Origin of the sequence: Hyphomonas sp. TMED31 (assembly GCF_002172815.1) — a bacterium.
In the GTDB taxonomy this organism is placed as follows: Bacteria; Pseudomonadota; Alphaproteobacteria; order Caulobacterales; family Hyphomonadaceae; genus Hyphomonas; species Hyphomonas atlantica.
In genome coordinates this window covers 1-57,671 of sequence record NZ_NHCK01000072.1, presented here as the reverse complement: position 1 = coordinate 57,671, position 57,671 = coordinate 1, and the positions used below count along the sequence as shown (strand labels likewise).

Sequence of the window (57,671 nt, the reverse complement as noted above, 5' to 3'; positions counted from 1 at the left end):
CCGGGAATTGCACCATCAGACGAGTTGGCCGCCGAACTACTGGAGTTCTGTCGCAGCGAGTTGTCCAAGATCAAATGTCCAAAATCTGTCGATTTCGATCTAGAGCTGCCACGCCACCCAACCGGAAAGCTCTACAAGCGGCTGATCCGCGATCGTTACTGGGGCAAGAAAGAAAGCCGGATCGTTTAAGGTTCGTGTGTGTGATTGGCGCCTTGCCCTTCCGTAAATCTTGCGGAATGGGCGATCCCGGTCCACAACATCTTCAAACCAATAGGAGGATTATATGGCGGACCCACGCACCATTGCTTACGATGATCTCGAATCGCTTGCCGGCCAGGAAGTTGGCGTGTCCGATTGGCATGTGATTGATCAGGATCGCGTCAACATGTTTGCTGAGGCGACCGGAGACCATCAGTGGATCCACGTCGACGTGGAGCGCGCCACCAAAGAGCTCGGTAGCCCGATCGCGCATGGCTTCCTGACATTGTCACTGCTGCCCATGCTGGGCTCTGAGGTGCTCCGCGTTTCCGGCACAACACGTGGCATCAATTATGGCTCTGACAAAGTTCGTTTCACGAACATGGTCCCCGTTGGCTCCAAGGTTCGTCTGCGTCAGAAATGCCTGTCTGTTGAACCGAAGGCGGGTGGCAAGCAAATGAAGATGGAAGCGACAGTGGAGATCGAAGGACAGGACCGTCCGGCACTCGTCGCTGAGTCGATTACAGTGCTGTACGGCTAGACTCGGCCCCATAGATAAATACCAAGGAAAGACCGCCAGTTTGGCGGTCTTTTTTTGTTTGCCATTTGTTGCCGTTGCAGAGTTGGCAATGGCGTGATCAGGCCGAACGCCTATATCATCGTCAGATGCGAATACGGAGCCTGTCATGACCAAGACCAGAATTGAGCGGTCCGACCGCGAATGGCGCGAAATGCTTACAGAAGAAGAGTACCGGGTTGGTATTCGGGAAGGCACAGAACGCGCTTTTACGCCCGGCAATCATAATGACGAGAAGCGAGACGGCCTCTTTTATTGCAAAGGATGCGATACACCGCTTTGGTCGTCTGAACACAAATTCGACTCCGGCACGGGTTGGCCGAGTTTCTGGCAACCTGCCAGCGAGGGCGTCGTCGCAACCAAGACAGATTTCAAGATGATCTTGCCCCGCACCGAATGCCACTGCGCGATCTGTGGAATGCACCAAGGTCATGTCTTCAAGGATGGCCCGCCTCCAACAGGTGAGCGCTGGTGTATCAACGGCGTGGTGCTGGAATTCAGACCAGCCGAATAGCGCTGGACAATATCTGGCGCACCTGATCCTATTCGGGGCAAATCCTACCACCGGAGATTCAATTATGCGCCTTTCCCTTCTAATGATTAGCGCTGCCGCAGTAGCGCTCAGCACCGGATGCACAATGACCGAAACTTCCTCCCAGAAAGCGCAAACCGCAGCACCAATACCTGAAAACTCGCCGGCGACCTCACAGCCTGCACCTCCAGTCGCGGCCCGTGTCGACCATGAGATCACACAAGTCGGTCGAACGCGAAATGATCCCTACAACTGGATGAAGGATGAGAATTGGCAAGAGGTGATGCGCGACCCTTCCGTGCTTCGCCAGGATATTCGAGACTATCTCGAAGCAGAAAACGCTTTCACCAAAGCGGCACTTGAAGACCCCACAACCGCGTTGCGCGAAGAGTTATTCAAGGAAATGAGAGGGCGCATCAAGGAGGATGACAGCTCTGTCCCCGAAATCGATGGTCCTTACGCCTACTATACCCGTTTCCGCGAAGGCGGCGAATATGCAATTATCGCGCGCAAGCCCGCAGACAAGGCATTTGACGACAGCGCAGAAGAAACGATCCTGCTCGATGGAGATGCACTGGCCGAGGGCAAGGAATACTTTTCATTTGGCGGTATAGACACCTCACCTGACCACACTCTGATTGCCTACGCGACAGATACTCAAGGAAGCGAATTCTACTCGATCCGCCTCAAGAACATCGAGTCAGGAGACGACCTTGGCGTCCATATAGACAACGCCTACGGTCCATTCGAGTGGTCGTCTGATGGAAAGCGCATTTTCTGGATCCATCGTGATGAGAATGCCCGGCCCGACTCCGTATGGCAGCGTGATCTCGAAACCGGCGAAGACACCCTGGTTTACCGCGAAGAAGATCCCGGAGTATTCCTGAGCATCAACAAGAGCGCGAGTGAGGAAGTTATCTTCATCAGCGCTTCAAGCCATACGACGTCTGAAATCTACTGGTTCCCAGTAGACGAAGCCGATCCAACCCCTCGTCTCATCGCCGCGCGCGAAACCGACAATGAGTACAATGTCGCCCACTGGGACGACCAATTCTACATTCTCACCAATCTGGATGGCGCTGTTGATTTCAAACTGATGCGTGCACCCATGGAATCGACGAGCAGGGATGATTGGGAGGAAGTTATTCCCCATCGGCCCGGAACGCTGCTTCTGGGCATGCAGCCACAGAAAGACTATCTAACCATAATTGAGCGCGAAAACGGTCTGCCTCGCATCGTCATTCATGCACGCAAGGACGGCTCCAGTCATGAGATCAGTTTTGAAGAGGCAGCGTACTCACTCGGTCTGGATAGCGGCTATGATTTCGAAACGCCTGTTCTGAGATTCGAGTATTCGTCTCCAACTACTCCGGAACAGGTTTTCGATTATAATCTAGACACGCATGAACGAATTCTGCGGAAGACGCGGGAAGTGCCATCCGGCCACTCCCCGGATGAGTATATTGCAGAGCGCCTGATGGCACCGTCATGGGATGGCGTGGAAGTACCAATCACTCTGTTGCGACACAAGACAACTCCGGTGGATGGTTCTGCACCGATGCTTCTCTACGGATACGGCTCCTACGGAATCACCTACCCGGCAGACTTCCGCACAAGCCGCCTCAGCCTGGTCGATCGCGGAGTTGTCTACGCCATCGTTCACCCGCGAGGCAGCAAGGCGAAGGGTTACCAGTGGTATCTGGATGGAAAGCTTGAAAAGAAGCCGAACACATTCAAGGATTTCATTGCAGCCGGACACTATCTCGTTGAGCAGAATTACACGAGCAAGGGCAACATCGTCGCTTATGGCGGATCGGCAGGCGGCTTGTTGATGGGCGCCGTAGCAAACATGGATCCGGAACTGTTCGGCGGAATTATTGCGGCAGTGCCATTCGTGGACGTGGTAAACACCATGTCTGATGAGAGCCTGCCGCTAACCCCTCCGGAATGGCCGGAATGGGGCAATCCGCTTACATCTGCGGAAGACTACGATACAATCATGGCCTACAGCCCTTATGACAATGTCGCTGATCTGGCCTATCCGCCCATGTTGATCACGGGTGGGCTGTCCGATCCTCGCGTTGCCTATTGGGAGCCGACGAAATGGGCGGCGCGACTGCGTCACGATGCTCCGAATGGCGGCCCTTACTTTCTGCGTATTGAAATGGAAGGCGGTCATGGCGGCGCTTCCGGGCGTTTTGAAGGCCTGAAAGATGTCGCACTGGACTACGCGTTTGCGCTCGCCGCGATGGGCAAGGTTGAGAGCGTAAAACTGCAGGACGAATAATCGCAATTCCGAACCGTCCGGTCCTTCTTCAGGATCGGACGGAAATGGTCGGAGCGATAGGATTCGAACCTACGACCCCTCGCCCCCCAGGCGAGTGCGCTACCGGGCTGCGCCACGCTCCGACTTCGGCGGCTTGTACCCAAGCCGCCTCTCTTCCGCAATGTCTTATGTGGGATCAGGCTGCGCGTTCTTGGCGAACGGCATCCAGACGAGCCTTCAGATCCGTAAGACCCACAAGCGTGTCTTGAAGCTTGTCATCTCGAACGTCTGCTGGGTCAGACCTGAATGCCTCTTCAACCGTTTTCTGAAGCTCTCTAGCCGGGCTTGTACCGAGTGTTGCTGCGCCAGATAGCACAGCTGCAACGCCTTGTTCTGCCAACAGCGATTTGGCTCCCTTCAAGGTCAGTCCCTTTTCGTGGACCAGGATCTGAATTGCTCTGAGCGCATCCAGATCCTGCGGACGGAACATACGTCGCCCGTCGGCACGTTTGATAGGGCGTACGTCTTTTGTGAATTTGGTTTCCCAATATCGGATGACATGTGTCTCCAGACCGAGTTCCCCTGCCGCTTCACCGATAGACCGGAACGCTTGAGCGGATTTATGGATACGGGCTCGGCTTGCCGACATGAGAGGTCCTTTCTGACTATTTATGATCCACCAATGATTTGAGCATTGGTGAAGGGCGGAACGTGACGACGCGGCGCGCGGCAATCACGGCTTCCTCCCCGGTTTTTGGGTTTCGGCCCTCCCGTGGTGCCTTCGAGCGCACCACGAAATTGCCAAAACGGGAGAGCTTCACCTCATCCTCTGTCTCCAGAGCAGAACCGATCAGTTCCAGGGTCCGGTCCAGCAGATCGGACGATTCCTGACGCGTAACGCCAACTTCTCGTACGATCGCATCCGTGACTTCGGCCCGGGTGACGGTCTGATTGCTCATGGGGATTCTCCCGCTTTGGTTAATGATTGAACGAATTTCGTTAACGGATCCCTAGCGGATCCGTTGCGTCAGTTCTTTGATAATGCTGATTTTTGATGATCAGGCTAGAGCCGGAATAGACTTGCGCCCCAGGAAAATCCCCCGCCCATCGCTTCTGACAGAATCAAGTCGCCGGGTTTGGCGCGACCGCTGCGGACTGCGTGATCAAGTGCCAACGGAATAGATGCGGCAGACGTGTTCGCATGTTGGTCGACCGTGATGACAACTTTTTCGTCATCAATGTTCATGCGCTTGGCAACGGCATCCAGAATGCGCTTGTTCGCCTGATGAGGCACGAACCAATCAATTTCTTCGGAGGACAGCCCGGTTTCATCCAGCACCGCCTGAATTGCCGATGAAATATTGGCAACTGCGTGCCGGAACACCTTGTTACCTTCCATACGCACATGCCCAATCGTCCCTGTAGAGCTCACTCCACCATCGACGTAGAGCAAATCTGACTTGGTTCCGTCAGTTCGGATGTGGTGGGTGATCACACCGGCATCTTCAGCGCCATCCCACTCTTCAGCTTGCAGCACCACAGCGCCGCCGCCATCACCGAACAGGACGCACGTGCCGCGGTCCGACCAATCGAGAATGCGCGTGAAGGTTTCCGCACCAATCACGAGAGCCGTGTTAAATAGCCCCTGCTTCAACATCGAGTCAGCAGTTGCCAGGGCAAAGAGAAAGCCGGAGCAAACAGCCTGCACATCGAAGGCTGCACCTTGTTCGATTCCGAGTTTCGCCTGAACCGCAGTGGCGGTTGCCGGAAAGGTTCGGTCTGGTGTCGTAGTCGCCAGCACGATCAGATCGACATCAGAGGCCTTCATTCCGGCCGCTTCAAGTGCCTGCTTCGCTGCGACAACCGCAATATCTGATGTGACCTCGTCATCAGCGGCCACGTGACGACGGGTTATGCCAGTTCTCTCGATGATCCACTCATTGGTCGTATCGACCATTTGGGACATGTCATCGTTTGTCAGAACCTTGGCTGGCAGATAGCTGCCAGTTCCACGGATAAAGCTGCGCCGTGCCATGATCTACCTTTACATAAGACGCCTATTCGGCGGCTATACCCTTCTGCCGGATCTTGTTCAGATTGTGGGCGACCTCTTCCCGGAAGTGGCTATTCGCGAGNTCAGCTGCAAGTTCACAAGCACGCGCAAACCCTTTTGCGTCTGTACCACCNTGGCTTTTCACGGANACACCGCCAAGACCCAGCAACACACCNCCATTTACATTGCTGGGGTTCATCTGTTCGCGCAGCTGCTTCAAGCCGCCAATGGCCAGCACCGCGCCAACCTTGGAAAGAATGCTTGATGTCAGCGCTTCACGCACGCGAGTACCGAGCATCCGCGCAACGCCTTCGCCAGCCTTCAATGCGACATTGCCAGTAAAACCGTCAGTTACAATGACGTCNACTGTTCCAGTNGAAATGTCGTCGCCNTCGATGAAGCCATGATAATCAAGGTCCAGATCNGAGTTCCTCAGAAGCTCGTGCGCTTCNCGGATCTCGTCGTGACCTTTCATNTCTTCGGAGCCAATATTCAGAATTCCGATCGTCGGTTTCTCAATTCCAAGAATGGCGCGTGCATAGGCCTCGCCCATGATCGCGAACGTTACCAATTGTGCCGCATCCGCCTCAAGATTTGCACCTACGTCCAAAACGACGCTGCGACCACGAAGCGTTGGCCAGGCTGCCGTCATGGCTGGCCTGTGAACGCCATCCATCTTGCGCAGGACAAGCATCGAAATGGCCATCAGCGCACCAGTATTACCCGCCGATACCGACGCATGGGCGCGGCCAGCTTTCACGTCCTCAATCGCATTCCACATCGAAGAGCCCTTGCCTCGACGTAGAGCCTGGCTGGGCTTCATATCGCTTGTAATGGCCAAGTCCGTATGAACGATCTCAATTCTTTCTGTTGCTTTCGAAAGCAATGAAGCGAGTTTGGTTTCATCGCCATGAAGACGCACGCGCGCANTGGGGCGAGCGGCAACAAACAACTCAGCACCCGCGACGGTTACGTCCGGGGCGTCGTCGCCCCCCATCGCATCAATTGCCAGAATCAAGCCGTCAGCCATAGGGCTATCACGCTCCGTGAGGTCACTTGGGTTACTTTGCGGTGTTTACGGCGCGCCTCGGGCATTGGCAACGCCGCTCATGTGCTGGAGGNCTCGTCGTCCGCAGGAAGTGCCCAATCGAAATCGCCCGCAAGGACAGTATCATCGTCAAGGGCATCCAAACGATGTCTGTTGTGTAACAAGTACAGCGCCAGAAGCCGTTCTCTTCCCGCCTCACTCAAAGCGTTTCGCTGAATGCAAGCAATTACCGCCTTCGTGGAATCTTCGCCGGATTTATAGACGGCCTCGGTAAGCGCCTTCCCAAGACCGTAATGAACTTCCGCAAGTTTGCGGACTTTGCGGGCAATAGAGGAATCGCCCACTCCGGTTTCCCGATAGGCCGCGTCGAACTGGTCCAACACTGTGGTATTGAGCCGTTCGGCAATTTTCCTCGCACGCGTAGTGTTGATTCGCCCGAGACGGCCGAGCACTAGCGTGGCGTGAATCGTAATCATCGCGGCACGGCCCTCAAAACTGTCTATCGCGGCCCCTTGTTCGTACAAAACCGGTCTCAGCGATGCCGCAGCCATACCGGAATACAGGGAGTCTGAAGACTTTCGAATCTGTTTGCTGTCACTGTTCCAAAACTTGGGAAACGCCATCAAACCTGCACTCCTCCGCTTGCCAAGACGTGCCACCAACAGCTAGGTCTTTCGTGTCGAATTAACAGGAGTAGTCCTATGTCGCGATGCGCGATACTGGCACTGTCACTTGTGGCTCTGCCTCTTACAGCCTGCCTCACGCCCTCGCGTGACTATCATGGCTATGTGGCTGATGAGGCACAACCCCGGGAAATGAAACCTGGCGAAGACACTCGGTCGAGCGTTCTGGCGCAACTCGGCTCGCCTTCGACGACAAGCATTTTCGACGAGAACACCTGGATCTACATGTCCGAACTCCAGGAACGCGTCGCGTATTTGAACCCGAAGGTCAAATCTCGCAGTATCGTGGCCATCCGATTCGGAGAGGATGACGCGGTAGAGGAAGTGGTAGAATACGACGAGAATGCAGGCCAAATCGTCAATTACGCCTCTCGCGAAACACCCACACGGGGACGCGAACTCGGCTTCTGGGAGCAAATCTTCGGCACAATCGGAGCCGTTCAGCTGCCACGAACTGATGAGGCTACACCGGACAATCCAACTGGTCGCCGGTAGCCAATTCATTGCAGCTGGAATTCGCTCGGTCCAACCGAGATAGATCGCCTTTGCCACGATTTAATAGAATCGAACTCGCGCAACGGAAGAATATGCGTTAACATATTCGAGTTGTTGGCCGGATAGGCGCAGGAAATGCGGAAGATATTTCAAGCCGTCCGCCAGAATTGGCGTCGATGAATCGAGTGGGTCACCCCTCGTAGGCTTCGCCATTACAGCAGGAGGTTGGTGATGGTTTGGAGACTTCCCTTTTTGCGCAAGACGCTGAATTCACTTCAGCTGTCGAGTCGGAGTACGCCGACACTTCGCTCTAGAANTAACGACGCTCGTCACAAAGGTGAGGCGGCGAAGGACTTGGCACGGAAACGCCTCGATCAGGCAGACGCGTTTTCTGAATCCCGAAAACTGGATATATCTCAGCAGCTCGGCTGATTTCAGCTCGTCTGTTTGTCCTGATTGGATTTTTCTTTTAGCCGCAGCTCATCCAGCAAATCCAGAAGATGCTGAGGGCACGGCTCGTTGAGCACACTGGCGTATGCATCACGCAGTGCTGACCCAAGTTGGCGACCACGCTTCAAGTCCAGTTCGATAACGTCTGGCGAGTGTCTCGCGGCCTTTCCCATGTGTGACTCCCCCCGAAATCCCCTCGCATACCCGACCGCCCAATCNGATCAACCACGCTATTAAATAATTAGCACTGAAAAGGATTAATATGCGCTTACAATTNATCCTGTCCGAGAAAAATACATAAATATGTATCTCGAATATTCTACGGGACCGGAAGCCGTGCGAGCTTGGATTATGACTAGCTAACCTGCCGCCACGGAGCGGGTGGACATTCAATGCACGCATGTTGACTATATGAGAATGATCCATGGTCCCACTTCGCAAACATATATTTCGCAACGCCTCCGTCTTCATTATGCCGACTGGGGGAATGAAGGCGCGCCCCCCCTGATCCTGCTTCACGGCGGGCGAGACCATTGCCGCAGTTGGGACTGGACAGCTCAGGAATTGCGGCAGGACTGGCACGTTATCGCACCCGATCTTCGCGGACATGGTGACAGTGCCTGGTCTGCAGATGGAGAGTATTCTGCGCGCGCTTGCGTTTATGATTTCGCACAGCTGATCCATCAGAAGAAACTCGCGCCAGTGACAATCGTCGCGCACTCTTATGGCGGGAATATCGCACTCCGATATGCGGGCATTTACCCAGAAAATGTTCGCAAACTCGTCGCGATCGAAGGTCTNGGACCTTCACCCAAAATGCTGGAAGAACGCTTCGGACGACCAATCGACGAACGCATGCGCGAGTGGATCGAAGCAAAGCGCGGTATCGCTGGCCGAGTGCCAAAACGATACGCCAGCCTAGAAGACGCCTTTACGCGCATGAAAGAAGAAAACAGCTATCTGAATGACGAACAGGCACGCCATCTAACCGTCCACGGAATCAGCCAAAATGAAGATGGCACCTGGTCTTGGAAATTTGACAACTACTTCCGCACATTTCCACCATACGACATGGCGCATGCAGATCTTGAATACCTTTGGGGTCAGATCACCTGCCCTACGCTTCTGCTGTACGGCGAGAAAAGTTGGGCTTCGAATCCTGCGAAAGACGGGCGTCTCCAGAATTTCCGAAACGCTGAAGTCAAACTGTATCAAGATGCAGGACACTGGCTGCACCATGACAAATTTGACCAATTCATCTCGGACCTGAATTCTTTTTTGTAGATTCCTCTCCCTAGGACACAGGTGGCGCCGCAGGCTGACGGCGGTACACTCCCCCTTCTTNAAAAACAGGGGAAACGTCATGACTGATCCATTGCTGAACTTCACAGGTAAAGTTGCCCTTATAACCGGCGGAAGCCGAGGGCTTGGCTATCAGATGGCCATAGCTCTCGCTGAAAGAGGAGCCGACATCATCGTCGCGAGCCGCAAACTTGAAGCGTGCGAGGCGGCGGCGGACGATATCCGCAAATTGGGAAGGCGCGCTCTTGCTGTCGCCGCGCACTGCGGAAAATGGGACGAGATTGATCGTTTGGTTGAAACGGCATATACAGAATTTGGGCGTGTAGACATTCTGATCAACAATGCCGGAATGGGGCCTCGCATGGCTAGNCATGACGTGCCTGAAAACCTGTACGACAGTGTACTGAATTTGAATTTGAAAGGCCCCTACCGCCTCGCAAGCGCCCTCGGTGAGCGCATGAAGTCACAAGGGTGNGGCAGTATCCTGAACATTTCNTCTGTTGCAGCNCTTCAGCCCCTTGCCCAAGTCGTTCCNTACAGCGCCGCCAAGGCAGGGCTTAACGCCATGACCGTCGGCATGGCCAAAGAGTACGCCCCTGAAGTCCGGGTGAATTGTATTTGCGCCGGCCCTTTCCTGACGGATATAGCCGAAGCGTGGACAGAAGAGGCCCGTCAATCTGCCGATAACGCGCTAGGCAGACCAGGACGACCGGAGGAGATTGTGTCGGCGGCACTCTACCTTCTGAGCGATGCCGCAAGCTTCTCAACAGGCTCAATCATCACGGTCGACGGCGGAGTTTAATCTATCCCCAGCCCAAGTTCAGAGAGCACAATTTCTGTATGCTCACCAATTCTGGGAGCGGGTGAAATTTCTCTTTCTGGCTGACCGCGGAACACGACTGGAGGTTGGGTTTCCCAGTATCCGCCTTCAGTTGGGTGCTCACGTCTCTTGAAAAAGTTTGTGGCAATCAGATGAGGGTCCTTCTGGAGATCCGGAAAGTCATTCACACGAGCAGCCGGAATGTCAGCCTTTCCCAACTCATCCAGCCAATACTCAGTTGGCTGCTTTTCAAAATACTCCTGAACACGCTCCATCATATAGTCTTGGTTGAAGAACCGACCCTTGCGATCAGATATTCTTTCATCCTCCAGCTCGTGCGGCGCCCCCATGACATCAAACAGCTTGATCCACCGAGCATCCACATAAGGTGCGATCACAATCCAGCCATTTGACGTTTTGAGGGGCTGCCGTGATGGATCAACCTGCCGCTGATAAAGGAACGGTCCGACTGGTGGATCGAACTCCGCCTCGTAAAAGTGTTCTTCCAGAAGGAAATGCGTGACGCACTCAAACATTGGAACTTCCACATGAACAGCTTCCCCTGTTCGATCACGATGGTGCAAGGCCGCCAGCGTCGCATACATTGCATGCATTCCGGATACCTTGTCAGCAAACGCTGTCGGGATGAACCGGGGGCGTTCATTTCCGTCAACTTTGGGCAATAGCATCGTCGCGCCGGACAGGCCCTGGATCAGGTCGTCATAGGCTGGACGACCGGCGTACGGGCCATCAGACCCAAAGCCCAGACAGTGCACATAAACGATGTCAGGCTTGATGGCCTTTACCTCATCGAATGTCAGGCCGAGCCGGGCCACGGCGTCTGGCCGAATGTTGTGAATGAATACGTCACTTTCACCGATAAGTCTCCGGATGGCCGCCTTCCCCTCATCTGATTTGAGGTCCCAGACGACAGACCTTTTTCCGCGATTTATGGTAAGGTGGCATGGCCCCATGTTCCGATTGTTGGCGGGCTTACCAACGTTTCGAAAGTCATCCCCCCCCTGCGGCTCCACTTTGACAACGTCTGCTCCAAGGTCTGCCAATGTCTGGGTGCAATATGGCCCGAATATCACGGTCGTCATATCAGCGATCTTGATATCTGACAGAATATTGGTGCCGGGCATTCNCACTTCCTCCTACGCGTTCATTTCCACGGATCAGTCGTCCGCNATCGTCGCGGAGAATTAGAGAAGGTGTCGTTGGGACAGACAAGCGATCAAACGAAAAATCACGGGAGATTCAGNTGTTCTTGATCTCGTCATCTGAGGCTTTGAGCCAGCGTTCGGTCCATCCTGGGAACAAGCGGTCAATCGAGAAATATCTTGCCTTCGAAGACCATTGATTAAGCTTGTAGTCAGGAGATGCACGGACAATCAAAATTAGTATACCGGGACGCCGCCACGCCTATGGAAGAGTTTCCGAGTCGGATACGTCATACAAATGACCACTATGCAATCGATTGCATTTTTCTATTGCAATCGATTGCAGTCGATGCCTATAAGGCAATATGCCGGCTTACCGGATGAGATATCGACTGGTGAAAACACCAGCAGTGACAGGGAGGAAGAAGTCATGTCGATCACTCGCAATTCTCTTTTGTTGAGCGCCGGCGCCGTCGCGCTCGTNTATGGCGCGTCTGCGCAAGACGCTATTGAGGCCACCGAATCCGAGGCTCGTCAGGAAGTCGTGGTCGTGACCGGCGTGGTAAAAGCTGGTGGTCAAAACCGATTGGACAGCTCTATCTCTGTCAGCAGTCTCGACCAGTCGGAACTCATGAAGACCGCGCCCCGGAGCACATCCGAAATATTCCGCGCCCTGCCCGGCATTCGCGCTGAAAGTTCAGCTGGAGGCGGCAATTCCAATATCGCNGTGCGCGGCATGCCACTGTCCACTGGCGGCGCTAAATATGTCAGCCTGCAGGAAGATGGCCTCCCAATCCTTCTATTTGGCGACTTCGACTTCGGCCCAGCAGACGGGTTCTACAAAGTTGACAGCACGCTCGATCGTGTAGAATCAGTCCGCGGCGGCACGGCCTCCACGCTGACCACGAATGGCCCCGGCGGCATCATCAATTTCATCTCAAAAACCGGTAGTACCGAAGGCGGATCAATCGCACTCAGCACAGGCCTGGATCATGATGACTATCGCGCTGATTTCGAGTATGGCGGCTCATTGNCTGACAGCCTGTATTTCCATGTCGGTGGCCACTGGCAGCAAGGTGGCGACTACCGCGATCTGGGGTTTGACGCAGTAAGTGGCGGCCAAATTCGCGCCAGTTTGACCAAGGAATTTGAAAGTGGCTTCATCAGGCTCAATACAAAATGGCTCGACAAGGCCGACGCAACCTACATGCCACAGGCGGCAGGTCTGTCAGGCAATGAAGTCACTGACAGCATAGCTGGGTTTTCCGCCACCAATGACAGCCTTCATAGCCCCTTCATCCGCAATGGTCGCGANGTGGACGGCGAAAACACAGTCAANAACTACGATCTGGCTGATGGCATCCGCACCNAGNTCAAGTCATTGGGAGTACAGGCGAATTTTGATATCGGCGCAGGTATCAATCTGGACGCCAAGGCACGCTACCAAGACATCTCCGGATATTTCAATGCNCCCTTCACGCACGCTGTCAGCGACGCGGACACCCTGCTCGCCGGCACCTATGGGGGCGCGACAGCAAGCTTTTTCAACGGCCCCGGCGCAGGCAATCCGGTCACGTCGGAAACCTTGCTCGCTGCAACTGGCAATTCGCTGATCTCGGAAGTCGCATATTTCAACACAGATCTCGACGATATGAGCAATTTCGCTAGCGAATTGCGTGCGTCGAAATCTCTGTCGCTGGACGGGTCAACACTTGACCTGACCGCAGGCTATTTCTTCATGAATCAGAAATTCGTCCAGGATTGGCATTGGAATCGCTTCCTGACGTCAACAGATACCAATGCGTCGCTGATCGACATCGCTGGCTTCACTGACAACGGCATTCTGGGCTACAATCAAGCTTTCGGATGGACGGGCACCAACCGNAACTATGATCTNGAATACCAAGCGCGCGCGCCATTTGTTGCCGCAAACTGGGCACTGGACAATGGCCTGACGCTCGACGGATCCATCCGACTGGACACACTGGAGCAGACCGGCACCCGCACCGAAGGTGCACCCGGCGCATTTGATGTCGATGGTGACGGGATCATTGATGCGCCGGAGACATCGGTCTCGCTCAATACCGGGCTCGGAGGCGTAGCGAACTTCGAAGTAGACCATACGTCTTTCACGCTTGGCGCAAACTACCTGATCTCGGAATCATTGTCGGTGTTCGGACGCTATAGCGAGGGAGCGGCNTTTAATGGCGAGCGTCAACTGTTTAATTCGCTCAACGCCGGCGGAGGGCTCGTCCCAGGTGGAGAAGAAACCTATGTGGATGAAACCCAACAGTTCGAGGCAGGTCTGAAATGGCAGGAATCCGGCGACGCCGTTCCAGGCCAGCTCGATCTCTACGTCACCTATTTCAATGCTGAAACGAAGGAAGACAACTACGAGATCACAACGATGACCGCGCTGGGCAACACATATGTTTCCCAAGGCATCGAGACAGAACTCAACTACGCCTATGAAGGGTTCGACCTTAGCGGATCTGTCACGTTCACAGATGCAGAAATCGACGCGAGCGACACGGCACCGACAAATGTGGGCAACACGCCGCGCCGTCANGCGGATTGGATATGGTCGCTGACGCCATCCTATACAATTGATGGCCTNGGCCGTATTGGCGTGAACTTCACCGGCACGACTGACACTTACGTCGATGACGATAACGTCTACGTCATGCCAGGTGCCACGGTGACAAATCTCTTCGCTGATTGGGACATCACCGACCAGGCAACGCTTTCCATTGGCGTCAACAATGTCTTTGACGAAGTGCTGTTCACTGAAGCAGAAAATGGACGCGTTTTCGACACGGACGGCAACGGAACACCCGACGTAATTGTAGCTCGCTCCATCAACGGAACTTCTGCGACCGCAACTTTGCGCTACAGATTCTGATCCACCCAGATCAGGAAGCTGCGTATCCCCCTGCGCAGCAAGGCCCGCCTACTCCCGCAGGCGGGCCTTTTATTTGCGCCACATGTCAGTANTGTATTGGCCTAACACTCAGCTGTTGAATCACACGCCAATTGAATTTGCATAAGTAATTTCTTGATTTATTCTGCGTATTCAAGTCAGTAACTGGCGTCGAATAGCTGCGCCAGGAACGCAACCATGGTCAGATGCGGCCAGCCAAACAAGACACAGCCAGTAGAAGGGAAGATAAGCCAAATGAATGATCACGTGGCAAAATCATCCAGAAAAATGACAATGGCTGAGTTGGCCAAGCTAGCCGATGTAGATGTTTCCACTGTCTCTCGCGCACTGAATGACAGCCCCTTGGTCAAGGAAGAGACCAAGAAGCAGATCATGAAGATTGCTGCAGAGACCGGCTATGCAGTTAACGCATCCGCTCGAAATCTGCGCCGACAATCGTCTGAAGCCTTGGGAATCGTGATTCCCCTTCGGCCGGAGTCCGGTCAGACGATCTCGGACCCGTTCTACCTGGAAATGGTCGGTGCGGTCAGCAAGGCCGCATCCGCCAACGGATATGATCTGATTGTCAGCATTCCGCGAGAAGACGAAACGATTGCTGAACGCCGTCTCCTNCAAACTGGAAAAGCCGACGGTCTGATCGTGATCGGCCAGGCTGGCATGTCCAAGCGACTTGAACACATAGGCCCGCTTGCTTCGAAAATAGTCGTTTGGGGCGGACAGACCGGGCACACAAACTACACCCTCGTCGGGAGTGACAATGTGGATGGCGGTCGGCTTGCAGCTGATCACCTGATCTCGATTGGTCGATCACAGATACTTTTTCTTGGGCCCATCAATCTGCCAGAGGTAAAGTTGAGACACCAAGGATTCCTGGAAGCCCACGCGAAACATGGAAAGCACTGGGACACCAACTTATTGCTGGAGATTGAGTTTGGCGGCCGCAATGCCTTTGAAGCCGTGATCGCAATGCTGGATTCCGGCACCAAATTTGACGCCATCTTCGCCGCCTCAGACGTGCTCGCGATGGCTGCCCTGATGGCACTGACATCCCGCGGCATCCGCGTTCCTGAAGACGTCGCTGTGACGGGTTATGATAATATCAGCCAGGCCAGCACAACGACTCCTCCACTGACAACGATTGATCAGAATATTGAACAAGGTGGACGCATGATGGTGGAGAAACTGCTTGCGCAACTCTCAGGAGAATCCGTCAAATCGGAATTGACACCTACCCGCCTGATTGTTCGGGAATCCACTTCGGGCGCGGCACAGCCTACTCAGTAGAAAGATCTAATTCTGGCAGCTCTATTTGGCGGACCGGCGGGAAGCTCAATTGTGCATCTTCGCCTGCACGCTCCGTAAACGGCCCAACAATCGTCGCACTTCCATTCGTCAAATCATGGGAGAGCATGCTCGCACCAAACATGCAGTCCAGCCCGCCCAATACACTCCCGGATTTCGAGCAAGGTCGCCAAGAGCCATCCAGCGCACTTGAAAGATAAAGACGCTGCTGCATCTCAACTTCGCTATCCGGCTGCCCCTCATACATTCGATTGCATGCGGAGATCAAAAGCAACCAATTGTCCGTTTCGGCATCATAGTACAGCTTTGGCACCTCGGACTGACTGTACTCATGGGCATCCGGAAGAAGGATGGGGGGCATAAGGTCAGCGCTCACCTCTCCGCCCTCATCCCGATATATGACCGCACGCGCAATTGCAGGCACCGCGGGCCCGACCTTTGCTGACCAGAATGCGTTCAATTGTCCATCTTTGTCTCGCACCAAGAACGGATCTCGCCAGGCCATGATTGGCCCACCCTCTTCCCCTGCGCTATCTCCAAGCCGATCACGCGGTCCGAGATAGAAGCCCAACGCCGTGATCTTTTCATAGTCGCGCATGGGGCAACTAATTGTCTGCACGCTTCCACTTTCGACTGTGCCATCAGACTGGCACTTGCCTATGCATATCGTTTGGAGAAAAGCACGGTCGTCAGCGACATCTCGGATGCCGGTATATCCGAACAGCACGTTACCGCCAGTGTTCTGGAGAACGGAGCCGCTCCATACGTTATGGGCGTCCGCACCATCTGGCGCACTTCCCGGCTCGATTGCGACCCCACAATCAGTCCACGTAGCCCCCGCATCCAATGAACTGAAGTGGCGCACATGAAAGCTGTGATCGTTGCGCCGCGACGGTTGAATATTGCCTCCATCGAGGCTCCGCCTACTCAACGCAAGGCAATACAAATGCAACGCACCATCCTCGGTTTTCTCTGTCCAGGAATCCCATAGCCACAGATCGGGATGACGAATTCCCCCGACAAACGGCGTTTCGCTTGGCGCTGGTATGGGAGCGGTGCGACGAACCATAAAACTTCCTAAGTGTACTCGTGTTGATCAGCCGCTTCGAGAGCAGATGCGGCTGGATTTGCGACCCAATTAATCAGCCCCATGACAAACAAGAGGCCTGCAAAGGCCGTGGCCAGAATAAATCCAATCCTCATATCGCCATTGCCGAACTGATCGCTCACAACTGCCATTAGCAACGGCGCAAAAGCCGCGGATGCTGCCGTGAAGAACAAGATCAGGCCCGCAACAGCGCCATGATCACTTTTTGGGAAGCAACTGATGCCTTTTGAATTCAACGTTGGATAAATCACCGACATGAAAAGTCCCGACAACGGAAGAAGGAAAACCGCTGCCGTTTTTCCGAGAAGCGCACTCGCAAGAAAGCAGCCGAAAATGATTGCCGTGAAAGCCAGCATTACCAATTTCCAGTCAACGAACCGCAACACAATTGCTCCCATGAACCGACCGATCGCGCGCAGTACGAAGAAGATCATCACCGCATAGGCCGCAAATCCCATCGCCAACTCTGTTCCCGTGAACCCTTCAAGAAAGGTCGGTAGCCATACGAATATCGCCACCTCGCAAGCGACATAGAGCGCTATCGCAAGTGAAAATCCGAGCGCGTGCACATTCCCCAGAAGCGATAGTGTATGCCGGATCGAGGCTGGCGTTTCTTTTTCGCCAGACATGGGCGGGTATTCTGTCACCAGTGCCGCAACAACCATTAAACCACATAGGCATGCCGCAATCATGTAGAGCCACGTCCAGGACAGTCCCTGCGATGTGAGCCACACGACGAGTAGCGGACCGATGATTGCGCCTACACCGAAGAACCCTTCGACAGCATTCATTCGTGCCGTGTGATCTTGCGTCGAACCGGCCAGATCGCCAATCAACGCCAATGCTGATGTTTTGAATACACCGATCGCCAGTCCCGAGATGAAGAGCAATGCGAAGTACAACTGAAAACTCTGACCAGACATAAAGAGCGCACTGGCAACACCATACAGGGCCAGTCCGCCAATAATTGTGGACTTCCTCCCGAACCGATCTGCAAGAAAGCCAAGGCCGATACCGCTCGCGGCAATAGCGACCATCGTTGCCCAATGGAAAGCACTCGCCTCGGTGTTGGTGAGGTTCATATCCACGCGCGCGATCTTGATAATTTCGCCAACTGCGTCCGTGGTCATCGCAAACATGAAGAACATCGCATAGGTAAGCGCCGACACCAGATGGCTACCGGTCCGTCGCGACTGCTGCGATTCCTGTACACTTTTATGCATCTTGTCGTTTCCTCTCCATCTGTGGTATTAAATAATACAATCGATTGCAATACATAAATCCGGTCTTTTTTGTTGTACCGGCGGAGGCGATATCATGGGAGGCAAATTCTATCGCGGCGGAATCGACGCCGGTGGCACCACATTCAAATGTGGCGTCGCTGACGAAGAAGGTGTGTTGGTTCAGCAATGCCGAGTCCGCGTCACCTCTCCAACAGAGACAATTTCGCAATGCCTTGANTTCTTTCGCCCGCTCTACGAATCTGAGCGCTTGAGGTCCTTTGGCATAGCCAGCTTCGGCCCAATCGACGTTGACCTCAGTTCGCCTGATTATGGCACCATCTTGTCTACGCCCAAGCCTGCATGGTCACATACAAACCTGCGAGCCGCCTTTGAAAAAACCATCGGCCTCCCCGTAGCAGTAGATGTTGACGTAAACGGCGCGCTGCTCGCTGAGCGCACACTGGGCGCAGCGAAAGGAACGAAATCTGCCGTGTACGTCACGGTTGGCACTGGCATTGGAGCAAGCATCTTTGCGAACGGATCCTTTCTGGGACGCCCAGTGCACCCAGAGTTCGGGCATATACCTCTTCGGCGAAATGAGCAGGACAAGTCGTTTGATTGCCTTTGCCCCTTCCANTCCGANTGTCTGGAGGGAATGATTTCAGCGAAGGCGGTTGGCGCACGCGCTGGCGAACCTTCTCTTCTGACAGAAGATGACCCCGTTTGGGAGATCNCCGCAGACTATCTGGCTCAAGCNTGTCGGAGCCTNTATTTGACNGCTCGGCCAGAGCGAATCATTCTTGGCGGCGGCCTGCTGCTTGCGCCTCACCTGATTGGCCGAATACGTCATGCATTTTATGATCAAATGGGCGGGTATCTCAGCATGGGCTGGGACGCGACTGTGGATCTTATCACCACGCCTGATCTAGGCGATAATGCCGGGTTGATGGGTGCCATCCTTTTGGGANAGGTTGATCGCTCGCAGCATTTTGCTCTGCTCGCATAGTGCGCCCTACGCGCAAGGCTTAAGAACAACCCNCACGAGTTCTTCAAAAGCGCTGNCNNCTCATGGTGCGAAACCNCGTGCCTTGCTCAAATAGTCACATCTTTTCTCGCAACCTTTCCGAGTGAAATGTGTTGCAGTGGTCAAAGCTTGAACTTTGCTTCGACCATNTNATGAGGAATACCGTGTCCAGACTANTCGTNTACTCCAATAGACTTCCATTGGGACAAACCGCATCTGGCGGCCTGGTTGTCGCACTGCAGAAGACCATGGAGAGCCAAGGTGGCGTATGGATTGGCACCAAGCTCGATGAGTCCATCTCCGATCATTTCTTGAAAGAGTATGATGGCGGAAAGTTTGATCGCCACGCACTTCATCTGCAGCCCAGCGAGTACAATGACTACTATCTGGGATACGCGAACTCGGTCCTGTGGCCATTGTTTCATGGACGCACAGACCTACTGGACGTTGCTCACGGCCAACTAGCGGCTTACGCCAGTGTGAACCANAAATTGGCTGAAGCAACGAGACACTTGATTACAGACGACGATACGATCTGGATTCACGATTATCACTTCATCCCACTGGCATCAGAATTAAGAAAATTGGGCGTCCAAAACCCGATCGGGTTCTTTCTGCACACGCCTTTCCCGACTTCAAGCGATGTCCACGCCCTCACTCACAAACGCAACCTGTTGGACTGGCTGCCTGCTTATGACCTTGTAGGTCTACAAACCCAGCGCGATGTGTCAGNAATGATTGAAGTCTGTAGAACAGTATTCGGCGGACAGATGCTTTCAGACGGTCGCATAAGATGCCAAGGTCGGGATATCTGGCCGGCCAGTTTCCCCATAGGTATTGAGGCCGAGAATTTTCGGCGAACAGCAGAAGCGCAGAAACCCCTGGCGCCCCAAATCGCATCAGGNCAAAGNCTGCTTATCGGCGTCGATAGACTGGATTATTCAAAAGGCCTGCCTCACAAGTTTCGCGGTTTCCAACGCTACCTTGAGGATAGAGCATCAAGCGATTCACCGCTAACCTTGCTTCAAATTGCGTCACCAACGCGAGAAGATGTTGAGGCGTACCAGGAGGTTCGCCGAGAACTGGAACAAATTACCGGCGAGGTAAATGGCAGGTTTGCCGAACTGGGTTACATNCCAATTCAATACATTCATCGATCAGTGCCCAGGGACTATCTAGCCGGCCTTTATCGCCGAGCCGATATTGCATTGGTGACCCCCCTCATCGACGGGATGAATCTCGTGGCGAAAGAGTACATTGCCGCGCAGGATCCAACAGATCCGGGCGTTCTGATCCTCTCAGAGGCCGCTGGGGCTGCTGAACAGCTGAAAGTTGGCGCGCTGATGGTGAACCCCTTCGACCCCGGGTCTGTCTCAGAAGCGATTCAAAGTGCCGCAAGCATGAGCCGTGAAGAACGAATTGAGCGCCATCAGTCGCAATGGAACGAAATCGCACGACACGATGTGCATTGGTGGACTGGAACATTCCTCAACAGTCTGAGGAGAAACGCTGCGCAGAGAATTGAACACGATTCAATTCTCCGGTTGGCGTGACATTCAAGTTAGTCGGGCTCTTCGTCGACACGTTCAATCTGAGTGGGTACCGGGCCGAGGGCAATCGGGTCTCCATCTCCCTTAAAGTGGCTTACTGCGTCTTCCTTGTCGGGTTCGGCTGGCCCCTCACCGGGCAACATTTGCTCGCGCCGACGTTTGGCTGCGCGATCTATTTGATTGGCCTCGCCAGGTGTTGTTCGGGGGTGGGCTGCGGTTTCCAGAGTCTTCCGGGTCATCATGTTCACCTCTTCAAAACTCATCAACTCTCCTGGCCGCTCAAGGTTTCATCGGATCAGACGCAGCCTCTAATCGGAAGAAAAATTTCCTCTTGTTCGGTTCGCGAATGCGACAAGCGACAACATGACTGGCACTTCAACAAGCACTCCGACCACAGTCGCCAACGCAGCGCCGGAGTTCAAACCGAACAGACTGATCGCTACCGCCACCGCAAGTTCAAAGAAATTGGAAGTTCCGATCAGAGCACAAGGAGCGGCAATATTGTGTGGCACCTTCCAGGCCCAGGCAGCTCCGTAGGCAAGCGCAAAAATTGCATATGATTGGATCAGGATTGGTACAGAAATCAGAGCAATGATCAGTGGATCAGACAGGATCACGCGGCCCTGGAACCCAAAAAGCAAAATGACTGTGCCGAGCAACCCAATAATGGAAAGCGGCTTCATATGTGACAGAAAGCGATGCAGGTGCGGTTCTCCCCCGCGACCCAATAGAAACGAACGCAACGCCACACCAGCTGCGAGCGGCAGCAGGACGTACAGTCCTACAGATAGTATCAGCGTCTCCCACGGAACACTCAATTCAGTCACACCAAGAAGAACGGCAACAATTGGCGCAAAAGCGAATACCATAATGGCGTCATTCACGCTGACTTGAACCAATGTGTAGTTTGGATCTCCACGCGTAAGCTGGGACCACACGAATACCATTGCTGTACACGGAGCCGCACCCAACAGTATCAATCCGGCAATGTATTGGTTGGCGTTTTCCGCAGGGATAAGATCTGCAAACACGTATCGGAAGAACAAAACGCCCAGCGCGGCCATGCTGAAGGGCTTTACGAGCCAATTTACGATCAAGGTTATCATCAAGCCCTTCGGCTTCTTGCCAACGTCCTTCAATGTGGAGAAATCGACACCCATCATCATTGGTAGAACCATCGCCCAGATCAGCACGGCTACTGGAAAATTGACGTTTGCATACTCGAACGACGCCAAGTCCCGAAATATACCGGGAAGCATCTGCCCCAATCCTATGCCCAGGGCGATCGCAGCAGCGACCCACAGCGACAGGTACCGTTCAAATTTTCCCATCGAGGTCTCCTACCAATCGGCACTCTTGCCAGATCCAGCGGGACACCAAGACAAATGCGCTCCGCCAGCTTCGGATCGCACATAGTACGGCAAGATCATTATTTCAACGTTTATTGAAATATCAAATCAGCATTTGACGACGCTGATATTGGATAGTGACCCGCAGACTTCGGGCCGTCCTCGACAACAATTCTCGACAAGAACCGACAATAGTTCACTGACGTTTTCGAACTCTGCGCGATAGATCATATGTCGACCATCACGCGCGACGCTTACGAGACCGGAGCTGACCAGGATATTCATGTGCCCCGACAATTTGTTAGGCGCGACATCCAACTCTCTCGCGATAGCGCCCGCTTGGAGCCCCTCCGGTCCCGCCTCCATCAAAGCACGAAATGCCAATAGTCGCGTTTCCTGTCCGAGCGCAGACAATTGCTTAAGCGTGGGGGCGAGATCTGTCATGCGAACAAATGTAGTCGCTGCCGGGTAAATGTATAGCTCNGGAAAGAACGGCGAAGACGATGCTGCAGCCGCCACATCCTCTCACCTCAACGATCTCCGACAGTTGCCATTCCTTCGTCCCTGATACGAGACAAACCGCCAAACACCTCCCCGCGATGGCAAATCCTAATTGCGAGTAATTTTCATTTGCAAAAAAAGCNCAGCGGAGGTATTCGGGCCGCCTAGTTGCGACTGAGTTGCATTTTCTACTTCTATGGAGGGGTCCATGAACCACACTATTCGCAAGAACACCCTACTAGGCGCCACCGCTATCGTCACAGCCATCGCGTTCAGCACGCCTGCATTGGCGCAGGATGCATCAGGTTCCGATGACGCCGAATTCCTTGGAACGCTAACTCTTGGGGAGAGTAAGCGCGAAGTCCAAGCTGATACGGCGACGCCCGTTACGGTAATCGATCAAGAGGAAATAGATGACAGGCAAGCGAGTACGGTGGCGGAGTTGATCGATTCTGTTCCCGGCGTATCTCTCGTGAACGGATCCACGCCAGTTGGCTCAGGCATCAACATCNGGGGTTTCGGCGCGAACGGCACATACGGCACCGACCAGAAAGTTGCCATTCAAATTGACGGTGCGAGTGTCGGGTCGGAAGAACTATATCGTGTTGGCACTCAATTGTTTACCGATCCATACCTCTACAAGAGCGTTGAAGTCATTCGGGGAACGGTCGGCAGCTTTGAATATGGATCCGGCATCATTGGCGGCGTTGTACGCCTTGAAACCATTGATGCGTCAGATCTGACAGGTGGTGAACCAGGCTTCGCGCTTCGCCAGACACTCGGCGGCGCAACGAACATGGATGGCTTCAACTCTTCAACAACACTCGCAATTCAGCCAACCGAAAATTTCGAAGTACTGGCAAACTATTCCTGGCGTGAACAACACAACCAAGAAGATGGTCACGACCGCGTCATCGAGAATAGTGAATTTGAGCTGCCGTCCTACCTCGTGAAAGCGCGCTACTCCGCCGGAGACCACAGTGTCACAGCCAGCTACACAAACACAGAGACGACCGAACGCGACAAGCCGTACGACTCTTTTGGAACCACCGGTGGATCATTCGGTAACGTCGATCGAGACACGACGTCAGAAACCATCGCACTGAAATACAACTACAACCCTCTCACGAACGACCTGATCAATCTCGACGTAATCTACTCATACGCAAATCAAGAAATCGATCAGACCTGCATCGTTGGCAGCGGTCCATTTGGGTGTTTCGCGACAGTTGATGCAGACCACCGGTATGAAACCTCAAAGTTAACGGTGAAGAACTCTGCCTTCATTGAGGCGGGGGTCCTTACGCACGACATTCGCGCTGGCCTCGAGTACATTTTGAAAGAACGTCTGGATGCCAGCTCTGCTCCAGGAGGCGAAGACAACAGATACGCATTCTTTGTTGTGGACAATATCGAGTTCGGCGAGGGTTGGAGCTTTACTCCGGCACTTCGCTTCGAGACTTCAGAAGTGGAAGGCGTTCTCGATGATGGCAGCAATGCGAGCTATGATAATGATGCGCTCATGGGTGGCGCTTCGCTCCGCTATGAGTTCGACAATGGCATCGCTCTGTTCGGCAGCTATGCGTACACAGAAAGCCTTCCAATCCTCGACGATCTTGAGAACGAAACCTATATGACCCAGCCTGAAATAGGAGAAACGGTCGAAATCGGTGGCTCATATGATCGTATCGGCGTGTTTGGCCGCGATGACTCGCTATCTATCAAAGCCAATTTTTACCGGACCGATCTTGAAGACAATACATCCTATTCCGGCGTCGATTCCGTTGAACTGTCCGGCCTGGAATTGGAAGGGTCATACGCTCGACGCGACGGCACTTACGTCGATGTCAACGCCAACATCGTTGATGGTGAGCAAACCAACACGACCGGCACAAAGTCTGACTGGCGAAACCTCACTGCTGACAGCATGCGCGTGACACTTGGCAAGAGATTCTCGCCGCTCGCTGACCTGTCCACGGAGTTTGTTGCAGCCGCGGACGATGAGATTAATGATCGCCCCGGTTATGTCACGGTCAATCTGCGCGCCACAATCACGCCACAGGAAGGCGTTCTGGAAGGCACCTCATTCCGCTTCGGAATCGAGAATGCACTGGACATGAACTACATGCCAGCGCTCGCCACCCGGACCGCTGCGGGACGCAATATCAAATTCACGGTGTCAAAATCCTTCTAGAAGGAGCTCCGACCTTCTAGTCCGTGGAAAGGCAAGCACCGAGCGCACTGTTGCTCGGTGCTTGCAGCCATCGGCAGACGACATCGACCATCGAATTATGAAATTTTCGAACCGTGAACGGACATACTTATGCTCACCATGTTTCAATCCCTTTATCAGGTCGGCGGCCCCGTCCTCGTACTAATCATCGCAATATCGACGTTTACTCTGGCGTTAATAGTTTACAAGTATTGGCAGTTTCGCTCTGACAAAATCGGACAGTTGAAAGCTATCAAGTCCGCTCTGTCCTCGTTGAATCGTGGTGATGTCAGAGAGGTCTACACGCTTTTATCCGGGTCAAGCCATTGGCTCGCTCAACTCCTGATCGACGCGATCCCGCTAAGGGATCGCGAGGGCCTGATTCCTCGCTTGGAAACGGAAGCCGAGCAGTCTCTGCAGCCGTATGAAAGTGGCTTTCGAATTCTGGACACAATCGCTCAACTTGCACCTCTGCTTGGACTGTTGGGAACGGTTCTGGGCATGATTGAGGCATTTCAGGCGCTTCAAACCGCCGGCTCTCAAGTTGATCCGGCCGCCCTTGCTGGCGGCATTTGGGTCGCACTGCTCACAACGGCCGCTGGTCTTTCCGTCGCCATGCCGACATCGATCGCGCTCTCATGGTTCGAAGCTCAAATTGATCGTGAACGCGCAATGGCAGAGCATGCTTTTACCGTCTTAGTCACTCCTACATCGGAAGAGCCCACCAGCACCAAACTGGAGTAACTGAACCATGGCATTAAAACGGGTTCGCCGACGCCGTCGCGCTTCAATCACCTCTCTTATAGATGTGATATTCTTGTTGTTATTGTTCTTCATGCTGGCATCCACTTTCTCGGATTTTTCCGAATTTGAGATTTCATCAGCGGAATCCCATGACGGTGTCGATAGCGATCCTCATGTGATCAAGCTACTGGTTACTAGTAATGGCGTCGACCTGTACGGAAAAACTATTCATTTCGAAAATCTATCCACCGAGATTCAAGCTCTTATCAGACCAGAGAGCAGTTCCATTGTAGCGGTAGGCGTTACCGAGCAAGCGACTACGCAGAACCTGATTGATGCTTTGTCCCTCATTCGAACATTCGAAAACTTTGAGATTGTCGTCGAGGAGCCCTCATGAAGCGTCTTCGTCAAAAGCCTCAGCGCGATCCTGTGATCTCGTTGATCAACATTGTATTCCTTATTCTGATTTTTTTCATGGTAGCTGGTTCTCTGTCGTCACCGCCAGATCCGTCCATAAAGTTTGTTCAGACGCAAAACCTTGAATGTTGCGTCCCGCCGGATGCTATTTCAGTAGATGAGTTTGGACATTTCACCCAGTCTGGCGGTGTGATCACGATTGACAAACTTGTTGCGGAACACCGAGACCAAACTGAGCCTCTAAGATTGCTGCCGGATAGAGAGTTACCCGCAAAGCGGCTGCTTCAACGGATCAAACAGCTTCGCACGAGAGGCCTGACCGATATCATCATCGTTACCGAGGATACGAGTAAGTGATCCAGAAGAATATTCTGCGTTTTTCCGCTGCGCTTTCAGCTGCGACNGCAACACATCTGANTGTGTTGGCNTATACNATGTCCCAGCCNTTGTCCGGGCCGGCATTGATTGCTGGCAACTCTTTCAGCGTGCAACTGGGCTCCACCGCCGAAACGACCCCAAGTTCGGATCCAAAGCCTACAAAGCAGGCTCCGGCGGAACCCGAGCCACAGCCTGCCCCCATCAAACCGGATACTACTCCCGCGCCAAAACCAAACAAAGAAACGGCGCTTCCGCTCCCGGATACGACGCTTCTTCCGGAGCCACCTCCAACAATAGAGCAAGAGCCTGCCGTCGAAACTGAGGCCGCACCCGAACAAGAGGAAGACAGCAGCAATCTAGTTTCAGACCCCGCGCATCTGGATTCATCAAAGGACCTCGANCAGGCTGTATCGGCGGACACCGGCTCGGAAAAATCCAGTGATGCTGAAANCGCCACGACGGAAACCNAGACCACCCCNGCGGGCGAAGCGCCAAGTGANACTCTGAACGATGCGAATTCAGCTGCGCCTGGCAACGCTNCAGAGTCAAATTACAAGGGCCTGGTGATGCAGCATCTATCACGTCAAAGGCGCCCTCGGGCCTCTAGTCCCGGCTCGGCATTCGTCGAGTTTCGTATCAGCCCACGTGGCGCGGTGAAAAGCATCAGTATTTCAAGAAGTTCTGGCTCGTCACGCTTTGATAGAGAGGCAATCATTGTCGTGAAAAAGGCGGCTCCTTATCCGAAGCCACCCGTTGGTGTGAACACCATGTTCACTGTTGAAATTGCAGGCACCTAAACATCTTCCACCTAATCCGATAACGGTCGTTCTTGACTATAGACGTTCAGAAACAGTCAGATAGCACTATCCCGTCTTACCAAAAGTGATGGCGATGGCGCCCAGCTCTTCTCCAGCTTCGAGCTTCTCTGCTATAGCTTGATCGGATAGCGTGAAGCTCAAGCGCTCGTGCTGATGTCCCCCATGCTCGCGCGCAGCTTCCAGGTGCAATGTGTACTCACCTTCCGGCACCGGTTCACCATCGTCGTTCAGACCATCCCACTTCAAGGTATATTCACCGGGACGACGCGTCGGTCCGGACACTGCATCAACAAGGCTTCCCGCTTTGCGGCCAAAGCGCCTGTGCCAGTAATAATTCTCTTCCATCCAGCGCGCCTCTTCACCAGCCAGCATGAGGATTCTAACCAAATTGCGTTCGGCGTCCGCAATCCAAACCGCAACATATGGGCGCTCGTAGTCGGCAAGGTTGTGTTCGGGTATCTCAAAACTCACCGCGAACTCTGTGCCGTCCGGCCATACGGCCCCGACNTCGTCACTTCTAGCATTCTGCAATAGCAAGCCGGACCAGCCAGATGTCGCGTGGTGTCGCCCGTCTGAGGATATGATCTCTGCTTCCACGCCAGGCTTGGACTCTATAAATTCAAGACCGCCCTTCAGTTCCATGACCATCAACGCAGTCGCGATTGCGTCGGCTTCGATCGCCGAAGCAGCGTAAACGCTNGCCGACTTGATGTGAGATACTGGCCAACCGTCAGCTGGCGAAATGATGTGTCCAAATTCTTGACCGTTGATTTCAAGACTTCGCGGACTTTGCGCACTTGTCGCCACCGCGCCACCAGTGAGTTTTAACATCGTTCCATGCGCACTAGCACCGTCCGCCAGCTCGGACTCAGACGTTACAGCGACTTTCCATTGCCCTCCATCGTCAGAACCCTTGCCCCAAACGCGTATGTCNCCGCCAATATTGAGAAGTAGGCCTTCTGCGCTTGGCGCAGCCGCTCGACCAACTTCAACAGCTGAATCCAATATGTATCCCTTGGCCAATGCATCCATGTTGAATTGAACAATGTCGGGACGCTGGATAGTCGCTCGACCCTCGTCAATCTCTACATCCGCTCGCCGTATTTCGCCCGCTTTAGTTCGCAGTTCGGGTCGCTGCGGAAGCGTCTGACTCTTCGCAGCAATTGACCATTCATTGACCAATTCGCCGACACGACAACTCAGAGCCTGATCTGTCTCCACCCGATAAGCTTCACAGCTATTCCAAACTTCCAAGAGGTCCGTCGAAACACGTTGTTCATGTGTCGCGTTCAGTCGCCGTANTTCGGATTCCTGGNNCAANCTGAACACGGAATTAAGTCGTTCGATTTCTTCAAGTATCGCTGTCTCGACTCGAGTTGCCTCACTTTGCGTCGGCGCCACTACCACCAGATCAAAAGACGTTCCCAGNACGTAGTCGTGATGACTCTTGAACGTATCAGCATGAGCAAATTCACGATTGGCGACGGTCAGTCCGCACACGACCGCCAATCCGATGAGCGTATATTTGAGCATGAGGTCTCCAATTGCCAAGCTCCAGTCACATCACGTCGAAACCCGAGAGGCGGATGCGATGGAGCATAATTCTTACTTGCAACTAAATCTCATTTGCATATTGTGCAAGCCAAATACTGATACATTCTCAACCTAGGGGCCTTTCATGAACGGACTGAAAACCTGCGCGTCGGCGCTCACTGCCATTATTGCCTTCAGCGGGGCCGCACATGCCCACACATCATACGTCGTGCCGAACGTCTTTGTGACAAGCGAAGGCCAATATGTGACGGCTCAATCCGCTTTCACCGAAGACCCATTCGTTCCCGAAATCGCTGTGGCGTCGGACGATTTCCACGTTGTCTTGCCCGATGGCGTAAGAGACGATTTCGACGTCATCACGCCTCTGCACCAAGTAGTGATTCTTGAAGAATCTCTTCGCGATGAAGGCACATACCGTCTCACAACTGGTGTACGTTATGGTCGGAAAAGCCAAAAAGCGCTTGTTGATGGAAAATGGGTCCCGGTATTTGGCCCCGATGCACAAGTCCCTGAGAATGCCACTGAAGTCATCAGTAGCCAGACTGTAACCGTCGCAGATGCATATGTCACAAAGGGGGCCTCAACGTGGGAACCTGTCAACCTGGGGCTTGGCCGCCTGGTTCTGAAACCGTTGTCTCACCCCAACGAAATCTATTTGGAAGATGGTGCTGAATTTGAAATCTTGTTCGACGGCAAACCATTGGCGAACCAGTCTGTCGAAGTCAAACGCGAAGGCGGGGCATATGAGGATGCCAAGTTTGAGCAACACATTGAAACCGACGAAAACGGAATTCTGTCGCTCTCTTTCGATCGAGCGGGAAAATACCTGATCATGACTCGCCATGCCTCGCCTGCTCCTGAAGGCGCTGAAGTCGACGAGCATAGTCACACCACTTCTCTAACATTCGAAGTCGCAAAATAACATTCTGATCTAATACGGATANACAANATGAAATACGCCATGCCCGCCCTAGCCATCCTNGCTTTGGGTCCGCTCACCGCTTGCACAACTCAAGAAGCCATCACGACTACTGAATCGGAAATTGCCACCACAACATCTGAAACCGCAGAGCAGACCGACCGGCCGATAAGCAGCGCACGCGGCCATAGCAAGGCGGCCTTCTTCGATAAATATGACATCAACGGAGATGGCAAGNTTTCAGAAGNCGAGTTCATGGGCGAACGCGAGGATGGCTATCGTCGCAGGGACGCAAATGGCGACGGGCAGGTCCATGCAGAAGAATATGTATCCGAGTATGAAGTCCGTCTTTTGAAGCAAATGGANGACCAACGCACGCGCCAGATCGACCAAGCCGACTTCAGGTTTACCGTATTGGACAAGAATGAAGACGGAAATCTGTCACTGGATGAATTCCACGCATCCGGCTCTCGTATGTTCTCCGCTCTGGACACGAATGAAGACGGGATCGTTGATGAACTAGACGACGCAGAGAATTACTGAATCAGAACCAATCGTCTCTTATTGAACGAAACAAGCTGCGGCTCCTCCGAGGGGCCGCAGCTTTTCCTTTTCCTCGTACCACGTGGATGCTGCCCAACTACCCCACCGACAACAGCTCGCGTTCGCTTTGTTCCCGCACGCGCGCCTCATCGGCGGGCAATGCACGGAATGCAATTATGCCAAACAACAAGCCTCCGACTGGTAAGGCCAGGCACCATATCATCGCCAACCGAAGTGCCTCAGCGGGCGATGCTCCGCCTGCAGTGTAAACATCACTGACCTGACCTATGAGGTAAGGGCCAATCGCGGTTCCGATCAGCGTCGTAACCATGGTAAAGAACGCGTAGGACGTCGCCCTGCCGCGTGGAACATTCANNTCGTTGATCGTGGCCATCGCTGGCCCAGTTGCCATCGCCGTAAAGAAGAACAAGACAGCAAGACAGGCATAGGCTGAAANCAGCGTCGTNGAGAAGAGAAAGGCCGAGGACATGATTATCGCCCCAACNGTAGCGGCGAGATAAACTACCAATTTCCCATGTACAAATTTCTGGCGAAGCCGATCAGCAAGAATCCCCCCAAAAGTAATTCCGCAAAACCCGGATACTGCGCTCGACAGCCCCACGACCATTCCTACCTGACTATTGGCGACTTCATAGGTTCTCTGAATAAGAGGAACACTCCAGAATGCGAATGCTACACCGACGAAAACCACGCCCGCGGCCGATATAGTCAAGCAAATCATCGCACGTGACCTGAACAACAAATGAAACACGTCCGGGTCTCTCAACAGAAATGACTGGCTCCATGAAAACGCTGCAAAGACGCCAATTGCAAGCGCTACCCATTGGGTAACATCTCCAGTAAGCAGAATGAGCCCCCAAGCCAAGACCGCCAGCAAAGCAATGGTCACAACGTTCACGACGATGAGTGAAGGTTTCGCGCCGCCGCGCGCCAACATGAAAAGGTTGAGGACAGGAACCATACTGCCAAGCGACACGGCTACTTCCTTCAAAGGCGAGCCGGCAATAGGCTTGGCGCCGCCATCGTAACGACCTCGTTCAGGCTCGCGAATCTTGGCGACAACAAGCGACAACAGCAGCCCAGGCAATCCAACGGCCATGAACGCCACTTGCCACCCTTTCAAACCAAACGGAGCGAGTGACGTATCAGGGTACGTCGCGGCCCAGGCATCAAGAATTGACCCGCCCAAGAACAATCCACAGCCAAGGCCGATATACACACCGCCCGCATACAAAGCGACGACCGTAGTCCTCAAATGGGGAGGGTAGTAGTCGTACAACAGCGACAAGGCAGCTGGCGACGCGCTCGACTCTCCAATTCCGACGCCGAACCTGTAGGTTGCCAGAGAAGCAAACCCCTTTGCGGTGCCAGACAAGGCCGTCATCAAACTCCAGAAACCCAATCCTAGGGAGATCAAATGAGTTCGATTCCAAGCATCGGCCAATCGACCAAGCGGAATGCCAAAAGTCGCGTAAAATACAGCGAATGCTGTTCCGTACAGAAACCCTAAATCGGCATCCGATATTTGGAGATCCGCTTTGATGTCTTCGGCCAGTATCGCCAATATCTGGCGATCCAGAAAGTTCAGAACGTAAACGAGAAAAAGGATTACCAGTACACCATTGGCGTATCCTCGGCTTTCCTTCACGGGGGCGGCGACTGACTGATCCACAATAATGCTAGCGTAGTGCAGCCAGAGGGGTTGGATCGAGATACTCTTCAATCCGAGCAATCTTTCCGTCTTCTACAAGCACAACTGCGATCGCATCAGCTTCTATGGTTTTGTCATCTAGCGTCACAACTCGCAGAATATGCTGCTGAAGCCAACCACCCGGAATCTCGACCATCCTCTGGATGTCATACGTGCGCGATTTGGTCTTCGAAATGATGTTCTTGAACGTTGCCATGTTTTGGTCAACGGTTTGCGTCTTGCGGTCATAATTGTGCCAGATACCGGCGTCTGGTTTGAAGCATGCGCGAGCGCCGGGCTCGTCACCCGCTTCCAGGCGGCTCTTGAATTTTTCGGCTAGGTCCAATGCACTCATGGGAAAAGTCCTGATGTAGTTTGAATGGAGCGCCCCATTGAGATGGGGCGCGGCAATAAAGGTTCCTTATTCGTCCAGCAGCGCCTGCACGTGGTCCGGCACCGGCTCTCCTTTGCGGGTCAAGTCTCCGATTGCGGGATTGAAGTAGTCCCTCCACAAACGGATCTTTCCATTCTCGAACTCGAACATACCCATATATGGGATCTGAATCCGATTGCCTTTTGCATCAACGAAATCGTCTGCACCCTCAACCATCAAAATATCACCATCTTGCGCGTGACGATTGATACGCCACTGGATATTACTCATCCCGGCGCCAAACTTTTCAAGGAATGCACGAATTTCATCAGGACCCTTCAATGGCTCTGACCCAACGCGAAAGTAATAGGTTACATCAGGCGCGACATGCGCCAAGACGCCATCGATGTTTCCAGCTTTCCAGGAATCCATAATCTGGTTGACGGTAGCGAGATGATCCGGCTCAGGCTGAATGACGCCCATTTCTGTAAGGAGCTCGTTTCGGTCATAGTATTCGCGCCATTCTGTGACCTTGCCCCCTTCAATAACCAGCACACCAGTAACTGGAACAGCCCCATGCTTGCCGTTGACGTCGAAGTCATCAACGCGCTCCAGGAATACAGTGTTGCCAGTCGCGGAAACTGTCTTGAGTTGCAGCTCCAAGCGAGTAGCATTCTTCAGCAATGCGCCGAGGTGCTCCCGCAAGGTTTCGCGACCATGAATTGGCTCAATCATCATTGAATGCAAAACGGCATCCTCAGAAAACAAGTTTGCAATTCTATCGACGTCCAGATCATTCCAGGCGGCAACCATGTCTTTTGCAACGGCAATGCTTTCTGCTTCCAATGTGCTTTCCACGGCCAATTCAGTCTCCATATTTTGAGGGGCAGTCTGACAGGCGGTCACGAACATCGCGCTCGCTACAGCCAGTTTTGAAATGAGTTTCATCGATTCATTCCTGATGGGTTGAGAGATAGGAGGCCGGCCCGCTCCTGTTAGGTGCGGGCCGGTCTTGCTCGAGCAAAAGGGGCACTCGAACAAGTGCGCTAAAATTGATAACCGAATGAAATTCCATATGTGCGCGGCGCGCCGAGCGTAGAAACTTCATCCCCCAAGAAGGCAATGATATTTGTTCGATAGAGCTCATCAGCGAGATTTTTGCCCCAGAGCGAAACGGACCAATCAGCGTCTTGCGGTGCGTATGTGACACGCCCATCTATCAGTCCGTATGCTTCTTCCTTTTGAAAATTGTCAGGTAGCCAGTAAAGCTCACCCTGCGCCGCATAACTCAATCGAAGCGTGAGCGCGTCAGGATTTCCCAGGAAATCTGCCGTGTACTCTCCTCCGATGTTGAACTGGTAATTCGGTGTGCGCTGCAATTCGTTCCCCGAATTATCCAGACCATTCGAGTCCACGAAGTCTTCATATTCTGTGTCGAGCAATGTCACCGCCCCGAACAGGAACAAGTCGTCGTTCACGACCCATTGCATCTCCGTCTCAATGCCCATGATGTTCGCATCAGCCGCATTGTCCGTAATGTTGCACAGACATCCATCGTCAGTTTGAGTGACCTGAAGATCCTTATACTTCATAGAGAATAAAGCAGTGTTCAGACGAGCCCGGCCATCAAGCAGGTCAAGTTTCAGCCCCAACTCAATGTTCTCAACGGTTTCCGGATTGTATGGAGTTGTCGCAGCTGCTGGGTTCGCTGGCGTATCTTCAAATCCACCGCCCTTGTAGCCGTGTGAATACGTCAGGTACGTCAGGATAGAATCATTCGGCTCCCACTCAAGTGTGGCCTGAGGTGTGACTTCTTCCGTTGTTTGTGAATAAGCCACATCGGTAAACGGCGTGATGAGTGGAGACAACGGAACTGTGTCCGTTGGATTGTATCTGTCGCCGGTCTGAATCTGGAGCCCAGAAACCGTTCCGGTCTTTTCATCCTGCGACCAACGCACACCAACCGTACCACGCAGCTGGTCCGTAAACTCATATCCAACCTGCCCAAATACAGCGCGACTGCTCGTCTCGCCGTTATTGATCCAGTGGGATTCTCCTGACAGCGTTCCAAGAACAGTCAATGGAACTTCAGCGAGATACTTGTCGAACTTGTCGACGTCATCTTCCTGAATATACGCTCCAACGAGCCAATTCAGAGGACCATCACCATTCGATAGAAGACGAAACTCTTGGGTAANCTGCGTAATCTCTTCGTCTTCCAAAACGGGGAACGAAAATGCCAACGGTGTAGGAGTTACGCCAAAACCGTTTCGGTAGCCGATGCCCGTTTGGTCATACATGCTATAGGCTTCGGCAGTTCGATATCCTGTGATCGACCGGAACGTGGCAATATCTCCAAATCCCTTTTCAATATCCAGCGTGACGCCGATCGCTTCGCGACGAAGGACTTGGGATTGATCTGAATTATCACCCGTATACCGATAACTTTGTGGAAGGCTCTCGCGAATGTCGAGACCGCCGGGCAACAGCGCGGAGATGGCATCTCGGGTCGTGCTCCATGGCCCCTGACCCGCCGCATTCGGATCGTCAATTGCTACACGATGAATTCCGTTCGACGAATCATCTGAATAATCAACAATGCCGCGGATAGTCAGGTCAGCCCCATCGGGCTCCCACATCAATTGCGCTCGCGCCTGAAAGGAATCTAGATTGTCGAGGTCACGTTTGAGCGTGAGGTCTTTGTTGTATCCGTCATGCTTGCGGGATTGAAACGAAAGACGGCCGGTTAAATTCTCCGCAATCGTTCCGGTCACATGACCGTTGAACAACTGACTGTCATAATTTCCGAACTCCGCTGTGAACGCTCCCCCGAAGTCTTCTTCCGGTTTGGCCGTATAAATGGAGATCGCTCCACCAACAACGTTTCGTCCCAACAGCACGCCCTGTGGGCCACGAACTACTTCAACTCGCTCGACATCAAAAAAGTCCGAGTTCAGAAGGCCTGAACGACCGACATATACATCATCGATGAAGATACCGATTGATTGGTCGGCGGAAGGTGAATCCAGTCTCGTATTCGTGATACCCCGAATATTGAATTCCTGGTCCAAGGGTGAGTTTTCAGTGTAACTCAACGAGCTAATGTTACGCGCCAAATCTGAATAACTCAGCACCCGATCCTTTTGAAGCGANTCGCCGGTAACNGCGGATACAGCTACCGCAGCATCCTGCAAAGTCGACTCTCGCCTTTGTGACGTGATCACTACCGTATCAAGAGTACGAGACCCCGCTGATCCCGCTTCTTCGANACCATCTACATCAGCATCCTGAGCATAAGCTGTGTTACTGAAAGCAACTATCGCAAGCGCCATCGCGCTTGTTCGCATCAATCCAAAGCGACGCATCGCTCTTCCTCCCATTGTAAGTCTTCTAAACGAGACCGTTCAGTTCTGGTTTGACCGGTGTCTAGGTGACCGGTTCTAGCCATACGAAATTGCTAAACAGCACCAGTGGGTTTGTCAATGCAAGTTACTAGTTTTTCGATATCGCAAGTATATTCGCTTAATTATGTCAGAAGCGAACGGCTCGCTTAAATTGCTAAACGAAACCCAAAAGCAGAATTTTGATGATAATCAGTCGCGGGATGCTATTTCAGATAGATCCCGGCGCAGAACTTTTCCTAGTGGGTTGCGCGGCAAACTCGGAACAACAATCAGCTTCTCTGGTAACTTGTACACGGAGATTTCTTTTGACTTCAAAAAATCCACCAGGATCTCCAAGTCGATATCCGCATCTGGCTGNGTAACCACCACAGCGCAGACGCGCTCCCCCAGCCGATCGTCCGGATAAGCTGCGCAGGCAGCTTCCTTCACGGCGGGGTGGCTCTCGATAAGACTATCCAGTTCAGCCGGAGAAATGTTCACCCCGCCCCGGATGATGATTTCCTTGGACCTGCCAACGAATTGATAGAAACGGCCACCCTCTGCTGTCGAAATTTCGAACAAATCGCCAGTCTTGAAATAGCCCTGATCATCGAATGCTTGCGCTGTCAGCTCAGCATTGTTCCAGTATCCATCAAACACCATCGCCCCATCAATACGCAACTCTCCAGGCATNCCGGGCCCGCTGATGTCTTCTCCGGTCTCCAAGTCTACCAANCGTGTTNTTATGCGTTTTGGAAAGTCCATCTCCCACTCCAGCCCGGGCACGCCAAACCTTGGAAACAGAGCNGCGCGCATCTCAGGATCANCCACAACAACGGGCGTTGAAATAAGAGAACATCCCTCGTTCGATCCGAATACGTTCATGATAGACACGCTGTACTGCTCCTGCCACGCTTTCACCATGAAGGGAGGTAGCGGCGCTGATCCNGAGGCNATACATTTGACTTGTCCGAAATCAATGCCGTTCAGCAATTCCGGTTTCTTCAACAACATCGTCAAAATCGCAGGGGGCGCGACCGTGTAGTTAATCCCTTCCGCCTGGAACTGCTGCAGAAAGACCGCCAAATCGAATGGATGGTGTTGCACCAGACAGCCACGACAAAGCAACCAAGGGACAACCATTCCTCCAAACGCCGCGATGTTGATAAGCGGAAAGGGGTTTAGAATGCGATCCCCCTCGCCCAACATGGCTGCTTCAACCATGCACTCACCATTAAAGACCCAATGCGCATGATGCCGCGGTACGCCCTTTGGGTCCGCTTCTGTCCCGGACGTCCAGCAAATCGTCGCAACTTCTCCCGAATGCAATTCTGGATCCGCCAGCTGAACATTTACAGCCGCCGATTGTGCACTTTCCAGGGACTGAAAAATCTCGCCTTCCCCAACACAAATAACAGGGCCGTCATATACTCCTTGATCTGAAAGCTCTTTCATCTGTTTGGCGTGATCGCATCCGTGAAAGTCTCTCACGGTCAAAACCAAAGATGGCTCCAATTGCTTGATCACCGACGTCAATTCATGTTTTCGAAATGCCATCGCAACCGGACTGAGTATTGCACCAATTCGCGCACATGCGAGAAAAGCGAGAACACCCTCAACAATGTTGGGCAATTGGGTGAGCACGACATCATCACGACCAACACCAGCGGACACAAAAGCCTTGGCCATCGCATCAACACTCTGATCCACTTCGTGAAATGTTAAACGCTGTGGCTCGTCTCCCAGCAAAANGACCCTATTGGAAGGGTCTACCAACGCCAACTGATCGCCGCAGCTAGATACCGCTTCCTTTAACAGATCGTCGATTGTCCGCTTACCCCACCATCCTCTTGATCTGTATTCTTCCAGACGCGCCTGTGGTGTGATTTGCATATTTTCTTCTCCCCGATAGCTCGCACAACTGCCGTGTACGTTTATAAATAGATGGGCTCAGCGCGTGTTTTTCGCACCTCGAGAGTTCCTTTCAACCACGCACCTCAAATGGCGTCGCTAAAGGCAATGACACGAGACCAGCAGGTGCCTCTATGAGCGTTGGAATAGCGTTGACCACAGTACCCGCAACGGCCATCTGTTCCGCGCTTGTGCGGCCCGGAATACCTTCAGGGCGCTCGACCCCAAATGAAATCGCTACGTTGGGGATTCCCTTAACCTCGAGCTTCCACAAGTCTTTGTCACCACCGTTGACATGCTCATCATTCATCGCCCACGCAATGGACAAAAAGACTTTCTCTTCTCCGCCAATCATGCCTCTCCAGCGCCAATCTATATGACTGGCAGCCCCCTTGCGGATTTTACCAGCCCGAACTTCGAGATCACGACCAGAAGGCAGCATACGATGTTTTCTCTTTATCTCGTCCAGTTGCCAGCCCAAGGAATGTGCAACCGACGCCACAACATCCTCGAACATTGCATTTAGCGTTTGCGCCGGCGCCCATTCGTCGCTGTTCATGTCCACCGAACCGACTTCTTTTCCGAAACCCAGCAAATCAAAAACGTATTCAGGGCTCGCGATTTCGTCGGTTAGAACCACTTCGCTGAGGGACACCGACGATACGGCGGAGCAAACGCTCGTTGCGGTAACGAGTAAGCGCTCAGCTGCGAAACCTGGATTCAATCCTGTTCCTGCAAAACTGACGCCACCCTCCTCGCAAGCTGCTTGGAGTTTGTCTCGCCGCGCTTTCGACCAATTCGGATAGAACGTGTTTCCATTGATGCTAAGTACATTTTTTCCTGACTTTAGCAGTCTCACAATGTCATCATCGTGACTGTCATGCGTAGCACCTAGACGCGCAGCGTGAACCACAAGATCCGCATCCAGCGCGACAATATCCTCAATGTCATTTGAAGCCAGAATTCCAGTTTCAGGACGATTTGCAATCTTGCCGGCATCGGAACCGGACTTCTTCGGACTATACACATACAAACCGACCAGATGCAGATCGGGCCGGTCAATGATAGCACGCAGGCACGACTTTCCCATCGCGCCCGTAGCCCATTGAATGACTTTGTACTGCCTGGACCCACCATTCATAATCCGTCGCCCTTCTCTTGATCCGATCTGGATACTTCAGAGCCACAATGGTGGGTTTAGTTATGAAAGTCTATAGTACGATTTACTCAGGAATTGTTTTTCTCGACCAATTCATACGTCACCTCATGAGGCAACATCGGCTCCAGACAGTCTGAACAACCGACATAGGCATCGAGAGGATTACCGCAGAGTTTGTGGCGAAGAATAACCGGAGCCCCTTCAGGAGAGGCATAATACGTATCGCCCCACTTCTGCAGCATCACCAGCACAGGGTAATAATCCAAGCCCTTCTCGGTGAGAAGATATTCAAAACGTTCAGGATTATCCTGGTACTTATGAGGAATGATGATGCCGGTTTCCTCCAACCAGCTCAACCGATCAGATAGTATGTTTGACGCAATCGCCGTGTCTTTCAGGATCTCATCGAACTTTCGAAGGTGCGTGAAGATAGACCGGAGGATGAGCCCAGCCCACCTGTCTCCCATCAATTCGGCCGATGCTGTAAAAAGTAACGACTCTCTGGCGGGTTGATCGGCATCGCGGCGTTGCCGGCGACGACTGTAGATCGGCGCCATAAGCCCCACGCCCGGCCCCTGCTCCCAGCTCACATCACGCGCATTGATAACCTGCTGGCAATGCCCGCAAAGAGGCTCAGGCGTAGTGACATGCCCACATTTGCTATGTGTTAGTTTCGGAACGACAGCTTTTTCCTGCGTCGCCCAGCGTTGCTCCCAGCGCAGGAGCATCAAAGAGGTCCAGTAGAGTGCCAGCCCCTTGTCGGTGAGAACGTAGTTAAACCTCGGTGGTGAATCCGTGTAGGCCTGCTTTCGTAGCAGGTTTGCCTCGGTCAATTTCTTCAACCGGTTCGAAATTAGTGCTTTCTGCAGGCCGGAATTTTTCCGAATGGCGTCAAAACGCCTCTGACCGAACCAGATCGCCTCAAGGATAAGCANTGTCGGAGTATCCCCAACGACTTCCAAAGCCCGCCAGATCGAGCAGGTCCGGATCATGGGCCTCGAGTTATCAGACTTGGAACCTTCAGCAATCATGCCTCAGTCGCTGGCGCCTTTCCGGCCGGAACAGACCGGCCCAAGAGTAAACTTNGTGCCCAGAACGCGAACAATTACGAACAATAACGAGCGGACAACAAGTCAGACCTAGGCGCTAGTGACTATCATATCAATACCTTAATCACTGATGAGTTTTCGCTGCTGCTGCTTGCATGAATTGCTCAAAAGCGTGCTCGGCATGTTTGGTGCGGGGAAACGATGCATCGAGTTCATCCAACTTTTCCCGGTTTTCCAAGTACCAAGACTTAATATCTCCGTCGCTTGGCAGCATTGCTCCTACGGTTTCCAGAGTGCGCACCTGNCTCACCAGTCCNGCACCGGCGGTCCAAACGGTTCCATTCAAATGGCAATCTTCGCTCGCCAGCCAGCTGACAAANGGNGCAACCTTGTCTGCACTCAACGCATGATCACCCTCTGACGCCTCGGTCCCTCGGGTCATTTGTGTCAGCGCATAAGGCAATACGATGTTGGTTNGACAACCGTTGCGCGCCTCTTCTATCGCCATGTTCAAAGCAAAGGCCTGCAAAGCCCCCTTGGATGATGCATACGGCGAACGACCTCGAACACCGTACAGGCCTGCACTCGAAGAAACATANACGAGCCGAGCCGAAGGAGATTTTCTGAGGGTCGGAAGCGCGTGCCGGGTCAACCGAACCACGGACGCGAAGTTGGTCGCCATCACCAGGTCAAAATTCGCCGCGTCCATATCCACGAAACGTTTAGCGTCACCTGTGATGCCCGCGTTGAAGATAATACCATCAAGACGCCCATAGGTTTGCAGCGCGCGCTCCACCATGCGTTCGGCAGCACCATCATCCGTCACGTCGCTAGTCTCGACGACCGCATTTCCCCCGGCTGCCGCAATCTCTTGCACGACGTGCGCGGCAGAATCCGGCTGCCCCTCGCGAACACGATTGTTCACTACGACCCTTGCACCACGCTTCGCCAGATCCAACGCAAAAGCTCTTCCCAATCCTTTGCCGCCGCCGGTTATCAAGACAACACGTTTTTCGGCCATGCTTTCCTCCTGTGGAACAAGTTCAGATCAATGCAGGATCACACGCGCTCAATGATCAGCGCACTTCCGATTCCACCGCCGGCCAGCGCGACCACCATACCGAGTTCGTCATCACGACGAACTAATTCATGTAACAAATTTGCCGTTAGGATGGCGCCTGTTGCCCCCATTGGGTGGCCCATCGCGAGATGTCCCCCATTCACATTCACCTTGTCCATGTCCGGATTGTACTCGCGCTCAAATGCCAAAGGCGGCGCAGCAAAAGCCTCCATGTACTCAATCAGATCCAGGTCGTTGAGTTGGAGGCCAGCATTCGCCAAGGCTTTTTCCATAGCCATTGGACCGGCATCGAATTGATCAATCGGATGACACGTCACTTCTGCAAAGGACAGAATGCGGGCTTTAGGGGCTAGGCCACTCTTATGCTTCGCCTCAGCCCCGCCCATCAGCGCGAGCGCCGCCCCGTCAGAGAGTCCCGGCGTATTCGCGACCGAGTGCACATAGCTGATTTCAGAGAGTTCCGGATGCTGTTTCAGCATCATCGTCTGCGCCAAACCCCTACCGAGCGAGGCGAACGCTGGCTTGCGTTGCTCCAAATGCTCCATAGTCAGTTCGCCATTTATCCACTCGTCACGAGCACAAAGAACTTCGCCATTTGAGCCTCTGACCGGAACCACGCTTTTGTTATAGCGCCCACTGTCCCATGCGGCTGCCGCGCGATTGTGAGACCGTAAAGTGACTTCGTCCAATTCTCTTTTCGAATACCCCTTTTGACTTGCAAGTAACTCCGCACCAAGGATCGGAGCCAGCCACCCCAGCGCCTCAGATCGCGCAGCATCGGCATACACAGGGGCATTATCGGCTAGAAATGGCACCTTTGAGAGCATTTCCACACCTCCAGCCAACATGAGACCATTTTCGCCAGCCCTGGCCGCAAGAAATGTATCCCCAATGGCGGACAATCCTGATACGCAGTAATTGTTCACGGTTCGGGTAACAACATTCCCCAGAAGCCCAGACTCGGCTTTTGCAAGATGCGCGATATGCCCACCTTGCGCGCCAACCTGCCCCACACAACCCAAGACCAATCTGGACACACTTGCACGCATGTCTGGGGAGGTACGGCTCACAAGTTCGTCGACCAATACCGCGATTAACGCTTCCGGAGTGACAGAGTGCAAACCTCCATCTGGGCGACCTCGACCGCGCGGCGTACGAAGCGCTTCGAATATGTAGACGTCTTCCATGTATCCCTCCGGGAAGAAATTCTCACCTCCCCTCAGCATTGACTTGCGTATCCATACCGTTAGCGCAATTCAACGGCCTACTTCAACTGCTTCCTTAGCGTCACCAGCAGTGAACATGAGAGAACCAATACCACCACCAAGAATAGGTTTTATATTGCAAGCCTCTTTTCACTCACATAGAAATGGGTGAAAGTGCGGATAACGAACAGAACAAATTATTCGGAGGGGGAACGTCCTTGCTACAGATCATTCTAGTCAATTTTGGCATATCACTCACAGCATTCGTTGCGCTTTGGGCCATCAGTGTAAAAATTAAAAATGCAAGCATTGTTGACATTTTCTGGGGGCCCGCCTGCGCGCTTCCTGCTGCCACAACATGGCTGCAAACCGAATCGCACTCATTGCGCGCCACTTTGATCACGACACTTGTATTGATCTGGGGACTTCGACTGGGACTGTACCTCGGCATCCGCAATGTCGGCCACGGAGAAGACTTCAGATACGTCAGGATGCGCGAGAAAGCCGGCGGTGACGGCCCCTTCGTCATGCGCAGCCTAACGCACGTTTTCGTTTTGCAGTGCTGCATCTCATTCTTTGTGTCCCTCCCTGTACAGATAGGTCAGTTTGGATTCTCCGAGTGGCTACTGTTCCCGGAGGGCGAGCTCGGCATCATTGCCTATCTCGGAATTACGATCTTCGTCATCGGCCTGTTGTTTGAAGCTGTAGGCGACCATCAACTCAGACAGTTCAAAAAGAATCCAGAGAACAAAGGCAAGCTGATGGATCGCGGCTTGTGGTCATGGACCCGCCACCCGAATTACTTTGGAGATGCCGCAGTCTGGACTGGTCTGACGTTAGTCGCTCTTGAAAGCCAGTGGGGCTTCCTGACAATACTAAGCCCACTGCTGATGATCCATTTTCTGTACAATTTGTCGGGAAAAGCCCTGCTGGAACGATCGATGTCTCGGCGCTATCCAGATTACGAAGATTACCGCCGCAGAGTCAGCGGCTTTCTACCTCGACCGCCTGCACGATAACTCAGCGGAGGCGGCGGCATTCTGAGCCGCCGCCTCTGGATGTCTTAAAAGCTCAACACGTCGGAAGGAACAGGGTCAGAATACAACCACTCAACCGTTTCCTTTCTCCGACGTATCGCCAGCGCCTGATTGATTGATCCCTTATCTGACACTTCTCCAGCTCCCATGTCCGGCGGCTCGCTCAAGAAGGCAAATCGGCAAACACGTTCACTTGACCCCTTCGCCGACTTGTTGAACCGCTCAATCGCCTCAACGAGATCTTGCTGAGTGGCCGAAAGGCCTGCCGGCGTTGGCCAGGCAAGAATTCCGATCCGATCATATCCCTCACCGCACACCAATGCATCCGCAACGTATGGCGCGAGATCACGAACCAGAGCGGCACGCAGAGATCCACCCGTGACCCACGTTCCGGTACTCAATTTGAAATCCTCTGACAATCGGCCACCGAACAACAAACCTCGCGTAGGGTCGTTTGGGTCAGCAAACTCGGCAGCATCTCCGATGCTATAATATCCCTCTTCGTCAAATGACCTCGCCGCGGCATCCGGTTGCCGCAAGTAGCCAGACATCACGCAAGGGCCTTTAATCCGCAGCTCATAGCGATCACCCATCGGCACAAGTTTCAATGTCACGCCTGACAATGGCAGGCCTATACCGACTTGGTCCGTCTCGAAGTAAATAAACATACACCCGGACGTAGTCTCCGTTGCACCGTATCCTGATGAGATGAGAATACGATGACCCGTTGCTTCTACAGCGAGCGCCTGAAGCCGGTCATGGACGGGCTGGGGCAACCCCGCGCCCCCGAAGACCAAAACCTGCATCTTCGAAAAGAAGTGGTCGCGAAGGTCGGAATCGTTCTCCAACTCTTCCACGAGCATCGCGTAGCCAACTGGCACGCTTGTAAACGTGGTGAGCTCCAGGTCGCGGATGTTCCGAAGCGTTGCCTCAAACCGCCCCGGCATTGGGCGCCCTTCGTCAACATAATAGGATCCGCCGACAAGCGCCGAGGCGATTGACACATAAAGACCGGACACATGGCTCCAGGGCAACCATTCAAGAATGGTGCGGTCCCAGGTGCCCGTATCTTTCATTGCCCACCAACTCTGCGACACGCACACCATCATCATTTCATGAGTCTGAACCACGGCCTTTGGCATCCCAGTGGATCCGGACGTCAGCATGTACGCGGCATGCGTTTCAGGCGTGATTTTCTCAATCGCTTCATCAACTGCATGCGTGGCCTGTCCTGCGCACAATTCCGCGAAATCTACTGCGCCGTCCTCAATAGCTGCCGGATCGCAAGTAACAATCTGAGCGTTCGGCAGACACGCACGCGCGGCCGCGACATGTGGTGATCCCTCCGCAAACACAAACTCTGGCTGTACGATGTTTGCCGCATGCCTCATGCGTGCAAAATCAGTACTGGCGCCAAGCAGGGCATAGTTCTCGCTGACAGGCGCAATTGGTATTCCCGCGAACAGCGCGGCAAATCTCATGGTTGCATGCGCCACTGAGTTTCCAGAAACAATCATGAGCGGCGTTTCCGCCGTCGCTCCGGAATCCAGCAACCATTGAGCGCAGGACCGGACGTCACCAACAAACTCTGCGTAAGTCTTGGTAGCCCACTCACCGGACGAATCGCGCTCAGCCATCGCAATTCGGTCTGACCATTTCTGTGCAGACGCCATCAACCCGACAGCCACATTCGGCGCAATCAGCTCCAATTCGTCCTTTGTCGACATGAGCATAGTTCCGTCGGCGCGGGTCTCGATGTCTAGATCGACCGCAGGAAATTTCACTTTTCTGAACGCCGGCTTAGCCGGTTTACTCTTGGTCAACATGGGTCCTCCGCTTGAATATCTATACTGGGTATGTTTTTACAATTGACTACAACAGGACGGTCTGATCCAATCAAAGTCAACAGGGAACAAGGCCGCTCTTCACCAGAAGTGTCAGGCACTCGTTAATGCAGAGCATCAAAAGGGCCGCATTGACGAGACAGGAAAGGAAACACAATGAAAGTCGAAGGCTGCACGGCATTGGTCACCGGCGGAAACCGCGGCATCGGGCAAGGGTTCGTCGAAGAACTCATCGATGCGGGCGCAAGAAAGGTATATGTCGGTTCGCGAAATCCGGCCGATATTCCAGAGTCGTATGCCGATTACGGCGACAAGGTCGAGATCATCCAACTGGACATAAGCGATCCAGAACACGTTGCGGCGGCCGCTGAGAAGGCTCAGGACGTGACATTACTTGTGAACAATGCCGGTGTGTTTCACATGACCACACTCATGACCGCCCCGACCATGGATGATATGCGCTCCGAAATGGAAGTGAATTTCTTTGGTACGATGTCCATGTGCAGAGCATTCGCTCCAATCATTGAGAGCAATGGTGGTGGTGCGATTGTAAACGTTCTATCCGCGGGCGGCATTGTCGCAGTGCCGAATATGGGAGGATACAGTCCGTCCAAGTTCGCCATGCGGGCTGCTTCGGACTGCATGCGCGCAGAACTTCGCTCAAAAAACATCCACGTAGCCGCTTTGATTGTTGGCTCCGTAAAAACGCGCATGGCTGCTCATATCAAGAATATGAAACAGGCTCTGCCGCGAGATATTGGCAAGGCTGGGATTATAGCCGTCGAGAACAACATCAACGAGCATGACACCGATCCACACGCGGTATCTGTACGCGCATTTCTTGCCCGTGACCCTCACGGACTCGCGGAGTCCATGGCGCAGCGCGTAGCTCAATAAGCCCAATAGCGGACATCAACGATGACTATTCTTTACAAAAACAATATTGAATTCAAAATTTCACCGAACGAGCATCCTTACCTCAACGGCGCATGGTCCCCCTGCCGCGAGGAAGTGGATGCGGTGGACATGGAAGTCATCGGAGAAATTCCAAAAGATATTTCCGGGATCTATGTCCGCAACACGGAGAACCCAGTCCGTGATGCCATTGGCATTTACCATCCGTTTGACGGCGATGGCATGGTCCATGCCATGTCTTTCCATAATGGACAGGCCAAGTACTCGAACAGGCTCGTGCAGACCAAAGGTCTAAAGGCTGAACAGGAAGCTGGCCACGCCCTATGGACAGGAATCGCGGGCAATCCTGCGAAATCCGAACGCGAAGGATGGGGCGCTCGGGGGCGAATGAAAGACTCATCATCTACAGATGTTGTGGTTCATGGTGGGAACATATTGTCTACATTCTATATGTGCGGCGATGGCTACATTCTGGATCCGGAAACGCTAGAAACGACAGGCACCGCCGACTGGGTTCCCGAGGGAGGAATTTCAGCCCACCCAAAAGTCGACCTCGCAACTGGAGACCTGCTCTTTTTCAACTACGGAAAAGAGGCGCCTTACATGCATTACGGCGTGGTCGGAGCAGACCAGAAGCTAAAGCACTATATTCCCATCGAGTTGCCCGGCGCGCGCCTTCCGCACGATATGGCCTTCACCCAGAATTATTCGATCCTGGTGGATCTGCCGCTCTTTTGGAACCCCGACCTGCTAAAGAAAGGCATTCACGCCAATCAGTATTATCCTGATTTACCGACCCGATTTGCCATTGTACCTCGGTTTGGAAATCCCAGCGAGATTCGGTGGTTCGAAGCCGCTCCCACTTATGTGCTTCACTGGATGAATGCGTGGGAAGAGGGAAATGAGATTGTGCTGGACGGATACTTCCAGGATGATCCAGACCCCGCCCCTCTGGACGTTCCGGGTCTGGACAAGAAATTCGGTAAATTGCTCGCAAACATAGACGAGCACTCTTTCAAACCGAAACTTCACCGTTGGCGATTTAATCTCGATACGGGCAAGACGACTGAAGAACGTCTCGATGATCGCATTCTGGAGTTCGGCTCGTTCAACCAGAACTATGCGGGCATCAAATCGCGCTATCTCTATTCCACCACGACAAAGCCAGGCTGGTTCCTTTTCAATGGATTGGTGAAGCATGACATGGAAACGGGAGATTCCGACGCCTACATGCTGGAAGACGGACGCTACGCAAGCGAGTCTCCGTTTGTACCGCGCATCAACGCAAAGTCTGAAGATGACGGCTATCTGATCTCGTTCATCATCGATACGGTCAATGACAGGTCGGAGTGCATTCTTGTGGATGCGCAGAACGTATCAGCAGGACCCGTCTGTCGCATTATACTACCGCACCGCATCTCAAGCGGCACGCATGCGACGTGGGCAAATCGCGACGAACTCGTTACAGTATAAAACGTAATTATAAGGGACAGGTCAGCCTAGCACTGACACGACACCAAAGGAAACGCACCATGACGGCACCAGTCTACATTCTCGGCGGCACTCAAAGCGACTTCTCGCTAAATTGGACCCGCGACAACAAGAGCCTGTTCGATCTGTTTTCTGATACAGTTCTGAAAGCTCTCGAGAAAACAGGACTGGACCCTAAAGACGTGGATGTTGGACATGTCGGGAACTTCGTAGCCGAACTGTTTACCGGCCAAGGCATGCTGGGCGGGTATTTTGGCCACGTACATCCCGATTTCTCGGGCATGCCTGCCTCACGTCATGAAGGGGCTTGCGCATCGGGATCGCTCGCAATTCTCGCGGCCATGTCAGACATTCAAAGCGGCCGCTACGATCTCGCTTGTGTTGCCGGTATTGAGATGATGCGAAACGTTCATGGTGATCAAGCTGCGAAGAATTTGGGCGCGGCTGCCTGGGTCGGCCGTGAGGCACAAGGCCGAAAATATGTGTGGCCAGCTATGTTCTCTGACCTTTGCGACGAATATGAGCGTCGCTACGGGCTGAACTATGACCACTTGATGGGCATTTCGAAAATCAATTTCGAGAACGGCCGTCGCAATCCAAACTCGCAAGCACGGAACTGGAAGTTCACGGACAAAAGCTTCACAGCTGACGATGAGGCCAATCCAGTTATTGACGGCTGGATGCGCCGGCAGGACTGCGGTCAGGTCACAGACGGCGCCGCAGTCGTTTTCCTCGCTTCGGAAGAACGCGCTCAACAGTACGCAAAAGAACGCGATATTGATATTGAGGAGCTTGCCGTAATACGAGGATGGGGTCATACGACCGCGCCGCTCATGATGGAAACGAAACTCGAAGAAAGCCGCGATCAGGACTACGTTCTNCCTTGGACNCGAAAAGCAATTACCGACGCTTANGCACGAGCTGGCATTTCCGGGGTTGAAGAAGTCGATGCAATTGAAACGCATGATTGCTTCTCGATCACTGAGTACATGGCTATCGAACATTTTGGAATTACNGCGCCCGGCGAAGCCTGGAAGGCCATTGAAGATGGCCGAATTGCCATGGACGGGTCGATCCCNGTCAATCCATCCGGCGGCCTCATCGGGCTCGGCCACCCCGTGGGAGCGACGGGTGTACGGATGATGCTGGATTCATACCGCCAGGTAACAGATCAAGCGGGCGACAATCAGGTTGAGGGAGCACGGACAATGGCAACCTTCAACGTNGGTGGTTCAGGAACCACGAACTGCTCCTTTGTCATCGGTACCGCCGAATAACTCCGCNCNACNTTCGGCAGCACAAAAGAGGTGAAAGCGATGGTGCGANCAGCATCGGAGACCCTTGCGGGCATAGCCAGCAAGCTGACTATCCCCGCGATTTCGGCACCCATGTTTCTGGTGTCCGGTCCTGACCTAGTCAAGGAAACCTGCAACAATGGCGTTATCGGGGCGTTTCCGTTTCCCAATGCGCGCACGATCGCAACACTTGACGAGTGGCTGGATAATCTTGGACGCACACTGGGAGAGGAAGCGGCGCCATATGCCGTCAACCTGACAACCCACCGGTCATATGATCGTCTCGCCGACGAAATTGACCTGATCCGAAACCATAAACCCAAGATCGTCATCACCGCCTTGGGGGGACCAGACCCTGTTTTGGATGTGGTCCATGAATATGGCGGACTTGTCATCGCCGACGTCAACAGCCTCGACCATGCCCGCAAAGCCGCCGAGAAAGGCGTGGATGGCATGGCATTGGTTTCCGCGGGTGCTGGCGGGCACACCGGNGCAATGGCCGGNTTTGCCTTTGTGCCAGCCGTCCGTGAGTTCTTCGACGGTATCGTCATACTGGCCGGTTCAATCGGGACCGGGCGCGCAATCCGAGCAGCAGAAGTTCTGGGGGCCGACCTTTGCTACATTGGCACGAGCTTCATTGCGGCCGAGGAAAGTCTAGCTACACCAGAATACCGGGAAATGCTGGTCGCTGCGACCTACAATGATCTCGTTTTGAGCAATTCACTAACCGGCGCTTATGCGAACTATTTAAAGCAAAGCCTGGATAAGATGGGCGTGAACTACGGTGGTCCCGCCAANGCGGCTTCAATGGATTTGTCGAACTCAGACAGCAAGATCAAGGCTTGGCGCGATGTTTGGTCAGCNGGCCATGGTGTTGGCAGCGTCCGTCAAATTGAACCTGCTGCAAAGATCATTGCCCGATTGAAATCAGAATACGAAGCGGCCCGTTNNGTCTNATCAGGCAGATGCTTCGAAAACCGGCCATCGCTCGACAATTTTACCATTCGAATAGACCGCGATATCTCCAAACTGCAAAAATACCGCCTCGCTCTGATGAGGCCTGAAAAACACAAATTCGTCCGGTGAAATTTCCAAATCTGATCCACCATTCAACATTTCCTGATTAGAGGATCGGCCGAAAGTCGAATTATAATCCAGTCCCGGCGGGTCGACCGGATCAGCCAACCAGTGGCCGCCATAAATGAACACNGTTTTGGNACTNTTCGGGTTCCACGAACGCTGGATACCTTCAGCAAACTCCAGACCCGGCAGCACAGTCCGATCGAGNGATTTCACAACGGGTGTCGCAATAAAACTTGCCGGCAAATGCGGCTCAAGCAAATCCGTGTCAAAGTGCGTTGGCTTCACCAAACACGANCCTGCAGACACTTCATTCGCCAGGGACGTGTCCTGATAATAGCGGTAGGTAGGGCTGCCAGCGGCGTTTCGAGTAATCGCTGCCAACTCATCACCCGAAAATACTTCAGCCGCCAAGCTGAGGCAGTTGCTATATGTCTCCCATGCAGCTCGCTTAGCACGATCTCGCCAGCCCAAAGTAGTTGGCAAAGACGGCAGATGCGGTTCGTAGCCCATGAATCCTGAGAAACTCAAACTCGGATCGGCCTTTAGCACCTCCAAAGTTCGGCGTAATTCCTCGCCTGGCGTAAAGCCGCCTCTGTGCAACCCGACATCTATTTCAAGATTGATCCGAAAGGTACGATCTAATCCGATTGCAAGCTCGCGATACTGCTCCAGACGAACTGGAGTATCTATAAGCCATTGCACCTGATCAGCTGCAGCCCCATTCTCCGGCAGGAGTTCGGAGAAATATGTCCTAACCGCCGCTATGGGAAGCGGCTTACCGAGCAGCTGATCCGCATCCGGCATATGTGCACTCAAAGCGTTCAGCATTGGCTGATTAAATGTCATCAGCCGGTCAGTCCCAGTTCGATTGCGAATGTGCGATAACAGATCAAGAGATGGCAGTGACTTTGCGACTATTCGGTATCCCATCCCATTGGGGAGATGGGTCAGCAACGTATCGATATTCGCATCAAGCCGCTCCAGATCTATGACCAGTGTGGGCGTGCCAATGCCTTCCCTTGCCAAAGCATCCTGCATATCGAGGAAGTATTTTTCTCGGGGCCCACTCTTGTCCCTTGGTCGCTGAGTCATACCTGCCACCCCTACTACACCCACACCTGCAATTATCAGCTGACGTCTGCTGACAGAGAAACGTCTTTCACCTTCAGGCATCAAACTGTTCCCCAAAGATATTCGCGAGATGCGGGTTCAAGAACTTTCCATTGGGATCGAGCTCTCTTCTCAAGGCTCTGAATTGTTCAAAGTCCGGATACAGGCTCGCAAAATCTTCATGTCCCAGGGAATGATGCTTGCCCCAATGCGGCCGCCCGCCACGGGCCAGATACAAGGGTTGAAAGTCTTTGAAAAAATAACCGTAGCGTTCGTCCGCAGCAGCATGAATGGCAATCGACGCCCGGGGACCTCCTTGAAAAGGGCTGAGCCATGCGCTGTCGGAGGCGATGTGACGATACTCAACCGGCCAATAAGCCTCGCCTTTTCGATCCAGCATTCGAACGACGTCCTTTACAGTACGGGGGCCTTCCTGACGCGGAAGATGGAACTCCATTTCGTTGAACCGGATCGGCCGAGTGGTCGCCAACAATTCGTGTGACCATCCAACATAATCCTCAATGAGTCCTGTGGGCAGGTTTGCTTGGGCAATCCGCTTCCTGAGCCAAGGCGCCCAACCCAGTTGGTCCCTCAATTGTTTCAACGCGTCCATCGTCTCGTCATCATCGCTCTCCGCAGCTTCCGTCACCGGCTTGTCGGTTTCGTCGTGCGTGATCGACAGCGCCAAACCGGTACCAGGCAGATAGAAGAACTCGAAATTCCGATGGCGTGCTGCGCGTTCCTCAATAGTGTCGAGCAGATCATCAATTTTTTCGACAATTGCCTGGCGACGCAACTTGAAAGCCGGGACAGTTCGCAGCTTGTACTCGGTGATCACGCCGAGTGCGCCGAGGGACACCTTCCCCGCTTCAAAAAGCTCAGGGGTGATTTCTCTTGAAACATTCAGAACGTCGCCATTCGGCGACACAATGCGAAATGCGGTGATGTTGTCATGGAGCGCCGGCAAGTTTTCGCCGGTTCCGTGCGTCGCCGTTGAAAATGCGCCTGCGAGCGTCTGCACATCCACATCTGGCAGATTGTCGAAAGCCCGGCCTCTCTCGGCCAAAGCTTGGCAAGCCTCAAAGATAAGCGTGCCAGAGCCGAACGTCGCCTCCCCTGTCTGATCGTCGAATGCCTTGAGGCCACTCAGATAATTGGTCTGCAGGATGTAGCCATCCGTTGGAGCCAAAGCCGTGAAAGAATGCCCGCTGCCTGCAGGTCTGACGCGGTGCGGGCTGTCGCGGACAAACGCGGCAAGCTCGTTTTCGTTTACAGGCAACACCAGTTCGCGCGGTGTCGCTTTTTGTGCGCCCGACCAATTCATCCAGCCAACGCGCCCATCCGGCGCGACAGGTAGCGACGGATCATACCCCTCTTGTGCGAAGTTCTTCCCATTCCAATGCAGCTTTTGCGCTGCCGGTACGCCAACAGCTGCCGCTGCCACGCCGCCGCCGACCAGCAGGGATCTTCTTGATAATCTCATGACGCTCCTCCAAACGGTAGCCTATGCTACTCTTATTCTGAGTCAATTTGGCTGCTTGTACCGACCTGCTTAAATCCTTGCTTCAAAGGCGCATCGAGGCGCTAGAATGCGATATCCTCTTGAAAATTCGCCGAACCCCCAGAAGAGTCTAAGTAACTCCGAAGTTATCACCAAGAGTAGATTGTTCCGTGCCAACAAATTCCGACAAGCCTGTTCCAAAGCAAGCGCGCTCAAAAGAAACTTACGAGAAGATTCTGGCGGCCTCCCAGGAATTGCTGACTGAATCCGGAATTGAGGGATTCAATTCAAACGCCATTGTCGAACGAGCTGGCATGACACCGCCCGCCTTTTATCGATGGTTTCCAAACAAGTACGCAATTCTGGAGGAATTGGCGTCTCGTTTCATGCACGCGCAGAATGTGGTTACGCAACAACATCTGAAAGCGTTTGACATGGGCAATACAACCATTGCCGAAACTATTCGGCGCTCACTAGACGAATCTGTCGAGGTGAGCGCGTCATTTGTGGGCAGTCATGCGATAATGGTGTGTATGCGCGCCATCCCTTCGCTTAGCGATATTCGGCTAAAGTCCCACGAAGCGATCACGAATGCCCTGGCCACACGTATGGTCGAAGTCGGTCTCGCTCCATCCAAAGAGGCGGTCGAAACCAGGTGCCGGCTTGTTGTGGAACTCGGCTATGCAGCAATTGAGCTGGTTTTCGAAACCAGTCTGGAAAATCGCAAGGAAGTCGTGGAGCGCACAACCGCTGCATGCACTGCCGCGCTTGGACTGTAATTACAGTCGCTGATTGGCTTGAATCATAAAGCCATCGCCGGTTGGAGATATCCGCAAAAACTGACCGCCCTGGCCACATCTCACGATCGGTCAGCAAGTCTAGGGTTGTTGAGATCACCCACTCGGAGAATGTGAGGCATGACGACTCTCGGCAACATTTGATTAACCTTGTTCTTCAAGATGCACACTTCGAATTGGTGTTCAGACATCATGCGCTTCCCCGAATTTCGAACTCTGCAAAGGCCGAACATTTATGCCAGCTGCCAAGCAATTAGTCTCCTTCGTCACGTTCCCGCTGGCCCAGATCATTGCGCGTGATCTCGGCGTGCGAGAGGCGCAGGTTGAGTCAACAATTACCCTGATCGAAGAAGGCGCGACTATCCCGTTCATTGCGAGATATCGCAAGGAGCGCACCGGTGGTCTCGACGATACGCAATTGCGGAAACTCGCTGAACGCTATGAGTACCTCACAGAGCTACAAGCGCGCCGGGAAACGATCCTCACGTCAATCTCGGATCAAGGTAAACTGACGCCCGCGCTTGAGCGAGCGCTTTTGTCCGCGGAAACCAAAGTGGAGTTGGAAGACCTCTACCGTCCCTACAAACCGAAACGGCGAACCAAGGCAACAATCGCCCGTGAACAAGGGCTCGAGCCACTCGCTGAAAAACTCCTGGCCGGCGCGGGAAATCCAGAGCGCCTCGCTGCGTCGTTTGTAGATCCAGCAAAAGAGGTCATCTCAAGCGCTGCAGCACTGGAAGGCGCGCGTGACATTCTGATTGAACGCATGGCGGAAACACCGAACCTCGCGCGACACGCTCGAGAATCGGTTTGGAAAGCAGGCGAACTGAGCTCCCGATTGGTGAAAGGCAAAGAAGCGGACAAGTTTCGAGACTATGCCGACTTTGCTGAGCCGCTTGAAAAAATGCCATCCCATCGCGCGCTCGCCATGCTGCGCGGCGAAAAGGAAGGTATTCTCAAAGTTGGTGTCGGTATCCAGTCGCGAAAAGCAGAAACGCCTCGCGAAGTTATCACCCGAATCTGCAAGGAGTTCGGGATTAATGCGTCCGGCAGCGCTGGCGCCAAATGGTTGCAGGAGACAGCTGAAAAAGCCTGGTCAACCAAACTCGCAAAATCGGGCGCGTCAGACTCCCTCGCCCGTTTGAAATCCAGAGCTGAAGCCGAAGCTATTCAAGTTTTTTCCAGCAATCTCAGAGACCTGCTTCTCGCGGCACCCGCTGGCAAGAAAACCGTTATGGGCATTGACCCGGGCATTCGAACAGGGTGCAAGATCGCCGTTATCGATGCGACGGGCAAACTGCTCGAAACTGCCACGATCTACCCTCATGCCCCACGAAATGATCGCGAAGGCGCACTCAAGACTCTCAGGGAGTTGGCGGCTCGCCACCGCGTAGACCTGGTTGGAGTTGGAAATGGCACGGCGGGGCGCGAGACCGACGCCTTGGTCAGTGATCTCGCAAAGTCTACACCAGACCTAAAACTTGCGAGCCTGATGGTTTCGGAAGCCGGCGCATCAGTCTACTCCGCGTCCCAGCTCGCGGCAGACGAGTTCCCCGAGCTTGATGTCAGCTTGCGCGGAGCAGTCTCCATCGCCCGCCGCCTACAGGATCCACTCGCAGAATTGGTCAAGATCGAGCCAAAGGCCATTGGTGTGGGTCAATACCAGCATGATGTCGATCAGAGCGCGCTCACCCGCTCACTGGGGGCTGTCGTGGAGGACTGCGTGAATGCGGTCGGCGTTGACGTGAACACCGCCTCTGCACCCCTGCTCACCCACGTATCAGGACTCAATGCAACGCTTGCTGGGAACATTGTGGCATTTCGCAACGAGAACGGTCCGTTCAAGACGCGGAAACAATTGAAAAAGGTTCCGCGGATGGGCGCCAAGAGCTTTGAGCAATCGGCTGGCTTTCTTCGGATTGTCGGCGGCACGGACCCGCTTGATGGTTCTGCGGTCCACCCCGAATCCTATCCGCTTGTGGAGCGTATCGCGAAAGCAACTGGCAACTCGATCAAGTCACTGATCGGCAACACATCCGTCCTCTCACAAATAAACCCGGCAGATTTTGCAGACGAAACTTTCGGAGTTCCCACAGTCCGAGACGTCATCGCCGAACTCGAAAAGCCAGGACGCGACCCACGTCCGGATTTTCAAACGGCAACTTTCAAAGACGGCGTCAATGAAATCAAGGATCTGTCCCAGGGAATGCAGCTCGAAGGTGTGGTTACCAATGTGACAGCCTTTGGCGCCTTCGTGGATATCGGCGTCCACCAAGATGGTCTCGTCCACATATCTCAGCTTTCGGATTCTTTCGTCGAAAACCCTCGAGACGTGGTGAAAGCTGGCGACATTGTTCGCGTGCGAGTTCTGGACATCGATATCGACCAGAAGCGCATTAGCCTGAGCATGAAGTCATCGACAGAGGCGGCTCGAAAAGCGCCCAGCCGTCCAAAGGAACGCACACGCAATAAAGTCGAACCACATGCCAAGAAGTCGCGTGAGGCCAGCAGTCCATTCGATGTGCTGAAATCGCTTAAACGCTAAGGCCCGAAACGCTTGCGATGGGCCTTTTGGATGCCTCATTCGACCGTAGTCTCGAAGAATTTGACCGCTCAACCGAACTCAGGGGCTTGCGATCATGTTGGGGTTTCTCTAGACCCCGTATTCCGCGCTGGAGAGGTGGCCGAGTGGCTGAAGGCGCGCCCCTGCTAAGGGCGTATACGTTAACGCGTATCGAGGGTTCGAATCCCTTCCTCTCCGCCACCCGTCTTGCTCAACCCATAAAGCAGACCGTCGAATTGAACCCATCTCTCGGCTGAAACCTTCTGATTTCGTGGAGGATTGTTGGCACTGTTTCTGAGTGCCGAGCCTCAGCGCGAGTGCACTTCGGTCGGCTCCAGGTGTCGATACCTATGGCGAGCATCTTGAGGTGTGGTAGTCTGCGCTGCCAAGTTCCAGCAAGTGCCTGATCCAATGACCGAATATTTCAAACCCATTCCGTTCGAGCTATTCAAGACCGATAAAAAGGCCTTCGGCGATGCGCTTTGCCAGTCTTTCCGCGAGACAGGGTTTGCCGTCGTGTCCGGCCATACTGTGGACCAAGGCATTATCGACCGTAATCTGGACGCCACCAAGGCGTTCTTTGCCCTGCCAGACGCCACCAAACTGGCCTATGATGGCCGCGCAGGCGGTGGCCAGCGTGGATACACCGCTTTCGGAACTGAGAACGCCAAGGGCAATGCTCACGCGGACCTGAAGGAATTCTGGCATACAGGGCGCGACCTGCCGGATGACAGCCCCTATCGCGACACGATGGCCGACACGCCGAGCGTATCTGAAATTCCAGAATTCGACGACGCGACCCGCGCACTCTTTGCAGCACTGGACGAGATGGGGCGGGAGATTCTGGAGGGTGTTGCGCTGCACCTTGGCCTCGCGGAGAACTGGTTCGACGACAAGGTCAATTTTGGTAACTCAATCCTGCGCCTGCTCCACTATCCACCACAGCAGACCCCACCACCAGAAGGCACGGTCCGCGCAGGGGCTCACGAAGACATCAACGTCATCACATTGTTACTGGGTGCTGAGGAGGCCGGACTTCAGGCACTACACCGGTCTGGCGAATGGCTCGACGTGAACCCACCCGCTGGAGCTCTGGTTATCAATTGCGGAGACATGCTGCAAAGACTAACGGGCGGCGTCTTGCCATCCACGACCCATCGCGTGCTGAATCCCTCACCCGAGCGCGCGAGATTCCCGCGATACTCCACCCCCTTTTTCCTTCATTTCAATCAGGACTATTTAATTGAAGCTCTGCCTGGGTGCGTCGCAGAAGGTGGCAAGGCTCAGCCCGCGATCACAGCGCAGGATTACCTTATGGAACGTCTTCGCGAGATCGGACTGGTCAAAGCATAGTGATCGACTGCTCCTGAGCTCTTTGGCGTTACTCGCGCTCAACCAGCTCACCACGCAAATGTTAACGTTGACATCGCTCGCGCCTACCCCAATGATTGCGCTAACTTAATCGCGACAAACGCGAAGATTCTGGGGAGGAATATATGACCGAGGCGTCAGCGGGCTCGCGCCCAAAGCTATTGTTTGCTCTACTCTCAGGCACTCTTGTTGCGTCAGCTTGCGCTTCATCTTCGATCGCGCCGTCGCGGGCCGCGTCCACTTCGATCGAGGAGGAATCTCAGTCCAAGTGCGCGCCAAACCCAAGTCTGACGAATGCGTCTCAGAGGGTGCAATCGCTCGTGTCGCAGATGACATTGGACGAGAAACTGGGTCAGCTGAACCAGGCTGCCGGTGGGCGCAGCAAATCTCTCAATTCAAAACTTACGTCGGACGAACTCGAAAAGGTGCGCCGGGGGGAAATTGGGTCCTATCTCCATGTCGCTGGCGCCGAGCCTCTTGGAGCGCTTCAAAAAGTCGCTGTCGAAGAGAGCCGGCTCGGCATCCCGTTGCTGTTCGCGATGGATGTCGTTCACGGCTATCGCACGATATTCCCGGTCCCCTTGGCTATGGCAGCAAGCTGGGAGCCGGAGCTCTGGGAAAA

The 57,671-nt window shown here is 53.6% G+C and carries 49 protein-coding genes, 2 tRNA genes and 1 pseudogene (1 of these 52 running past the window's edge); 26 read left to right on the top strand and 26 right to left on the bottom strand.

Annotated features, from left to right (window positions below):
• The 4 genes from CBB91_RS11030 to CBB91_RS11015 all read left to right on the top strand — a co-directional run.
• Positions 1–189 carry the 3' portion of an acyl-CoA synthetase gene (locus tag CBB91_RS11030; RefSeq protein WP_273014097.1) on the top strand. The gene continues 1,359 nt to the left of window position 1, outside the view, so the window shows 189 of its 1,548 coding nt (coding positions 1,360–1,548); its start codon lies off the left edge, out of view; the stop codon is at positions 187–189.
• Positions 190–283: 94 nt separating this feature from the next.
• Complete coding sequence (locus CBB91_RS11025) at positions 284–739, top strand: MaoC family dehydratase (protein WP_035552106.1); 456 nt, start codon at positions 284–286, stop codon at positions 737–739.
• Between the two features lie 145 nt (positions 740–884).
• A complete protein-coding gene (msrB, locus tag CBB91_RS11020) occupies positions 885–1,289 on the top strand; it encodes a peptide-methionine (R)-S-oxide reductase MsrB (protein ID WP_273014096.1) in 405 nt (134 codons plus the stop codon).
• Positions 1,290–1,413: 124 nt separating this feature from the next.
• Positions 1,414–3,594 (top strand): S9 family peptidase, encoded by a 2,181-nt coding sequence (locus tag CBB91_RS11015; RefSeq protein ID WP_273014095.1) that lies wholly within the window; start codon positions 1,414–1,416, stop codon positions 3,592–3,594.
• Positions 3,595–3,639: 45 nt separating this feature from the next.
• Here CBB91_RS11015 and CBB91_RS11010 read toward each other — a convergent pair.
• The 6 genes from CBB91_RS11010 to CBB91_RS10985 form a co-directional block, all read right to left on the bottom strand.
• Positions 3,640–3,716, bottom strand: a tRNA-Pro gene (locus CBB91_RS11010).
• A gap of 53 nt (positions 3,717–3,769) precedes the next feature.
• Positions 3,770–4,222, bottom strand: coding sequence for a MerR family transcriptional regulator (locus tag CBB91_RS11005; protein WP_051602684.1), 453 nt, complete (start codon positions 4,220–4,222; stop codon positions 3,770–3,772).
• A 16-nt stretch (positions 4,223–4,238) separates the two neighbouring features.
• Positions 4,239–4,532, bottom strand: coding sequence for an integration host factor subunit alpha (locus tag CBB91_RS11000; RefSeq protein ID WP_035552112.1), 294 nt, complete (start codon positions 4,530–4,532; stop codon positions 4,239–4,241).
• A gap of 104 nt (positions 4,533–4,636) precedes the next feature.
• Entirely contained in the window at positions 4,637–5,608 is a 972-nt protein-coding gene (locus CBB91_RS10995; RefSeq protein ID WP_273014094.1) for a beta-ketoacyl-ACP synthase III, read from the bottom strand.
• A gap of 22 nt (positions 5,609–5,630) precedes the next feature.
• Positions 5,631–6,656: a phosphate acyltransferase PlsX gene (gene plsX / locus CBB91_RS10990; protein WP_273014093.1), complete on the bottom strand. Its 1,026-nt coding sequence runs from the start codon at positions 6,654–6,656 to the stop codon at positions 5,631–5,633.
• Between the two features lie 77 nt (positions 6,657–6,733).
• Positions 6,734–7,297: a ubiquinol-cytochrome C chaperone family protein gene (locus tag CBB91_RS10985; RefSeq protein WP_273014092.1), complete on the bottom strand. Its 564-nt coding sequence runs from the start codon at positions 7,295–7,297 to the stop codon at positions 6,734–6,736.
• Positions 7,298–7,375: 78 nt separating this feature from the next.
• Here CBB91_RS10985 and bamE point away from each other — a divergent pair, with 78 nt between their 5' ends.
• Positions 7,376–7,852 carry an outer membrane protein assembly factor BamE gene (gene bamE, locus CBB91_RS10980; RefSeq protein WP_035552119.1) on the top strand — a complete coding sequence of 159 codons (477 nt, stop codon included), beginning with the start codon at positions 7,376–7,378 and terminating at the stop codon, positions 7,850–7,852.
• A gap of 434 nt (positions 7,853–8,286) precedes the next feature.
• Here bamE and CBB91_RS10975 read toward each other — a convergent pair whose 3' ends face one another.
• Entirely contained in the window at positions 8,287–8,475 is a 189-nt protein-coding gene (locus tag CBB91_RS10975) for a NepR family anti-sigma factor (RefSeq protein WP_035552125.1), read from the bottom strand.
• Between the two features lie 238 nt (positions 8,476–8,713).
• On the opposite strand from CBB91_RS10975, the gene CBB91_RS10970 reads away from it, so the two are divergent.
• Together CBB91_RS10970 and CBB91_RS10965 are read left to right on the top strand one after the other, a co-directional pair.
• The gene (locus tag CBB91_RS10970; protein ID WP_035552128.1) at positions 8,714–9,586 is read left to right on the top strand and encodes an alpha/beta hydrolase; all 873 of its coding nucleotides are present in this window, start codon (positions 8,714–8,716) and stop codon (positions 9,584–9,586) included.
• Between the two features lie 79 nt (positions 9,587–9,665).
• On the top strand, positions 9,666–10,406 hold the full coding sequence (locus CBB91_RS10965; RefSeq protein ID WP_273014091.1) for an SDR family oxidoreductase: 741 nt from the start codon (positions 9,666–9,668) through the stop codon (positions 10,404–10,406).
• Here the strand turns inward: CBB91_RS10965 and CBB91_RS10960 are convergent.
• Positions 10,403–11,569, bottom strand: a complete 1,167-nt coding sequence (locus tag CBB91_RS10960; protein ID WP_035552132.1) for a CoA transferase — start codon at positions 11,567–11,569, stop codon at positions 10,403–10,405. The genes CBB91_RS10965 and CBB91_RS10960 overlap by 4 nt on opposite strands.
• Positions 11,570–12,017: 448 nt before the next feature.
• On the opposite strand from CBB91_RS10960, the gene CBB91_RS10955 reads away from it, so the two are divergent.
• Positions 12,018–14,489, top strand: a complete 2,472-nt coding sequence (locus tag CBB91_RS10955; RefSeq protein WP_273014090.1) for a TonB-dependent receptor — start codon at positions 12,018–12,020, stop codon at positions 14,487–14,489.
• A 312-nt stretch (positions 14,490–14,801) separates the two neighbouring features.
• A complete protein-coding gene (locus CBB91_RS10950) occupies positions 14,802–15,812 on the top strand; it encodes a LacI family DNA-binding transcriptional regulator (protein WP_273014089.1) in 1,011 nt (336 codons plus the stop codon).
• Here the strand turns inward: CBB91_RS10950 and CBB91_RS10945 are convergent.
• Both CBB91_RS10945 and CBB91_RS10940 read right to left on the bottom strand, forming a co-directional pair.
• The gene (locus tag CBB91_RS10945) at positions 15,802–16,428 is read right to left on the bottom strand and encodes a hypothetical protein (RefSeq protein ID WP_273014088.1); all 627 of its coding nucleotides are present in this window, start codon (positions 16,426–16,428) and stop codon (positions 15,802–15,804) included. The two genes, CBB91_RS10950 and CBB91_RS10945, sit on opposite strands and share 11 nt — an antisense overlap.
• 479 nt (positions 16,429–16,907) lie before the next feature.
• Positions 16,908–18,161, bottom strand: a complete 1,254-nt coding sequence (locus tag CBB91_RS10940; RefSeq protein ID WP_345906807.1) for an MFS transporter — start codon at positions 18,159–18,161, stop codon at positions 16,908–16,910.
• A 1,176-nt stretch (positions 18,162–19,337) separates the two neighbouring features.
• Between CBB91_RS10940 and CBB91_RS10935 the strand changes: the two genes are divergently transcribed.
• On the top strand, positions 19,338–20,738 hold the full coding sequence (locus CBB91_RS10935; RefSeq protein ID WP_273014085.1) for a trehalose-6-phosphate synthase: 1,401 nt from the start codon (positions 19,338–19,340) through the stop codon (positions 20,736–20,738).
• 8 nt (positions 20,739–20,746) lie between these two features.
• Here the strand turns inward: CBB91_RS10935 and CBB91_RS10930 are convergent, their stop codons facing one another.
• The 3 genes from CBB91_RS10930 to CBB91_RS10920 form a co-directional block, all read right to left on the bottom strand.
• Positions 20,747–20,998 (bottom strand): hypothetical protein, encoded by a 252-nt coding sequence (locus CBB91_RS10930; protein WP_273014084.1) that lies wholly within the window; start codon positions 20,996–20,998, stop codon positions 20,747–20,749.
• 45 nt (positions 20,999–21,043) lie between these two features.
• Positions 21,044–22,066 carry an ACR3 family arsenite efflux transporter gene (gene arsB / locus CBB91_RS10925; RefSeq protein ID WP_273014083.1) on the bottom strand — a complete coding sequence of 341 codons (1,023 nt, stop codon included), beginning with the start codon at positions 22,064–22,066 and terminating at the stop codon, positions 21,044–21,046.
• A gap of 126 nt (positions 22,067–22,192) precedes the next feature.
• Positions 22,193–22,528, bottom strand: coding sequence for a helix-turn-helix transcriptional regulator (locus tag CBB91_RS10920; RefSeq protein ID WP_035552148.1), 336 nt, complete (start codon positions 22,526–22,528; stop codon positions 22,193–22,195).
• A 265-nt stretch (positions 22,529–22,793) separates the two neighbouring features.
• Between CBB91_RS10920 and CBB91_RS10915 the strand changes: the two genes are divergently transcribed.
• The 4 genes from CBB91_RS10915 to CBB91_RS10900 all read left to right on the top strand — a co-directional run bounded on the left by CBB91_RS10915 (position 22,794) and on the right by CBB91_RS10900 (position 26,315).
• Positions 22,794–24,779, top strand: a complete 1,986-nt coding sequence (locus tag CBB91_RS10915) for a TonB-dependent receptor (protein WP_273014082.1) — start codon at positions 22,794–22,796, stop codon at positions 24,777–24,779.
• 138 nt (positions 24,780–24,917) lie between these two features.
• Entirely contained in the window at positions 24,918–25,541 is a 624-nt protein-coding gene (locus CBB91_RS10910) for a MotA/TolQ/ExbB proton channel family protein (protein WP_241764189.1), read from the top strand.
• A 7-nt stretch (positions 25,542–25,548) separates the two neighbouring features.
• Entirely contained in the window at positions 25,549–25,938 is a 390-nt protein-coding gene (locus CBB91_RS10905) for a biopolymer transporter ExbD (protein ID WP_273014081.1), read from the top strand.
• A complete protein-coding gene (locus tag CBB91_RS10900) occupies positions 25,935–26,315 on the top strand; it encodes a biopolymer transporter ExbD (protein ID WP_273014080.1) in 381 nt (126 codons plus the stop codon). Before CBB91_RS10905 ends, CBB91_RS10900 begins: the two co-directional genes overlap by 4 nt.
• A gap of 884 nt (positions 26,316–27,199) precedes the next feature.
• On the opposite strand, the gene CBB91_RS10895 is transcribed toward CBB91_RS10900, so the two are convergent.
• On the bottom strand, positions 27,200–28,687 hold the full coding sequence (locus CBB91_RS10895; RefSeq protein WP_273014079.1) for a DUF2271 domain-containing protein: 1,488 nt from the start codon (positions 28,685–28,687) through the stop codon (positions 27,200–27,202).
• A gap of 145 nt (positions 28,688–28,832) precedes the next feature.
• Here CBB91_RS10895 and CBB91_RS10890 point away from each other — a divergent pair, with 145 nt between their 5' ends.
• On the top strand, positions 28,833–29,630 hold the full coding sequence (locus CBB91_RS10890) for a DUF4198 domain-containing protein (protein WP_273014078.1): 798 nt from the start codon (positions 28,833–28,835) through the stop codon (positions 29,628–29,630).
• Between the two features lie 39 nt (positions 29,631–29,669).
• Positions 29,670–30,170, top strand: a complete 501-nt coding sequence (locus CBB91_RS10885; protein WP_345906806.1) for a hypothetical protein — start codon at positions 29,670–29,672, stop codon at positions 30,168–30,170.
• A gap of 97 nt (positions 30,171–30,267) precedes the next feature.
• Here CBB91_RS10885 and CBB91_RS10880 read toward each other — a convergent pair whose 3' ends face one another.
• The 9 genes from CBB91_RS10880 to CBB91_RS10840 form a co-directional block, all read right to left on the bottom strand.
• A complete protein-coding gene (locus tag CBB91_RS10880; RefSeq protein WP_273014077.1) occupies positions 30,268–31,863 on the bottom strand; it encodes an MFS transporter in 1,596 nt (531 codons plus the stop codon).
• Positions 31,864–31,870: 7 nt separating this feature from the next.
• Positions 31,871–32,236 (bottom strand): nuclear transport factor 2 family protein, encoded by a 366-nt coding sequence (locus tag CBB91_RS10875; protein WP_035552163.1) that lies wholly within the window; start codon positions 32,234–32,236, stop codon positions 31,871–31,873.
• 66 nt (positions 32,237–32,302) lie between these two features.
• Positions 32,303–33,202, bottom strand: coding sequence for a nuclear transport factor 2 family protein (locus CBB91_RS10870; protein WP_273014076.1), 900 nt, complete (start codon positions 33,200–33,202; stop codon positions 32,303–32,305).
• A gap of 98 nt (positions 33,203–33,300) precedes the next feature.
• Positions 33,301–35,619 carry a TonB-dependent receptor gene (locus CBB91_RS10865; protein WP_273014075.1) on the bottom strand — a complete coding sequence of 773 codons (2,319 nt, stop codon included), beginning with the start codon at positions 35,617–35,619 and terminating at the stop codon, positions 33,301–33,303.
• Between the two features lie 228 nt (positions 35,620–35,847).
• A complete protein-coding gene (locus tag CBB91_RS10860) occupies positions 35,848–37,530 on the bottom strand; it encodes a class I adenylate-forming enzyme family protein (protein ID WP_273014074.1) in 1,683 nt (560 codons plus the stop codon).
• A 91-nt stretch (positions 37,531–37,621) separates the two neighbouring features.
• Positions 37,622–38,638 carry a hypothetical protein gene (locus tag CBB91_RS10855; protein ID WP_273014073.1) on the bottom strand — a complete coding sequence of 339 codons (1,017 nt, stop codon included), beginning with the start codon at positions 38,636–38,638 and terminating at the stop codon, positions 37,622–37,624.
• A gap of 137 nt (positions 38,639–38,775) precedes the next feature.
• A complete protein-coding gene (locus CBB91_RS10850) occupies positions 38,776–39,699 on the bottom strand; it encodes a helix-turn-helix domain-containing protein (protein ID WP_273014072.1) in 924 nt (307 codons plus the stop codon).
• A 181-nt stretch (positions 39,700–39,880) separates the two neighbouring features.
• Positions 39,881–40,777, bottom strand: a complete 897-nt coding sequence (locus CBB91_RS10845) for an SDR family NAD(P)-dependent oxidoreductase (RefSeq protein WP_273014071.1) — start codon at positions 40,775–40,777, stop codon at positions 39,881–39,883.
• A gap of 38 nt (positions 40,778–40,815) precedes the next feature.
• Positions 40,816–42,024 (bottom strand): acetyl-CoA C-acyltransferase, encoded by a 1,209-nt coding sequence (locus tag CBB91_RS10840; RefSeq protein WP_345906805.1) that lies wholly within the window; start codon positions 42,022–42,024, stop codon positions 40,816–40,818.
• Between the two features lie 236 nt (positions 42,025–42,260).
• Between CBB91_RS10840 and CBB91_RS10835 the strand changes: the two genes are divergently transcribed.
• Positions 42,261–43,061, top strand: a complete 801-nt coding sequence (locus CBB91_RS10835; protein ID WP_035552557.1) for a DUF1295 domain-containing protein — start codon at positions 42,261–42,263, stop codon at positions 43,059–43,061.
• Positions 43,062–43,105: 44 nt separating this feature from the next.
• On the opposite strand, the gene CBB91_RS10830 is transcribed toward CBB91_RS10835, so the two are convergent.
• The gene (locus CBB91_RS10830) at positions 43,106–44,863 is read right to left on the bottom strand and encodes an AMP-binding protein (protein ID WP_273014069.1); all 1,758 of its coding nucleotides are present in this window, start codon (positions 44,861–44,863) and stop codon (positions 43,106–43,108) included.
• Positions 44,864–45,079: 216 nt separating this feature from the next.
• Here CBB91_RS10830 and CBB91_RS10825 point away from each other — a divergent pair, with 216 nt between their 5' ends.
• From CBB91_RS10825 to CBB91_RS10810, 4 genes are all read left to right on the top strand, one after another.
• Positions 45,080–45,820 carry an SDR family oxidoreductase gene (locus CBB91_RS10825; protein WP_035552178.1) on the top strand — a complete coding sequence of 247 codons (741 nt, stop codon included), beginning with the start codon at positions 45,080–45,082 and terminating at the stop codon, positions 45,818–45,820.
• A gap of 21 nt (positions 45,821–45,841) precedes the next feature.
• Entirely contained in the window at positions 45,842–47,311 is a 1,470-nt protein-coding gene (locus tag CBB91_RS10820) for a carotenoid oxygenase family protein (protein WP_273014068.1), read from the top strand.
• Between the two features lie 59 nt (positions 47,312–47,370).
• On the top strand, positions 47,371–48,606 hold the full coding sequence (locus tag CBB91_RS10815) for an acetyl-CoA acetyltransferase (RefSeq protein ID WP_273014067.1): 1,236 nt from the start codon (positions 47,371–47,373) through the stop codon (positions 48,604–48,606).
• A gap of 39 nt (positions 48,607–48,645) precedes the next feature.
• Positions 48,646–49,710: a nitronate monooxygenase gene (locus CBB91_RS10810; RefSeq protein ID WP_273014066.1), complete on the top strand. Its 1,065-nt coding sequence runs from the start codon at positions 48,646–48,648 to the stop codon at positions 49,708–49,710.
• A 292-nt stretch (positions 49,711–50,002) separates the two neighbouring features.
• Here the strand turns inward: CBB91_RS10810 and CBB91_RS10805 are convergent.
• Together CBB91_RS10805 and CBB91_RS10800 are read right to left on the bottom strand one after the other, a co-directional pair.
• Positions 50,003–50,745: pseudogene (locus CBB91_RS10805) on the bottom strand (alanine racemase); the annotation flags it as partial.
• Between the two features lie 127 nt (positions 50,746–50,872).
• Positions 50,873–52,141 (bottom strand): D-arabinono-1,4-lactone oxidase, encoded by a 1,269-nt coding sequence (locus tag CBB91_RS10800; RefSeq protein ID WP_273014100.1) that lies wholly within the window; start codon positions 52,139–52,141, stop codon positions 50,873–50,875.
• A gap of 347 nt (positions 52,142–52,488) precedes the next feature.
• On the opposite strand from CBB91_RS10800, the gene CBB91_RS10795 reads away from it, so the two are divergent.
• From CBB91_RS10795 to CBB91_RS10775, 5 genes are all read left to right on the top strand, one after another.
• Positions 52,489–53,097, top strand: a complete 609-nt coding sequence (locus CBB91_RS10795) for a TetR/AcrR family transcriptional regulator (RefSeq protein WP_273014065.1) — start codon at positions 52,489–52,491, stop codon at positions 53,095–53,097.
• A gap of 253 nt (positions 53,098–53,350) precedes the next feature.
• Positions 53,351–55,660 (top strand): Tex family protein, encoded by a 2,310-nt coding sequence (locus tag CBB91_RS10790; RefSeq protein WP_273014064.1) that lies wholly within the window; start codon positions 53,351–53,353, stop codon positions 55,658–55,660.
• Positions 55,661–55,789: 129 nt separating this feature from the next.
• Positions 55,790–55,879: transfer RNA gene (locus tag CBB91_RS10785), tRNA-Ser, on the top strand.
• Positions 55,880–56,089: 210 nt separating this feature from the next.
• Positions 56,090–57,031: a 2-oxoglutarate and iron-dependent oxygenase domain-containing protein gene (locus tag CBB91_RS10780; protein WP_035552197.1), complete on the top strand. Its 942-nt coding sequence runs from the start codon at positions 56,090–56,092 to the stop codon at positions 57,029–57,031.
• A gap of 347 nt (positions 57,032–57,378) precedes the next feature.
• Positions 57,379–57,671, top strand: a 293-nt coding sequence (locus CBB91_RS10775; RefSeq protein ID WP_273014063.1) for a glycoside hydrolase family 3 N-terminal domain-containing protein, incomplete at its 3' end; no start/stop codon positions are given.

Excerpts from the sequence above, each read along its gene's own strand:
- CBB91_RS10870 (WP_273014076.1), bottom strand. The coding sequence starts at position 33,202 with ATGAAACTCATTTCAAAACTGGCTGTAGCGAGCGCGATGTTCGTGACC.
- CBB91_RS10855 (WP_273014073.1), bottom strand. The coding sequence starts at position 38,638 with ATGGGAAAGTCGTGCCTGCGTGCTATCATTGACCGGCCCGATCTGCAT.
- CBB91_RS10940 (WP_345906807.1), bottom strand. The coding sequence starts at position 18,161 with ATGCATAAAAGTGTACAGGAATCGCAGCAGTCGCGACGGACCGGTAGC.
- CBB91_RS10820 (WP_273014068.1), top strand. The coding sequence starts at position 45,842 with ATGACTATTCTTTACAAAAACAATATTGAATTCAAAATTTCACCGAAC.
- CBB91_RS10945 (WP_273014088.1), bottom strand. The coding sequence starts at position 16,428 with ATGCGCGACTATGAAAAGATCACGGCGTTGGGCTTCTATCTCGGACCG.
- CBB91_RS10825 (WP_035552178.1), top strand. The coding sequence starts at position 45,080 with ATGAAAGTCGAAGGCTGCACGGCATTGGTCACCGGCGGAAACCGCGGC.
- CBB91_RS10875 (WP_035552163.1), bottom strand. The coding sequence starts at position 32,236 with ATGAGTGCATTGGACCTAGCCGAAAAATTCAAGAGCCGCCTGGAAGCG.
- CBB91_RS10930 (WP_273014084.1), bottom strand. The coding sequence starts at position 20,998 with ATGAGTTTTGAAGAGGTGAACATGATGACCCGGAAGACTCTGGAAACC.
- CBB91_RS10910 (WP_241764189.1), top strand. The coding sequence starts at position 24,918 with ATGTTTCAATCCCTTTATCAGGTCGGCGGCCCCGTCCTCGTACTAATC.
- CBB91_RS10975 (WP_035552125.1), bottom strand. The coding sequence starts at position 8,475 with ATGGGAAAGGCCGCGAGACACTCGCCAGACGTTATCGAACTGGACTTG.
- CBB91_RS10840 (WP_345906805.1), bottom strand. The coding sequence starts at position 42,024 with ATGGAAGACGTCTACATATTCGAAGCGCTTCGTACGCCGCGCGGTCGA.
- CBB91_RS10800 (WP_273014100.1), bottom strand. The coding sequence starts at position 52,141 with ATGAATTGGTCGGGCGCACAAAAAGCGACACCGCGCGAACTGGTGTTG.
- arsB (WP_273014083.1), bottom strand. The coding sequence starts at position 22,066 with ATGGGAAAATTTGAACGGTACCTGTCGCTGTGGGTCGCTGCTGCGATC.
- bamE (WP_035552119.1), top strand. The coding sequence starts at position 7,376 with ATGTCGCGATGCGCGATACTGGCACTGTCACTTGTGGCTCTGCCTCTT.
- CBB91_RS11000 (WP_035552112.1), bottom strand. The coding sequence starts at position 4,532 with ATGAGCAATCAGACCGTCACCCGGGCCGAAGTCACGGATGCGATCGTA.
- CBB91_RS11005 (WP_051602684.1), bottom strand. The coding sequence starts at position 4,222 with ATGTCGGCAAGCCGAGCCCGTATCCATAAATCCGCTCAAGCGTTCCGG.
- CBB91_RS10900 (WP_273014080.1), top strand. The coding sequence starts at position 25,935 with ATGAAGCGTCTTCGTCAAAAGCCTCAGCGCGATCCTGTGATCTCGTTG.
- CBB91_RS10920 (WP_035552148.1), bottom strand. The coding sequence starts at position 22,528 with ATGACAGATCTCGCCCCCACGCTTAAGCAATTGTCTGCGCTCGGACAG.
- CBB91_RS10960 (WP_035552132.1), bottom strand. The coding sequence starts at position 11,569 with ATGCCCGGCACCAATATTCTGTCAGATATCAAGATCGCTGATATGACG.
- CBB91_RS11025 (WP_035552106.1), top strand. The coding sequence starts at position 284 with ATGGCGGACCCACGCACCATTGCTTACGATGATCTCGAATCGCTTGCC.
- CBB91_RS10995 (WP_273014094.1), bottom strand. The coding sequence starts at position 5,608 with ATGGCACGGCGCAGCTTTATCCGTGGAACTGGCAGCTATCTGCCAGCC.
- CBB91_RS10905 (WP_273014081.1), top strand. The coding sequence starts at position 25,549 with ATGGCATTAAAACGGGTTCGCCGACGCCGTCGCGCTTCAATCACCTCT.
- CBB91_RS10890 (WP_273014078.1), top strand. The coding sequence starts at position 28,833 with ATGAACGGACTGAAAACCTGCGCGTCGGCGCTCACTGCCATTATTGCC.
- CBB91_RS10790 (WP_273014064.1), top strand. The coding sequence starts at position 53,351 with ATGCCAGCTGCCAAGCAATTAGTCTCCTTCGTCACGTTCCCGCTGGCC.
- CBB91_RS10780 (WP_035552197.1), top strand. The coding sequence starts at position 56,090 with ATGACCGAATATTTCAAACCCATTCCGTTCGAGCTATTCAAGACCGAT.
- CBB91_RS11015 (WP_273014095.1), top strand. The coding sequence starts at position 1,414 with ATGACCGAAACTTCCTCCCAGAAAGCGCAAACCGCAGCACCAATACCT.
- msrB (WP_273014096.1), top strand. The coding sequence starts at position 885 with ATGACCAAGACCAGAATTGAGCGGTCCGACCGCGAATGGCGCGAAATG.